The organism is Porphyromonas gulae DSM 15663 (genome assembly GCF_000378065.1).
Lineage (GTDB): Bacteria > Bacteroidota > Bacteroidia > Bacteroidales > Porphyromonadaceae > Porphyromonas > Porphyromonas gulae.
This window is the reverse complement of the sequence record NZ_KB899170.1, coordinates 1-44,149: the sequence shown is the minus strand read 5'-3', so window position 1 is coordinate 44,149 and position 44,149 is coordinate 1. Positions and strand designations below refer to the sequence as shown.

Genomic DNA, 44,149 nt, shown 5'->3' with positions numbered 1-44,149 from the left:
CTATCGTGTGTCCATCATACTCATTACGAAATGATTGGGCACCAAGAATAAGCCCCGTAGCCGAGCGGATGATGGAGACCTTATTGCCGAATTCGTACTTCTTATGCTCTTTGCCCTTGCTGATGCATTGTACCTCAGGTTCGTGAATAGAATAAATCTTTTGCCGGCTATGACGTCGTTGAGTAAGAATCGCCTCAAATCTCTCTATCAACTCCTTATGGACAGAATGCTCTCCTAGATTACGCTTGAGTTCTCGGACTAATCGGCCGGCTATGGTTCGCAATTTCCTATCCGCTCTGAGTGCCTTTTGGCGATTCTTGGGATGATTGCGAAAACGTTGGTCGCGATAAATGCGCTTGAGAACAAAGGTATAGCTTTGACGAAGCGGTAGCTCCAGCTTGTGGACGATGTCCAGAACCTTACGGACAATCTTTTTATGCAACTTGGCATCTGTAGGGTAGGTGATATTCTTCTCTTGAACGGTCGAATCAATAAAAGCCGTGTCATGATGATGCTCGTCATCATCTTCGTTATTGACACGAATGCTTTCTTGGAAAACGAGCTCTATCCCCTTCTCACCAATGCGCTTGCGAAAGTGCACCAATTCAGAAGAGGCACAGGGCGCACCAGGGATGAACTCTTGCATGCCACAAAAGTATTGGTAATAAGCATTTTCACTCCATTGCTCCACAACGGATTCGTCTGAAAGATTACGAAGGTGTTTGAGAATCAACAAGCCACACATCAGACGAATAGGTTTAGCAGGGCGACCATTGTTTTGGCAATACAAAGGTTTGAAGGCCGTATCGAATTTGGCCCAATCTATTTTGTCAGCTAATTTATAGAGTGGGTGCGATTGGTTCAGCATGTCTGATAGACTGCTGAATAATGAAGGGGTATTATAGGGCTTTTTAATCATAAAATCTGCAAGTTTCGTACGATGAAGATACGAAAACTTGCGGATTTAGCAAAGATATTCGCAAACTAATTTGCTGAATATCAGAGATTAAAGATCTATTTAAGGGATGACTAATCAGCAAAAAGCTTATGACAAAAAGCAAAAGGGCATGCCACAACGGCACACCCTTTTGTCTATACTTTTTTTGAACAGTCTTCTCTAAAACTCCGCGTTGTTCGGCGTCCGTGGGAAAGGAATTACATCTCGGATATTACTCATTCCCGTTACAAATAGCAGCAGGCGTTCGAAGCCCAAACCAAAGCCGCTATGCGGTGCAGTACCATAACGACGGGAGTCGAGATACCACCAAATATCTTTCTCGGGCACTCCCATTTCATTAGCACGAGCTATCAATTTGTCGTAGTCGGCTTCACGCTCGGAGCCACCGATGATTTCTCCGATCTTCGGGAAAAGTACATCCATACCACGGACAGTCTTTCCGTCATCGTTCAGCTTCATGTAGAAACTCTTGATCTCTTTGGGGTAGTCCGTCATGATAACCGGTGTCTTGAAATGCACCTCAACCAGATAACGCTCGTGTTCGCTGGCCAAATCTGCCCCCCAATAGATGGGGAATTCAAATTTTACACCATTCTTGACGGCTTCTTCCAGAATACGAATACCTTCCGTATAGGCCAAACGAACAAATGGTTTTTCGAGTACAAACTTGAGACGATCGATCAGCTCTTTGTCAAAGTGTTCAGAAAGGAAACTGATGTCATCCATACAGTTATCCAAAGCCCACTGTACGCAATATTTGATGAACTCTTCCGCCAAGTCCATATTATCCTCTATCTCAAGGAATGCAACTTCCGGTTCGATCATCCAGAACTCAGCCAAGTGACGCGGTGTATTGGAATTTTCTGCACGGAACGTGGGGCCGAAAGTATAAATACCCCCCAAAGCCATAGCAGCCATTTCACCCTCCAATTGTCCTGAAACGGTCAATGAGGTATGACGGCCGAAGAAGTCTTTACGATAGTCCACTTGCCCCTCTTCCGTTCGAGGGAGAGAATCAGGGTTCAGCGTTGTCACCTGAAACATCTGTCCGGCTCCTTCACAGTCACTGGCCGTAATAAGAGGTGCGTGGAAGTAATAATACCCTTTGTTATGAAAAAAGGTATGAATGGCGATAGCCATATGGTGCCGGATGCGATAGATGGCACTGAAAGTATTGGTGCGTGGGCGCAAATGTGCTATCTCACGCAAAAACTCCAACGTATGGCCTTTCTTCTGTAGCGGATAGGTAGCCGGATCAGCCGTACCATAAATCTCAATAGCTGACGCTTGTACCTCCACGGACTGGCCTGCTCCTTGAGATTCGACCAAAGTGCCTATAACACCGATGCAAGCACCCGTGGTAATCTGAGACATCTGTGCAGCATCGAAGGAAGCAAGATCTGCTACGATCTGCATATTATGAATCGTAGAACCATCATTGAGAGCGATAAAATTCACAGCCTTGTTGCCGCGCTTGGTGCGTACCCATCCTTTGATGTTGATTTCTCGGCCGACCAGCTCTCCATGGAGGGCGTCTGCGATTCTAGTTCTTTTCATCTTCTTATCCATTGTATAATACTATTCATTATTTATGTTTATATTATTCGAAAGCTCCCATTCTAAGATTATTCACCTCCTGCTCATTCAGATAGCGCCATTTTCCACGGGGCAGATTCTTCTTGGTCAGTCCGGCAAAATAAACGCGATCCAGTTTGACAACGCGATAGCCAAGATGCTCAAACAAACGGCGCACAATACGATTCCGTCCGCTATGAATCTCTATTCCTACCTGCGAAAGATCGTCTTCTTTTACATAACTGATGGCATCGGCATGTATCTCTCCATCATCCAACTCCACCCCATCGGCTATTTTCTGCATGTCTTCAATGCTTACATCCTTGTTGAGCCACACGTGGTAGATCTTCTTCTTCTTGAAAGACGGATGGGTCAGCTTAGAGGCAAGATCGCCGTCATTTGTAATCAGAAGCACACCGGTAGTATTCCGATCCAAACGCCCTACCGGATATATTCTCTCAGGACAGGCATATCGTACTATATCCATTACTGTAGTACGGCATTCGGGATCGTCAGAAGTAGTCACACAATTTTTAGGCTTATTGAGCAGTACATAGACCTTGCTCTCTATTTCCACTCTCTTATCCTTGTAGATTACCTCATCCTGACGTGTAATTCTTCTGCCGAGTTCGGTCACGACTTCTCCATTGACCGTGATCTCTCCCTTTTCGATCAGTAGATCCGCTTCCCTTCGCGAGCAAACACCGGCATTGCTCAGGAACTTGTTCAGCCTGATCGGCTCATTCGGATCAGCTAATACCTCACGATACTTTACAGGCACGATCGGAGCTTTCGGCTGTTTCTTTTTCTTCTTTTGCTGTGGAAGTGTCAGTGTTCTATTGCCACCCGAATACATCGACCTTTCCGTATCCCGAAACTGACGGGGATAGGATGATCCCGATCCACGCATACGCTCGCTATCCATAGCACGATTGGCATCGTATTCTTTCTCAAAATGCCTGTCGCGTCTCTGCCCACGCTCTTCATTTTGGCGGTATGAAGCCGGATAAGTCGTACGCTGCCCGTCCCGACCATATCGATTATTGTACGAAGGAGCTTCAGAGCGGTTATTTCCCTCCCCTCCGGAGAAATCATCACGTCTGTACGATTGTGGTCGGCTGCTCTGCTGCTCACCGATACGTACTCTTCGTTTACGCTGTTGCAATTGATCAGTCGGCTCGGGTTTGGATGTAGCCCCTACTCTGGGAGTAGGTCTGAAGCCTCCCCCTGAACTCATTCTTGACGAACGGAAAGGCGTAGGTTTTTCTATGTGCTTTTCCGAAGGAGAAATATCATCCTTGCTCGTATCTGCGAAAATATCGCGTTCTTCAGTTGTCATCTTTGATAGATTATTGCTTAGATTTTACACATACAACCTCACGGTTGCAAACTATGAATTTGTCTTTTTGACTCTTTGGGTTACGAAAATATGAAAATTTCAGATTCCCACGTAATTAGAAGGAGATATGCGGCGCATTTCCTCCTTCACGGCTTCATCAATATCCAATGCTTCGATAAAACGTGCAATAGATTCGGCTGTCACCGCCTCATTCGTACGCGTCAGAGCCTTCAATGTTTCATATGGATTGGGATACCCTTCTCTGCGAAGAATAGTTTGTATGGCCTCAGCCACCACGGCATAGTTGTTCTGCAAATCCCGATCGAGAGCAGCTTCGTTGAGAAGCAGTTTGCCAAGCCCTTTGGCTATGCTCGTGACTGCTATGAGAGAATGCGCCAAAGGTGTTCCCACGTTACGGAGTACGGTGGAATCCGTCAGGTCCCGCTGCAAGCGTGAAATAGGCAATTTGCGTGACAAATGCTCAAATATGGCATTCGCAATACCCAGATTGCCTTCGGCATTTTCATAGTCGATAGGATTCACTTTGTGGGGCATGGCAGAAGAACCGACCTCGCCGGCCTTGATCTTCTGTTTGAAGTACTCCATCGAAATATACTGCCAGAAATCACGGCAGAGGTCGATCAGTATCACATTGATTCGACAGCAGGCATCAAATAAGGCTGCCATGTTGTCGTAGTTGGATATTTGTGTAGTGAGTTCTTCTCTTTCAAGCCCGAGAGAAGTTACGAACCGACGGCCAAAATCGCTCCAGTTATGCTCAGGATAAGCCACATGATGGGCATTGAAATTGCCCGTAGCACCACCGAATTTGGCTGAATGAGGTACTGCCAGCAACAGGCCGATCTGCTTACGCAAGCGATAGACGAATACTTCTATTTCCTTTCCTAAGCGAGTGGGCGATGCCGGTTGTCCATGTGTTTTGGCCAGCATCGGGACATCTTTCCACTGAAGAGCATAAGCATGAAGCTGCTCCACCAACTCCTGCAAAGCGGGCATGTAAACCTCGGTCATTGCCTCGCGTATCATCATCGGGAAAGCCGTATTGTTTATATCCTGCGAGGTCAGACCGAAGTGGATAAATTCTTTGGCATCTTGTATCCCCATGGCCTCGAACCGCTCTTTGAGGAAATACTCCACTGCCTTGACATCATGATTCGTTACCGCCTCTATCTCCTTTACACGTACGGCATCCGTCTCGCTGAAATCTTGGTATATACGACGCAACTCTTCCTCTAAAGACGGAGGACAGACACCTTTTAGCGAAGGCAATTCATTGCAAAGGGCAATGAAGTATTCCACCTCCACCTTTACACGATAGCGAATTAGAGATTCCTCTGAAAAATAGCGACTAAGTGCTTCTACTTTGTTGCGATACCGGCCATCTATCGGAGAGATGGCTTGCAGGGCTTGGAAAGCAATCATTTGTTTTTGTTCTGATATAATCGGATCAATGAAAGAAGACCGCATATTCATGACAGCCGATGCCGACATTAGGATGGGATTTCTTCCGATTTTGTAAGCAGCAAAGATAAAAAAAGATTTTTCTGACTAAACCTAATATCCGAAGCCTTTTCTCGCTCCTTCTTATTAAGCTTCCAAATCGATTCTACAGTTTTTTTCTCAATCGCAGGTCTTATCCCAAATAATTTCACCTCCGGTCGTACGCCAAACCTCTTTTCGAGCCAGAGCAAAGAAATAATCGCTCAGACGATTGATATAGTGCATCACGGGTTCCTCCACCAGTGCCTCTTCACTCAAGCGGTATATATGACGTTCGGCTCGCCGGCATACCGTACGGCAAACGTGTGCCAAAGAGGTAGAACGGCTGCCTCCGGGCAAGATGAAAGCCGTCATCTTGGGGATGGCATCATCCAGTCGATCGATCTCTCGCTCCACGCGTTCTATCGTTTCGGGATGCACACGGCTCTCCACCATCAGCTCTCTGTTTTCCTGATTTGTGGCCAGATAGGATCCGACGGTGAAAAGCTTGTGCTGTATGGTACGCAGAAAATCCCGATCCTCTTCCGGCAAATCCTCACTCATCAGCAGGCCGATAAATGAGTTCAATTCGTCTATCGTACCGTAGCACTCAAGCCTTTGGTGGTATTTGGGTACGCGTTCTCCTCCGACCAAGCTGGTCGTTCCCTTGTCACCCGTGCGGGTGTATATCATACTTTTAGACATATCGCTTCTATCGTTTTATTATTTATAGAAACGCTTTATAGCTCCGCTTGTTCAGTCCACGATGAAAAATTACGATCAGCAATTCGCCCGTATCGATCGAAACCCGTGCAGCAGGATTCTTGTCAAGCTCTTGCCATAGGCGAAAAGCCTCTCCCCTGCGACGAGGACAGTACAAAATCGCCATAGAGCCATCCGGCAAAGAGCCGGACAAACATTGTCGAATAGAAGCAGACAGAGGAGCATCCCTTTCCACTACGAGAAGGAGCGGATCCGCCTGCTTCGAGTCCGTTATCGACCTGTCGCTATCTTCAGCCGAAAGCTCTATTTCCGGTCGTGCGGCAGAAAGATATTTCGGCAGTACGGAATCGCCCGTAGAAATGCATATTGCTCGCTTTGCCTTACTGAAGATCGTCAGGCGAAAGATCAGCTCCAGTACCTTGCGACGGCGAATCCCCCGATAATCGGCTGACTCCCGAAGTTCTTTTGTCTCCGATGCAAGACGGTCAAAACTGTAGTACGGTGTCTTTTCCTCCACCACCCGTGTCAGCAGGTGAAATACATAGGGAGAGTGAACATGGTGTCCACCACGATGCAGTAGATAGCGAACGCTGCGCAATGCCTGCAAGCGTACTCTATCGCTGACGGACAGGAATGAAGAGAAGAGACAAGACATTGGTAAGATCGGTCGGAGAATAACTTACTCCCGCTCCTGAGGCAAGATCAGATTGAGCACTACCCCTACTATGGCAGCCAAACCGATACCGGCCATTGTAAATCCACCGAACGAAACGACTGCTCCGCCGATACCGAGCGTAAGAGTGATGGACACGATAATAATATTACGTGTCCGACTCATATCCACTTTATGATTGACCAGATTGGCAATACCGGCCGAAGCTATCGTACCGAAGAGAAGCAGCATGATACCACCGAGAACGGCAGGAGGGATGGATTTGAGCAAGGCACTGACCTTACCAACAGCAGAGAAGACAATTCCCGTCAGGGCGGCTATACGAATCACCATCGGATCCGTCACACGAGTCAGAGCCATGGCTCCGGTTACTTCCGAATAAGTAGTCACGGGAGGTCCTCCCAGCAGACCTGCTACCATACAGGCCAGACCATCGCCCAAGAGGGTACGATGCAGCCCCGGATCTTTTACAAAATCTTTCCCCGTCACCGTATTTACCACATAGACATCGCCGATATGTTCTATCACGGGAGCGATAGCCACAGGCAGCATAAAGAGGATGGGAGGAAGAGAGAACTTGGGGAAAGAAAACTGAGGCAGACTCAACCACGCAGCTTCTCGAATAGGATTCAGATCGACCTCATAGAAAACAACGGCTATCACATAGCCCACCGCTATACCGCAGAAGATCGGGATCAGCTTGAAAAGCCCCCGAGCCAACATCGTCACCACCACGGCGGTAGCAAGCGATATGGTAGCCAGTATCCAGTTAGACTGTGCCATATCCACACCGGCTCCTGCAAGTGAAAGTCCGATCAGGATAATGACAGGGCCGATGACTACAGGCGGAAACAAACGTTGGATCACACGTACTCCCTGCCACTTGACCAAAGCACTCATCAGATAATAAACCAGAGCCACACCGACCATACCCGAAAGAGCACCGGACAGCCCATACATCTCCGTAGCCTTGATAATAGGAGCGATAAAGGCAAAACTACTACCAAGAAAAATAGGCACCTTCCCTTTCGTCACCAAATGAAAAATCAACGTGCCGATACCGGCCGTAAACAGGGCTGTCGAAGGGTCTAAACCCACAAGGAGGGGCACTAAAACAGTAGCTCCGAAAGCAACAAAGAGGAACTGTACGCCTACGATGCCTTTTCGGAGCGGAGAGAGTTGGGTTGTTTCCATATAAAAAACCGATTATAATTTGCTGGATTTTAAGCCCTGCAAATATATGGCATTTCCCTTTATCCCATTGAGTTGCACGCTTGTTTTACGATAGTTCGAACCTGTCGTTGTATAAGCAGGACACGATGCTCCTTGGGTATTATACTTAAAAGGCCACAGACTTGATACTATAAAGCCTCCCGGGTTTATACTTAAAACCCCTGTGGGTTTATACTGTAAAGTCTCCGGGGTTTATACTTAAAAGTCCACTTCCTTCATAGTATCAAGTCTCGAAGCAATCGAAAATAGACCCGACATAAGTTTTTTCATACATTTGTTTCAATTTTTAGCCATTATAATTATATGGAAAGGTTAGACAAACTCGACAGGCGAATCCTGAGCATTATCTCCAATAATGCCCGTATGCCGTTCAAAGACGTTGCAGAAGAATGTGGCGTATCGCGTGCTGCCGTTCACCAGCGCGTACAAAGAATGATCGAAATGGGGGTTATTACAGGTTCGGGCTATCATATCAACCCGAAGTCTTTGGGATTCAGGACATGTACTTACGTAGGTGTTCGTCTGGAGAAAGCCTCGATGTACAAGGATGTACTCCCCCATCTGTACAACATTCCGGAGATCGTGGAGTGCCACTATACGACAGGGCCTTACTCTTTGCTGATCAAGCTCTTCGCCATCGACAATGACCACCTGATGGACATCCTGAATTCGACCATCCAAGAAATCCCCGGTATCGTCTCTACCGAAACGTTGATCTCTCTGGCCGAAGGATTCAATCGCGGCATCAAGATACCCGAAGGAGATCAATAAGCACATACCTACTATATATACCCTCATCGATCGGATACGCTGAATGCCCTCCTATACGCTTACCCAGTTAGCCTCTGCTGTCCGAAATTGTCTCGAAAGCGGATTCCCCGGACGCTACTGGGTCAGTGCAGAGACCAGCGGTGTGCGAGTGGGCATATCGGGGCATTGCTATTTGGAATTGCTGGACAAGGATACATCCGGCTCCCAAGTCACAGCCCGTATGAAAGCCATGATATGGGCTTCGGATTATGCCACATTATCAGGACGATTTCGGAGAGAAACGGGCGAAACATTCGATTCCGGCCTCCACGTTCTGGTACTGGTAAGCGTATCCTACCATGAGCAATACGGGCTAAGCCTTCGCATTCTGGACATAGACCCCTCCTACACAATGGGGGCCATGGCCCGCAAACGCAAAGAGATCATAGAAGAACTGCGCCGGCAAGGCCTATACGACCTGAATCGCAGCCTGTCCCTACCCCGCCCCATCCAACGCATTGCCATAGTCTCATCCGGTGCGGCTGCCGGCTACGAAGATTTCATCGCACACCTTAGCCATTCGGCCGAGCACTTCTGTTTCTATCCCGTCCTCTTCCAAGCCGTGATGCAAGGCGCACAAACCGAAGCATCGGTGTTGGGAGCCTTGGAGCGCATCACATATCACCGGGATTCTTTCGATGTAGTAGTCATCATTCGCGGAGGAGGAGCAGTGAGCGAACTGGCAGCTTTCGACTCGCTTGCCATCGGACAGGCATGTGCACGCTTCCCCCTTCCTATCCTTACCGGCATCGGACACGACAGGGACGAGACGGTGGTGGATCTCGTAGCTTATCGCTCGCTCAAGACCCCTACGGCTGTGGCCGATTTTCTTGTGAACTGCCAGCGCGAAGAGTGGAAATTGATCGACGACCTTCGCTCCCGTGCAGCCGAAGGACTCCGAATGATGATGATGTACTGCCACGAACGGCTGACCCAGCTATCGCTCCGTACGCCGGCCATCCTGAAATCATCTGTTCGTGAAGAACACCATCGGATAAAATCCGTAGAAGACCGCCTCCGATTAGCCACTAAACAGCGGATCGCCTTCGGACTTCAGCAACTCCAAATAGCAAGCGGCAGCCTGCCGGCCATGATGAAGAGCGAGCTGAAACAAAATACAGGCCGATTGGATCGGGTAGCTGCCCGACTGCCTTTGCTGCTGGCAGCCAATCTGAAAAGCTACAATCGACGCCTCGAAACCAACGAACAGGCCATCCGCCTGCTACACCCCAATGCTACCCTGCGCCGTGGCTTCGCCATCGTTCTGAAAGACGGCAAAGCCATCCGTTCCCAATCGGAGTTGCAGAGAGGCGATCGCCTCGTTGCACAATTCGTCGACGGGTCTGTCTCTGCCGTTGTGGATCAGCCTTAAAAGGGGAAATACTACCCCACCTTATCACCCTCCCTTTATTTGATTGTGGCGAATATCTATACTCGATAATCGTCCTTCAATTTTTATTTTCACCCACTCTGACACTCATGAAGTGAAAAATTCGGAAAACTTTCCACAAAACAATAAAATCATAACACGCTAATATAAAGCGTATTATAAAATTATTTCGGAAAACTTTTCAACAACGAAGGTTTTCCCTATTGTCCATTTAATATATACTTCATAACATTGCAAACGCAAATAGAAGTTAATTACACAAAATACTATGTCACGCAAAATCTACACATTCGACGAGGCATACAAAGCCTCGCTTGCCTATTTTGATGGCGATGAGCTTGCCGCCAAAGTATGGGTAATGAAGTATGCGCTGAAAGATGCCCAAGGGAATATCTACGAAAAAAGCCCTGTGGACATGCACAAGCGTATAGCCTGTGAAATAGCTCGCATCGAGAAAAAGTATCCCAATCCTCTTTCCGAACAAGAGCTGTTCGACCTCTTCGATCACTTCCGCTACATCGTACCTCAGGGAAGTCCGATGACCGGTATCGGCAACGACTTTCAGATAGCCTCCCTCTCCAACTGCTTCGTTGTCGGTTTGGACGGCGATGCCGATTCCTACGGAGCTATCATCCGGATCGATGAAGAGCAGGTACAGCTGATGAAACGCCGCGGAGGCGTAGGGCACGACCTCTCCCACATTCGCCCGAAAGGTTCGCCCGTGAAGAACTCTGCTCTCACATCCACCGGACTGGTCCCATTCATGGAACGCTACTCCAACAGTACGCGCGAAGTAGCTCAGGACGGCCGCCGCGGTGCTCTTATGCTGTCCGTATCCATCAAGCATCCCGATTCCGAATCCTTCATCGATGCCAAAATGACCGAAGGCAAGGTGACGGGAGCCAACGTATCGGTGAAGATCGACGATGATTTCATGCGTGCCGTTGTCGAAGGCAAGCCCTATAAACAACAGTACCCCATCGATGCCAAAGACCCGAAGTGGGAGAAAGAGATCGATGCACGTACCCTCTGGGGCAAAATCATTCACAACGCTTGGAAGTCGGCCGAACCCGGAGTGCTCTTCTGGGATACGATCATTCGCGAATCGGTACCCGATTGCTATGCCGATCTGGGCTTCCGTACAGTCTCCACCAACCCTTGTGGTGAGATTCCTCTCTGCCCCTACGATAGTTGCCGACTGCTCGCTATCAACCTCTATTCCTACGTGAAGAACCCGTTCACGAACGAAGCCTCCTTCGACTTCGAGCTTTTCCGCAACCACGTTATTTTGGCACAGCGCATCATGGACGACATCATCGACCTCGAAGCCGAAAAGATCGAACAGATCCTGAGCAAGATAGACAGCGACCCCGAAAGCGAAGAAGTCAAGACCTCGGAACGCAACCTCTGGCACAAGATCCGCCGCAAGACCCTTGCCGGCCGTCGTACAGGTGTAGGTATCACTGCCGAAGGCGATATGCTCGCAGCGATGGGATTCCGCTACGGTTCGGACGAAGCCACCCAATTTGCCGAAGAGGTACAGAAGACCCTCGCACTCTGCGCCTATAGCAGTTCTGTGACCATGGCCAAGGAGCGCGGTGCCTTCGAACTGTTCGATGCCAAGCGCGAAGAGAACAATCCCTTTATAGCCCGTCTTCGCGAGGCCGATCCGTGGCTGTACGAAGAGATGAAGCAGTACGGACGACGCAATATCGCCTGCCTCACGATAGCTCCTACCGGTTCCACCAGTCTGATGACACAGACTTCCTCCGGTATCGAGCCGGTATTCATGCCGGTCTACAAGCGTCGCAGAAAGGTGAATCCGAGCGACAAGAATGTACAGATCGACTATGTGGACGAAGTGGGCGACAGCTTCGAAGAGTTTGTTGTCTATCACCACAACTTCGTCACTTGGATGCGCACCAACGGTTACGACCCTGACCGCAAATACACGAACGAAGAGATCGACGACCTCGTAGCCCGTTCGCCCTACTACAAGGCCACGGCCAACGATGTGGACTGGGTGGCTAAGGTGAAGATGCAGGGACGTATCCAGCAGTGGGTAGACCACTCCATCAGCGTAACCATCAACCTCCCCTCCGATGTCACCGAAGAGCTGGTCAATACCCTGTATGTAGAGGCATGGAAGAGCGGCTGCAAAGGCTGTACCGTCTATCGCGACGGTTCGCGCAGTGGCGTCCTTATCACCGACAAGCCGAAGAAGAAAGACAAGAAAGAGGAGCCGGCAGCTCTCCAGACCATGGTACAGAGCATGCTTATCTCTCGTCCGCGCGAGTTGGAAGCGGAGGTAGTTCGCTTCCAAAACAACCGTGAGAAGTGGATCGCATTCGTTGGTCTCAAAGATGGACGTCCTTACGAAATCTTCACCGGTATAGCCGATGATGACGAAGGTATCATGGTGCCGAAGAGCGTTACCCACGGCAAGATAATCAAGAACAGGGACGAAAACGGCGAACGACACTACGACTTCCAGTTCTGCAACAAGAAGGGCTTCAAGGTAACCATCGAAGGCTTGGACAGCAAGTTCAATCCCGAATACTGGAACTACGCCAAGCTCATCTCAGGCGTCTTGCGCTATGGTATGCCTATCGAACAGGTAGTACACCTCGTACAGGGCATGTCGCTGAACGACGAATCCATCAACACTTGGAAGAACGGCGTGGAGCGCGCCCTCAAACGTTACCTCCCCAATGGCACCACCCTCTCAGGACAGGTATGTCCGAGCTGTGGTCAGGAGACTTTGGTTTATCAAGAAGGCTGCCTGCTATGCAGCAGTTGCGGAGCTTCCAAATGCGGATAAAGCACAAAACCGGCAGGGTATCGCTTCTATAACATAATACCTCTGCTGCCACTCTACATTTCCTTTACTGTTCAAGAGGGCATGTCCGGACTATGATTCGGCATGCCCTCTTTTGTATTTTACAAATCAAGCATCTGATTTTATCTATATTTGCAAACATCAATTCAAAGATTTACTTAGACTTAAGTTATGGGTCAAATTTTGACAATACTCGAACTTTTATTTAATCCGATCAAAAACCTTTACTTGAAAATACAAAGCTATTTCAAAAAGGAGGTTGATACTCAAGTAGAATCGGCTTTTCATTATGCCCTAAATGATTTTTTCAAAAATGAAGTTGGATATGCGACACGCATCAAACTAAAGAAAGCGGTTCATGCATATATGAAGAATCCGACTTCATTCAAGCCGGATGATCGAGAAACACAAGATTTTATTGACTGTTTTGAGAAACGGCTTGCTGAATCCAAACATCAAGCAGCTCACAACTACTTGACACGAGTCAAAGTCATGGAAGCTATCAAAGCAAGAGGACTTGATCCACGGGATATTGAGCACTACTTGAAACGACTACCAATCAAAGAAGGTCAAGTAAAAGCCGAGAAGGCCATAGAAGATTTATACCACAGTCGAGAGATAGAACATCCTTTACATGAGACATTACAAATCATAGTCCGAAATCTGTTCGAACACTCGGCCGAGTTATTACATGTAATAGAGGAGTTGAAGAAAAGCGGAAATACTCTATTAGCGGATACTTTAGAATCCATCCGGCAAGTAGTGATCGGCAGAAGTAACAACAGCCTCACTCGGATATACGAAGAGTATGAAGAAAAAAGAAATGAAGAAACGACTAAGGTTCTAAAGGAGCTAATCGAGGCTGCCAAAACCAAGTTTTCATTTGACGAGGCTTGCAACTTCTATGAGAAGCTGATCGCAATCGAACGATCTCCGGAAAACCTCTTCGGCTATGCCGGCCTACTATATTCTCTTAATGACTTCACCAAAGCCAAACAATATTATGAAGAAGTCTTAGATATATATAAAGAACTCGCGAAAAAGAATCCCGAGGCCTATAATCTGGACTTGGCCATGACATTGAACAATCTGGCAAACGTACTCAGCAATAACAATGAGATAAAACAAGCTAAAGACTGTTATCAAGAGGCCTTGGATATATACAGAGCACTCGCAAAGAAAAGTCCCGAGGCCTATAATCCGGACTTGGCCTCAACATTGAATAATCTGGGTCTCTTGCTTAGCGATAACAACGAAACAAAGCAAGCCCAAATCTGTTATCAAGAGGCCTTGGATATATACAGAGAACTCGCAAAGAAAAATCCCGAGGCCTATAACCCGGACTTGGCTGGGATATTGAACAATCTGGGTCTGTTGCTCAGAAAAAACAACGAAACAAAGCAAGCCCAAATCTATTATCAAGAGGCCTTAGATATATACAGAGAACTCGCAAAGAAAAATCCTCAGGCCTATAATCCGAATTTGGCTGGGACATTGAACAATCTGGCAAGCGTACTCAGCAATAACAATGAGATAAAACAAGCCAAAGGCTGTTATCAAGAGGCCTTGGATATATACAGAGCACTCGCAAAGAAAAATCCTCAGGCCTATAATCCGGGCTTAGCTATGACATTGAACAATCTGGGTCTCTTACTCAGAAAAAACAACGAAATAAAACAAGTAAAAGACTGTTATCAAGAGGCCTTGGATATATACAGAGAACTCGCAAAGAAAAATCCTCAAGCTTATAATCCGTACTTGGCCATGACATTGAATAATCTGGCTGTTTTCTGCAACCAAATCAATAATCGAGAAGAAGCTGAAAAGGCATACAAAGAGGCTCTTTTGATAAGAGAAATTTTGGCGAAAAGAAATCCTTCAGCCTATGAAATAGACTATCTTCAGACACTAATTTTGGGAATAGATTGTTTAGGGAAAGAGTCAAAGCAGATTCAAAAAGTAAAAGCAACACTACAGAAATACCCTAACAACAGCCAAGCAATAGCCTTACTTGAAAGAATAAAAAGCTGGGAAGAAGAGAATCCGAATGCGTGTCAGGAAGGCATGTAGGCAAAATTAGGCTTCACCGGACTTGGGCTTTTTTCTTACATTTGCGGTCTCAACAATTAAATGCCCCTATATATGCTAAGACTTCATATAATATCTTCAAGCGGCAAGGCTGATTTTGCTATCCCATATACCCACTCTCTCATTGTGGAAGGAGAGAAAAGAACGCTTATACCCATGACAAATAAGCAGGAATAAGGCTCTCAATAGCCGGGCAAAAGCATAAGGCACGCACCTGATTCGAGACTGAATCGGGTGCGTGCCTTTCTTTTATCGCCCGTCGAACGGGCTTTCTTCATCTACGATCTATATATAAATGGCATGACAATCTATATAGATAACGAAAACGATTTATATATGAATTGAAAACGATTTATATACAGATCGAAAATGATTTATATATAAATCGAAAATGGTCGATATACAAATCGTTTTTCCTCCTCTTAGAAACCCGAATCCGACCTAAAGAAGTTCGTTTTACCATCTTTTGGGATTCAAAAGATGCTTCCTTTCAGGTGCTTATTTAGAATCATTCCAAACTCATCTTCGTTGTTGAAAACTTTTTTGGAGCGTATTTTTCGGTGTTTGGCATAAGCCCACTAAGTGGCGAAAAAAGGACTTCCACGATCGATTGTCTCGCTCCCCTATCCTAAACCAAACACTCTGCTGCTACTTATTATAATATAATCCGATCTTGACGCCAATAGCGACTGAAAAGGGAATCGTGCTTCATTATTTATTACTTTTGCGCGATAATGTTCTCGTGCAGACGCGGCCAATGACCGAATCGTGCACAGGAGGAGCAAAAACATTCTTACAGGAGCAAAGCGTACAGTATGGAAATAGCGAGCAAATACAACCCCGAAGAGGTAGAATCGAAATGGTATAACTACTGGATGGAATATGGCTGTTTCATCTCCGTTCCCGATGGACGAAAGCCATATACCGTGGTGATCCCCCCACCCAACGTGACGGGAGTACTCCACATGGGGCATATGCTCAACAATACGATTCAGGACATCCTCGTACGCCGTGCCCGTATGAAAGGGTACAACGCCTGCTGGGTGCCGGGTACAGACCATGCCTCCATAGCCACTGAGGCCAAGGTGGTAGGCCGATTGGCCGCTCAGGGTATCAGCAAGCAGGATCTCAGCCGAGAGGAGTTTCTCCGTCATGCATGGGACTGGACCCACGAGCACGGAGGTATCATCCTCGAACAGCTCAAGCGTCTGGGAGCGTCCTGCGACTGGACACGGACAGCCTTCACGATGGACGAATCCCGCTCCGAGAGCGTGATCAAGGTGTTCGTGGATCTCTACAACAAAGGACTGATCTACCGTGGCATACGGGTGGTAAACTGGGACCCGAAAGCACTGACTGCCCTCTCGGACGAAGAGGTGATCTACAAAGAAACGAACGGCAAGCTCTACTATCTACGCTATTTCGTAGAGAACGAACCGGACAAATATATAATAGTAGCGACGACTCGCCCCGAAACCATCATGGGCGACACGGCCGTCTGCGTGAATCCGAACGACGAACGCTACCGCTGGCTCCGAGGCAAACGGGTGATAGTACCCACCGTAGGGCGTGCAGTACCCATCATCGAAGACGAATATGTGGATATGGAGTTCGGTACGGGCTGTCTGAAAGTGACGCCCGCACACGATGTCAATGACTATATGCTCGGGCAGAAACACCGGCTCGAAAGCATAGACATATTCCACGACAACGGCATTCTCAACGAACATGGCGGCCCGTACGCCGGTATGGACCGATTCGATGTGCGTAAGAAGATCGAACAGGATCTGATCGATGCCGGTCTGATGGAGCGAGTGGAAAACTATGTAAACAAGGTAGGCTACTCCGAGCGTACCGATGTACCCATCGAACCGAAGCTCTCGATGCAGTGGTTCCTGCAGATGGAAAGTCTGGCCAAACCGGCTCTCGATGCCGTAATGAACAATGAGATCAAACTGCATCCGGCCAAATTCAAGAACACCTACCGTCACTGGATGGAGAACGTGAAGGACTGGTGCATCAGCCGACAACTCTGGTGGGGGCATCGTATCCCTGCCTACTACCTGCCGGACGGAAGTATCGTAGTGGCGGAGACGGCCGAAAAAGCGGTGGAGCTGGCCCGCAAGCAAACGGGATCGGACTCGCTCACGGCAGAGGATCTGCGTCAGGAAAGCGACTCGCTGGATACGTGGTTCTCCTCATGGCTATGGCCGATAAGCGTATTCGGCGATGTGATGGATCCGGAGAACGAAGAGCTGGACTACTACTATCCCACGAGCGACCTCGTGACGGCTCCGGACATTCTCTTCTTCTGGGTAGCCCGCATGATCATAGCAGGCTATGAATACCGTGGCAAGAAACCCTTCGACAACGTATATCTGACCGGTATCGTACGCGATGGTCAGGGCAGAAAGATGTCCAAGAGCCTCGGCAACTCGCCCGATCCTATCATGCTGATGGAGAAATACGGTGCCGACGGAGTCCGCATGGGACTGATGATGGCCGCTCCGGCCGGCAACGATGTGCTCTTCGACGAATCGCTCTCGGAGCAGGGACGTAACTTCTGCAATAAGATATGGAATGCCTTCCGCCTCGTAAAAGGATGGCAGCAGGCAGAAACGGCCACGCAGCCCGAAGCCTCGGCACTGGCCGTGAAATGGTTCGGCTATCGCCTCGATGAGGTGAAGACGGAGCTGGACGATCTCTTCTCCAAATATCGTCTGAGCGAGGCACTGACACTGGTTTACAAGCTGTTCTGGGACGACTTCTCCTCCTGGTATCTGGAGATGGTGAAGCCGGCATACGGTCAGCCGATGGACGCGAAGACCTACGGCAGTACGATCGGATTCTTCGACCAGCTGCTGCGTTTGCTCCATCCCTTCATGCCTTTCATCACAGAAGAGCTATGGCATGCACTCGAACCGCGTCACGATGGCGAGACCATCATGCTCTGCCTCCTGCCCGATGCGCATGAGACGGACAGGGACTTCCTACAAGCCTTCGATCGTACACGGGAGATCATAGCCGCCATTCGCAATATCCGTACCGGCAAGAATATTCCTTTGAAGGAAAAGCTGACGCTCGAAGCAGGAAGCGAACACGATACGTCCTTCGATGCCGTTATCATCAAAATGGGCAACCTCGAAGCCATCGGCCGAGTGGAAGAAAAGACGGGCGGCTCTACCTCTTTCCTGATCGGTACGCTAGAATACGCCATCCCGATGGGCGGATTGATCGACGTGGAGGAGGAGATCAAGAAGCTGTCCGACGAACTGGCCTATCAGGAGAAATTCCTCGTTTCGGTCATGAAAAAGCTCGGCAACGAAAGCTTTGTGGCCAAGGCTCCGCAGGCTGTCATAGAGCTTGAGCAAAAGAAGAAAAGCGATGCCGAAGCGCGAATTGCCACGCTTCGAGACAGTCTGAACCAGTTGCAATCGACCAAATAAACCCCATACACAATCTCTTTAGCCAACAATGAAACCGAACGAAGTACAGATTCAGCTCGAACGCCTGTTCCGCACACCGATCGAACACCCCGACAGCTCCAAAACGGTACCGATAGCCATCAGTGATCTTTTCGTCCAAATAGATCCGGCTGCAGGGGAAGTACAGCTATTCAACGACAAGGACGAAGAGCTCCATCGTGTGGTCATATACGATTGGATCCAAGAAGGACGGACGGAGATACCGTCCACAATGAGGCAGGAGCTTCGGGGCGCAGTCAAAAGACTGCATGCAGCCCGATTCTTCGACAAAGACCAATTTGTACGCCCCTTCTCAGTAGCTCTGACACAGGAGGATTTCACGATTATCGAGGAATTACTCTTCATCGACGACGAACTGATTCAGCTGGATTCGGCCCTATTGGAAAATTTGGACGAAGAATTGAATAATTTTCTTGCCGAACTTCTTCCGGATATGGAATAATTATTTACCTTTGCAGCGCTTTCGAGAGAGGGCGGGCGGTCGCAAGGCCGTCTACAGACTGCCGAAATAGCTCAGTTGGTAGAGCAATTCATTCGTAATGAATAGGTCGCCGGTTCGAGTCCGGCTTTCGGCTCTGACTTTAGAGATTGTTGTTAATGTGTTTGGCTGTGTTGCGATTGTTCGTAGCACAGTCTTTTTTTATGGGCAGTGCATCGGCATAATGGAGCGGAGCGGTCGTATGCTTCGATAGATAGGCTCGGTAAACGAAAAGGCTACTATCTTTGTTTCATCCATAGAACAATACTTACTAACGAACAAATACAAACGATCATTATGTCAGAACATGCACGCTGTCTCATCATCGGTTCCGGACCTGCCGGCTATACCGCAGCTATCTATGCTTCTCGTGCCAACCTCAACCCCATCCTCTACGAAGGGATACAACCCGGCGGTCAGCTAACGACTACGACCGAGGTGGAGAACTTCCCGGGCTATCCCGAAGGAATCACCGGTACGGAACTGATGGAAGACTTGCGCAAACAAGCGACCCGCTTCGGAGCGGACATCCGTTCGGGTATCGCCACAAAAGCCGATTTGAGCAAGGCTCCTTACCGAATCACGATAGACGGGGAAAAGGAAATCACAGCCGATACGCTTATTATCTCCACGGGTGCCACAGCCAAATACTTGGGCTTGGCCGATGAAGCCAAATATGCCGGCATGGGTGTTTCTGCCTGTGCAACCTGTGACGGATTCTTCTACCGCAAGAAGAAGGTAGCCGTAGTGGGAGGAGGCGATACCGCATGCGAGGAGGCTCTCTATCTGGCATCGCTGGCCGAGCATGTGTACCTGATCGTACGCAAGAACTACCTCCGTGCCTCCAAGGTAATGCAGGAGCGTGTGATGAATACGGCAAACATAACCGTTCTCTTCGAGCATAATACCATGGGTCTATTCGGCGAAAACGGTGTGGAAGGTGCTCATCTGGTGAAACGCAAAGGAGAACCGGACGAAGAGATGGTGGACATTGCCATCGATGGCTTCTTCCTTGCTATCGGTCATACGCCGAACTCGAAGATCTTCGCCGACTACCTCGACTTGGACGAAGTGGGCTATATCCTGACGGAAGGTTCATCTCCGCGCACAAAAGTACCCGGCGTATTCGCTGCCGGCGACGTTGCCGACCCACACTATCGTCAGGCTATCACGGCTGCCGGATCAGGCTGCAAGGCTGCTATCGAAGCAGAGCGTTATTTGGGCGAACACGGCCTATAAAAAGCATTGCTTCAATACAGAAAAGACAAAACCGGCCAAGGAGAGCTATTTCCTCTCTTTGGCCGGTTCCGTTTTTTGTCACTTTCGCCTCATAGCGATGCTTTTCTTTCAGGTTTTTCTGATATCCATATTATATCGATCATCATCTTGGCCATTGATTCTGAATTATTAATCTTAAATAGCATTATTTCATTGATGCATGTAAAGAATTACTATTGCCTTCAAGAATGTATAAAATATTAAACAAAGGAGTCCAATAGAAAACATCGTCACAAGCCCGATATTGCCCTGAATCTCTGATAGAAAAAGGAAAAGACACGGAACATATTTATTGGAGAAAGAAGGGGTGCTATTGGTGCTTAAAGCCCAGAAAACAGCCCCTATATTTCGATTCATCTCCACAGAATATTGCCTTTGGCTTTGCGTTTTTTATTCATAAACCAAAAGTTATATCTATTTTTGGCAACCGATAGGATAAATACCCTTTCCGGAAGAGGGAGATATCTGCCCTGAGCTGAAAGAGAATGGAAAATAACGATAGATTGAACTCACTTTGGGTGAGAAAAATTAAGAGACTGGTCGATTTTTGTCTCGCATTGATTTTTTTAGCCGTTGCCCTGCCTTTTATGCTGATCATAGCATTGGTGATTTTCATGCAAGACGGGGGGTCTGCAATCTTTTCACAAGAACGTATCGGTCTTGGTGGAAAGCCTTTCATGCTATATAAGTTTCGCTCGATGAAGATGGATGCGGAGGCCAACAATCAACCTCAGCTATTCCAAGAAAATGATTCCAGGCTGACGAAGTTCGGTCGTTTCCTGAGGGCCTCTCACTTGGACGAGTTGCCCCAATTCTGGAATATCATCAAAGGGGATATGTCTATCGTAGGCTATAGGCCCGAAAGGGAATATTACATCCGTCAGATAATGGAACGAAATCCGGACTACGCGCTTTTGTACCAAATAAGGCCGGGGCTGTTTTCCTATGCTACGTTGTACAACGGCTATACGGATACGATAGAGAAGATGCTGGTGCGTCTGGAGATGGATTTGATGTACTTGCAGAAAATCAGTTTCTGCTACGATACCAAGATTTCGATACTGACGATCTCTTCTATCCTAATCGGCAAGAAGGTATAAGTAAGTAAACCACAGATTTTACGAGGGAAGGTTCGAAAGACTTTCCCTTTTTCATTGTAACGAGTTGGGAATGTGGCAGCTTTGCTTACTCTCAAATTGGTCAGAGAGGCAAAGGGCGACCAATCAGCTTTTCGTTTTGAAGCAGATACCAGCAAAAAGATAACCCATTGATCGATGTCGGACGGAAACGTCCGTCCTGCTCTACCTCCCGCAATACGGGCTGCATGATCTGCTCAAAACCGATGATATCGCCTTTCCAAATAGAAGGACGCGGCATAAATGGGCGAAGCAAAGGCTTTACGGTTCGTTTGAGCCGATAAACGGGAGAAGAAATAATACCATGCAGGTCCAAATCGTCTGAAAAAGAGATACCACTCTCACCGTACAGCTCACGGCAAATATCATCATAGATACGCTTTCCATAGCGGTATTCAAAGGGAAGAGAATAGGCAAAATCAAGCAACTCCTTATCAAGGAGCATGCAAGCTGTATCCAACCCGAAGAAACGCCATGATTGCTGGCTATTGAGCATATACTTGGGGATGTTTTCCCACTGCATATACTGCTCGAAAGTGCGATAGGCCGGCTGTTGTATTTGATCGTAGCCGGCAAACAGCTTTGCCTGCATGGAGAGCAATCGTTCCTTCTGTTTCCTGTCAAACTGTTGGTTCATCTGCTTGTGGGAGTAGAGGATACACGACAGCTCATTAGGCGAAAGTTTGCTCTCTGCCAAACGGGGGTGCATCAGCTGAGAACCACCCAAGTCATCTCCCTGATGGCCGGGCAAAACAACAGCATTCGATGGGAATGGAACCATGCTATTATGCACCGATCCGGATGCGATACTTCCAGCTGCTATGAACTCTTGGTAGTAATAGCAGGAAGATAGTCCGGTCATATTGTACATATAAGACAGAAACTCAGCATCCTGTGTATAGTCGGCTCGGTCGGATCTTACACTGTTGATATAGACGAATGGGAAGCCGAGTCTATCCGCCACTTTAGCAGCTTTCAGACTGTCCGGATTTCCTTCTTTACCATAGGAAATGCAATAGACATGGGGGTACTTCAGGCGGTGCAGCATATAGGCTATCATCCGCGAGTCGAATCCGCCAGAAAGAGGGAGTATGGCCGGCCGACCATTCAGATAGCCGACAAGTCGTTTGCCGGCACGAATGAGGCGGTGCTTCAGTTCCTCTTTAGCCTCTTCATAAGATAATGGGTGGCTGTCAAACGGAGCATATCGGTCTACCGTATCGTAGGCTGTAATCGTAATGCCCTTTCCGGCTCTATATCGCATAGCGTGTCCGGAGGGTAGTTTCCGAATCTCACGAATCAATGTGCTATCAGCCGGAGTATATCCCCAACGCAAGAAAAAAAGGACAGCGTCATCATCCCAGTTGTCCGGCTCTGTGAGCAATGAATAACCGTTCTCCGCCATACGGAGTCCATCGGAAAAAAGACGGTAGTAGAGACGCTGTGATGAGCGATGGTCAGTCGCAGCCCAGACTTCGCCATCGGCACGCTGGAAGGCGACAGCCCATTCCCCTGTAATACGCTTAGTTCGGGAAAGAAAGTCATCCCAATCCGAAGCCGCATGGAAGAAGGCTTGCAGTTTTTGGGAAGTAAGATGCCGGTCTCCATCGAAGATAAACCCTGCTGAGTAACCGGCCATTATATCAATATCTTTCTTTGGGAGCACAGGAGTGAAGTCTGAGGCTATTTTCATATTTGCGAATAATCATATAGAACCATGCTATCTGCACAAATGAGTCAAGCGCACGCTCGGCAAAATGCAGCCACATATATTTTTCGAAAGGTAACAGTCGGGTTCCTGTCAGGATAACAAGTAGCTGAACAACCAATAGAATGGCCTGCATCTTCATGAATTTGCGCTGCTTCCCAAACAAATCGGGCAGGAAATTATATACGGACGACAGAAAATTGAAGATAAAGAACGGCAGCATAGCCATTATAATGGATGAACACAACAGCCATTTCTCCCCTAAAATAACAACGACAAGCGGCTCCAAAAAGAAGAAAAGGAGGATAGAGCCCAGTACAGCTACCAAAAGCCAAATGAGGACGAACCTACGGATCGGAAGGATGAAAGACAGCCCAGCATTCTTCTGTTCAGCAACTCGTCTGAACCAAACTCGGCTGAGCGAATCGCTAATAAGTTGCATAGGCCTACCGGCAAGCATATAGGCCATACCATACAGCCCGACGGCTGCATCGTGGTATTGCAAAGGCAATAGCAAGGATACAAGACTACCGGACAAGATGTCTATAACGGCCTGAGGCAATGAATAACGCGGGAAATTGGCATAGGTACGGGCTGCTATTCTCAGACGTTGGCAAGTAACATATCGCTTGTATTGGGACAAAAGAGCCTGCTTGCGTACAAGGGGAAGGATACCTGCCATACCACCGAGCAGGGCCGCAAGCTGAAGCCCCCAAAAGCCCATCTTGAGAAGGCCGAAACCTATTCGAAGCAGATTATTGCCCAGTCCTTGACTGATCTGTGCAATACTCATACGGCCATATTGATTATGCGAATTAGCCCATGACAACAAGGAAATTACTCCTGCAGCAAAGAAGACGAAAAGGGGAAGCAGGAATAGATGCGTTTGCTGTCCGCTGTATCGCGAATCCGTCAAAAAGGGATTGATAATGAGGACTACCGGAATAAGAGCCAAGCAAAAGATCAAATTGAACCGAAGAGATGTAAACAGCAGCAACAATGCTCTTTCTTTCGATCGTGCCAATATGGTAGCTTGATCATAACGTCCAGTGGCAACGATCGTGAGGACACCCACAATGGAAAGGAAAACGGTAATTTGACCGATCTCGGATTCGGTATAGATACGTCCGATAACGGGAAGTAGCAAGAAAGCCAATATCTGTACAAAGGTACCGGCACTGATCAGCTTCATGCTGTTTGCCGTCATAGAACTTTGTCCTTGCTTCAAGGACGAGCGTCCTTCCTCTCTTATCATTGTGAAGACGGTTCGAATGATTTAATTGCTGATACCACGGTATGGATTTCCTCTGTCTCCATTTCCGGATAGATAGGGATCGACAAAACTGTTCGAGACAGCGACTCCGACACATCCAAAGATTCAGCCCAACGAGCAATACCCATGAATGCCGGCTGCCTGTGAAGCGGTATCGGATAGTATATCATCGAGGCAATCTTATGTTTGGTCAGATGCTCCCGCAGTCTGTCGCGCATATTCTCATCGAAGAGCTTAAGGGTATATTGATGATAAACATGTACTGACTGTTGCAGGGAGATCGGAGTATGGAGCCATTCGATGCCTTCGAGCAAAGAGGTATAGCACGAGGCTACCTCATTCCGGTGTGTATTGAAACGATCCAGATACTGCAATTTCACTCTGAGAACAGCTGCCTGAATGGTATCGAGTCGAGAGTTGCATCCTATAATGTCATGTTTGTATTTGACCTTTTGACCATGGTTGGATATCATTCGCACTCGCTCGGCCAATTCATCATCATTCGTCGTGATGGCACCACCATCTCCATAACAACCCAAATTCTTCGATGGAAAGAAAGATGTACAACCTATATGCCCCATTGTTCCTGTCTTTCGTTTATTGCCATCGGAGAATGTATATTCGCCACCCATTGCCTGAGCATTGTCTTCGATAACGAACAAATCATTTCGCTTGGCAAAGTCCAGAAGCGGTTCCATATTGCAGGACTGACCAAACAAGTGTACCGGTATGATTGCTTTCGTCTTGTCGGACAGACATTTCTCACAACTCTCAGGTGTAAGATTGAATGTAACGGGATCTACGTCAGCGAAAATAGGAGTCAATCCTAACAAACCGATAGCTTCAGCACTTGCGGCATAAGTGAAATCGGGCACAATGATCTCATCTCCAGCTTTCAATCCAACAGCCATCAGGCTGATCTGCAGTGCATCTGTACCATTGGCACAAGGGATCACATGCTTTACATTCAGATAGGCTGCCAAATCTTCCGCAAAAGCATGTACTTCTTTGCCATTGATGAATGCGGTGCTATCGATAACTCCTTGAACGGCCTCATCGATCTGCTTTTTCAACTGCTGATACTGCTTTTTCAGATCAACCATCACGATCGGTCGGGATGTAGAGGTAAACATGGTTGTTTGTCTTGTTGATGAAAGAGAATAATAGGAAGAAAAAAAGCTGTGTCGGGGGTTGGCTCCCTGATACAGCTTCTTGTATTTCTGCCTAAAGATCGATTTTCGTCACGTTGGTCTGTTCTATCACGGATTTATCAAAAGAAGAGCCTTATCTTATTATTTCGGAAATAATTTTCAGAGGCTCTGCAATCTTTGGAGACGTTTGAGTTCGCCATTTTGGATCAAGAAAAATGTGGGCAGCGACCTGACGTTGAATGACAAGGCTGCTTTTCCCTCACTATCGTTCACCGTGATCCAAGGGAGTGTACGCGTTGCATTCTGCCAGAAATATAAGTCCTTGTCAAGAGAAATCTCATATATCTGAAATCCATTGTTGCGATGCCGTTGATACAACGCTCTTTGTTCTTTTACCAGAGAAGGCGACCATTCTGCCTGATGGGAGGTAAAAGCTATCAATACCTTGCTATTTGCTTCTACAACTTTTGATAACGGCTGTTCATTGCCTCGGCTATCGATTAAGGTTATTTCGGGAATATCTTTCACTTCTATTTTGCGAGTGGAAATATCTTTTGCGACACGATCTCTTCGCATGGCAGCGATTCCCAAGAGAGAAAGATCTCTAACGCTTTTGGTATAGGGCGAAGTTGGGTAGTAAGTATCGTAAGCCGTAGCTACAGCTGCAAAGGCCTTGGCATCCATAGGGTCGTAGATATTGAAATACAAAAGACCGTCTTTCTGCTGGAACAGCGCAAAGTACGAAGCCGGTGATTTAGGATCCTGGAAAATGAAATCGTTACGCAATGTGGTCTTAAACTCATCTATCACCTTAGCAATAGTGTCTTGATACTGTGCGGCGTTCAGCTTGTTCGCTTGGAAAGAGCAATACAAACCATCCAAACGACCATCCGTTTGACCTTTCAATGTGGCAATCTTGCGGATATTGTCATTCTCAACACCCAGATTGTCTTCGATAGTATAGTTAGAAAAGTTGTTCCGATCTGTTTGTATACTGATTCTCGATCCGATCTGAGCAACAAAATTGATCTGCTGCCTCTTAAATTCGAGCTGGTAGAAAGATGGCATTGAGTCCGCTTGTGCTACAAAACTGAAATGACCTCTACGGTCAGGACTTGCAGAGTCAAGCACAGAAAGATCGCTCCCTACGATCTTAGTCAGATATACTTGCGCGGTATCCTCATAACCGGCAATCGAACCTTCGACCCGAAATGTATCTTTGTTACCACAGCTATTGAGAGAGAAAAGACAGATGAAAGCCAAACAGATCTGGCATAATTGCTTCATATTCGTCGAGAAAATGTGTCTATTAGTTTTTTTACAGCTGCAAATATATGTTATACGATTTGTATATCACTCTAACAAACGCATTGACAACTGATAGTATAGTTGTTATTCCACATATCCAGCCTGCATAAATCAATCCTTTTTTGCTGCCGTTTGCTGCCGCAGTACAGCTAGACATGCCCTATTGACCCTACGACGCTCGGCATCGAATAGCCACCCCCATTTGTTGAAGTAACGGATGAGAGAAACAATATGGTGCCGAAGCAGTTTGGCATCATGATAAGAACCTTTCGCATAGGTATGTGTGATGGAGACTTTTGGGAAGAAAACAGTACGGGAAAGTTGCCCTATACGTCTGCACAGGTCTAAATCTTCAGCATACATAAAAAAGCGCTCGTCAAACCCTCCTACTTGTCTAAGAATATCCATTCTTACAAACATGAAACACCCCGAAAGCGAAGGAATATCCTGAATCGTGTCATAAGACCAATAACGCAACTCGAATCGCTCGTTATTCCTCTCTCTATATGGTCTATAAGGAACAAATCGCCTGAGCATAACATCCCATGGACGAGGAAACAATTTGCATAAATGCTGCAATTCTCCATTAGGATAGTACACTTGCGGCATCAACAATCCTATATCAGGATTTTCATCCATATATGCAGCGAGTGCAGGCACTACTTCCGGGCCGAACTGTACATCTGGATTAAGGATTAGATGATAAGGTGGGTTGAAGCGGGCTGCCTCTCTTATAGCTATATTGTGGGCCGATCCGAATCCTATATTACGGTTATTGAAAAAATACTGGATATCCTCAGGCCGCTCTTCTTCGAGAATACGGAGGCTGTCAGTCGGAGAATTGTCTATAAGAATGAGCTTCTTCTTAGTTATCGTATCAGAGAAAAATGAGTTAATAACGTCCCGAATAGTATCCGGTTTGCTCTTATAAAGTACGATCGAAGCTGTAATAATCGAACATGCGTTCTTCATTGAATTTATTTTAGTGAAGCCAATAGTTCTGTATAGTAGTTCTGATATTGTGCTGACATTGTTTCGGCAGAGAAACGATGCCTGATATCGAAGACTTTTTGAGGGTTGAACGTATGACCAAGGCTTTTTAGTATGCAATCCTCCAATTCTTTTTGGTTTCCTACAGAAAAAAACAATTCGTTGTCCTGAAAGCCTGTGCCGCAGATTTCTCTGAATGGAGGCAAATCAGTGGCTACAACGGGTTTTCCACAAGCAATAGCCTCCAGATAATTCAGGCCGAAACCCTCCGAGTGAGAGGCCGTGATGGCATAATCTGCTGCCATCATATATTCATGGACATTTTTCTGAAAACCCAATAACCTGATATTATGGGTCTTGTCTCCAATTTCCTTTTGACAAGCATCACTCAATGGCCCGTCACCTACAAAAAAGAGATAAGAATCGCCACTCAATTTTTGGCTCTCTAAAAGGGATTTAAAGGCTCGAATAATGATGAGAGGATCCTTGCGAGAGAACAGACGTCCCACGACAAGGAAGATTTTCCCGGAGACTGGAAGTCCTAATCGATGTCGCAGCTGTTTCTGATGATCTTCGTCCGGTATTTGGAAAAAAGAAAGATCTACACCATTGTGGATAATACGTATTCTCTCTTTTGTTTTATTTACATGTGATGCATAATAGTCAGCTACAGCTCTACTTATCGCTACATAATGTCCTATCTTACTAAGGCTACGCAAGTAGCGGAAATTCATGTAGCTCCCCAATAAATTACCTTTCAGGAAAGTGAAGTCGTCCTTGGAGATGTTATGGAGGGTACTTAGGCTTGTTATATTCCGGGACAAATGAGAGGCAATCAGATCAGGATGGTATCCGTGACTATGGAGGATATGAGCTTTCTCGTTGCGTAGCACAGACAAAACCTTTCGTGCTATCCTACCGGTCTGTAGCTCCAAAGAAAGAAGGCTGTAGTTGAGGTAAATACATTTTACGTCTATAGCTCTTAGCTCTTTCACTATCGGATCTTCTTTTTCCTCATGACGCAAACAAATGACAATAGGATGGAATTTGTCTCGATCCATGTGTCGAATGATGTCGCGCATGACTATCACCGGTCCTGATTGGACAATGTTATTGATCAGATGGGCAACGGTTATCATATTATGTCGAATTACTTTGTAGGAAAAAGACTGTGGCAACACAAAGTCAGGCTCTCATCATTCTTTTTATCTTCTGTTCTGTTTTACACAGAAAATATCCTAAATATCTCAGAACAGAAGAGTCTGACAATTGACAAGCAAACTTAAATCGGATAAACGGATGGTATTGCATGGAGGCGATTCTCTTCGGATTCAGTGGCCTGTATTCCCTTATCGTCTTATATTGATTGCAGGGAGCTTTGTCATAAAACATTTTAGCTACATTCAAGTAGGCTATTTCAAAATCAGACTCGATTTCTGATTTCTCAACATTGTATGGAGGAATAAGCACGCTGACCAAGGGAGAATGCACGATCATAATTCTCTAAACAGTATTTTTCAGAAGAGTATAGACTTATAGTTAGCGTATGGTTCAGCTGGACTGCTGAGATCCTTAAGCATAAAGAATGAGAACACAACCAAAATAGCCAAAATCACACCTTTTTGCCATATTTTATCTGACAATACATAAGCATTAGGGATCAATATGAATATGAACATAAAAGGATAGAACATAAGCCTGATACCCACTTCAAAAGAAATAGTTGTGTTATATATCAGAATCGATAAGACATAGAGGAAAATATATTGATCAATTTGAGAATCCTTTTTTTCAAGGTCAGACCTTATCGCCAAAAACACAAGCGCAGAGATATTGAGGAAAAGTTGAAAAAAGCCGGAAGAAGAAACAGCCGGTATAAACTCCTTTCTGATATAAAAACCATATCTCTCCGGAAGTAGAGTAACCGCAAAATCTGCAATAGGTTGAAGAATGACTGCTCCCAAAATCCATGTTACAACCAAACCAATCACTAACAAGGAATTGTCGATTCGCTTTCGAGACAGAGGAAACAGTACCATCATGACTAAAGCACTCGTATGAAAGAGTGCGGAGAAAGCGATACAGATATAAAAATACAAATATTTTTTAGACAAAAACAATGGGAATGACGCAAATATGATGCCCATGGCCACATATTGTCGCATGGAATTCATCGTTTCGAAATATCCTCTGTATATGAGGAAGAAAGCGATGATAGAAAAGATGCAATCTTTGGACATCTTTCTCATCCCGATGAACATCAGGAGAATGGTCACAAAGGATACCAATATAAGCCATGTATGAAAATCCAAGTTCAAAGAATGAAAGGCTTTATTGATCCATTGCCATATCAACTCGAAATTGTGGGCTGTTTTACTATCCGGAAATTGATAGGCATATTCGTAAATTTTATAATCCCGTCCCATCCCGATCCTTGTACCGGAGAAAATTACAAGAGCGAGTCCTGATATCCAAAAGACGAAGGGTTTGAAACGATCATCATATTTATCTGCAAGGAACATTACCGCAAGGAAACCAAATAAAACGAAATAAGGTAACATGATTATCTATTTTATCTATTTGGTTGAGGCAGATTCGATAGCGGAATTACCGATATTAAGCAGGGTAAAATCGCTGTCCGCCGGAAGCTCGTACACATTACGACCATCAATGACCAAAGGTGAAGCCATCGCTCGAGAGAGAGCTGCCCAGTCAGGCATTCTGAATTCCTTCCATTCCGTCACATGGAACAAAGCCTCTGCTCCCCGGACTGCATCGCACATATCCGTGGCATATTCCACTTTGTCGCCCAATCTTTTTTGTGCCTCTTTCATCGCCACAGGATCGTACACTCGGACCCTGCAACCAACTTCCAGCAGCTTCTCGATGAGTACCAGCGAAGGGGCTTCACGCATATCATCGGTACCAGGCTTGAATGAAAGCCCCCATATTGCCACACGCCGACCTTGAACATCGCCATTATAATAGGCCGAGAACTTATCGAACAGGATACTCTTCTGCTTCTCGTTCACACGTTCAACGGCTTGTAGGACTTCCATCGTGTAACCGTTGTCTTCTGCTGTCTTGATAAGAGCTTTGACATCCTTGGGGAAGCAGGATCCACCGTACCCACAACCCGGGTACAGAAACTTGCTGCCTATACGTGAATCGGAACCGATACCGAGACGAACCATCGAGACATCTGCACCCACTCGTTCGCACAAGTTGGCCACATCATTCATAAAGCTGATCCGAGTGGCCAGCATGGCATTGGCAGCATATTTGGTCATTTCAGCCGAAGCAATGTCCATGAAAAGAACACGGAAGTTGTTTAAGAGCATTGGCTTATAAAGACTTGTGATCAGTTCGCGTGCCCTGTCCGAATCCACTCCCACGACCACTCTATCGGGTTTCATGAAGTCATCGATGGCATTTCCTTCTTTCAGAAACTCCGGATTAGAAGCGATGTCGAAGTCAATCAGCACCTCACGCTTGTCCAATTCTTCCTGTATAACCTTCCTGATCAGTCGGTACGATCCCACCGGCACGGTACTCTTGGTAACGACCAGAATATAACGGCTCATGGCACGACCGATACTACGAGCAGCATCGAGCACATAGCTCATATCCGCACTGCCGTCTTCACCGGCCGGTGTACCCACCGCTATGAATACAATATCGGCTTCCGGCACGGCTTGCTTTATCTCCGTTCCGAATCGCAGTCTGCCGGCTTTCACATTGCGAGCTATCATTTTTTCAAGCCCCGGCTCATAGATGGGGATAGTCCCGCTATTCAGCTGATCGATTTTATTTCTATCAGTATCTATGCAGCGAACATTTGCTCCCAACTCCGCAAAGCAAGTAGCACTGACCAGTCCCACATAGCCGATACCGACTACGGCAATATCCATATTGTAATAGCTGATTGAGTTCTTCGGCACAAAGGTAAGATAAAAAGAGAAGCTCTATCGGGAGAAAGTCGGCTATTTCCTCGTCCTGTAGCAGGAATATAGTGCCTACTACCCGAAAGAACATGAGATACAAAAACCATGCCTATAGGTGTATGTAAGCCGATAAACCGACGACATGTCCGGACTTCCTGCAAAAAAGAAATGGGCCGACTGCCGATGCAAGCCTGACCCATTTCCTTTGATCAACGAATCCCTCCTTTCAGAGGCAAAAGTCGATTACGCCTCTTCACCGGCAAATTCCATCAGATAAGCCTTGATAAAATCATCTATGTCACCATCCATAACGGCATTGACATTGCTCGTCTGATAGTTGGTACGATGGTCTTTCACACGGCGATCATCGAATACATAGCTGCGGATCTGCGATCCCCACTCTATCTTTTTCTTGCCGGCCTCCACTTTGGCCTCTGCAGCCCGTCGGCGTTGCAGTTCCATCTCATAGAGCTGTGAGCGGAGCAGCCGCATAGCATTTTCGCGGTTATCGTACTGGGTACGGCTCTCCGTATTCTCGATCACGATTTCTTTGTCCTCTCCCGTTTCTGGATCTTTGTACTTGTAGTGCAGTCGGACTCCCGTCTCTACCTTATTAACGTTCTGTCCACCTGCTCCACCTGAGCGGAAAGTATCCCAACTGATACCGGCAGAATTGATCTCGATCTCGATAGAATCGTCCACCAGCGGCACGACGAATACGGAGGCGAACGATGTCATACGCTTACCTTGTGCGTTATAGGGAGAGACGCGAACGAGTCTATGTACCCCATTCTCGCTCTTGAGGAATCCGTAGGCCAAATTGCCTTCCACCTGCATCGTCACAGTCTTAATACCTGCTTCATCTCCATCCTGCCAGTTGGTTATCGTTACTTGATACCCCTGCTTGTCTGCCCAACGCTGGTACATACGCACCAGCATGGAAGCCCAGTCTTGGCTCTCGGTTCCTCCTGCACCGGCATTCACTTTGAGCACGGCACCGAAGTGATCCTCTTCGGATCGGAGCATATTCTTCAGCTCCACCTCTTCTATCAGCCGGATGGCATGAGCATAGGCTTCATCCACCTCCTCTTCAGTGGATATACCCTCCTTGCAGTATTCGAAAGCGAGCTTCACCTCCTCGGCAGCCGTGTCGATGGCATCGTAGTAGTCTATCCAGCTCTTCAGCTCTTTCACCTTGCGCATCTGTGCCTCGGCACGCTTGTTGTCCTCCCAGAAGGCAGGATCCTGTGTGCGCAGTTCTTCCTCTTCTAATTGGATACGTCTGTTATCGACGTCAAAGATACCCCCTCAGCGCATCACGGCGCTCCAACAGAGAGTTCAGTTGGTCTATAGTAATCATCGATAATTATATGTGTTTTGTTAGTTTTTGCTTCGTTCGGCGTCCCAATAACATCTGCCGAAAAACCACTGTACCCGAATGCGCTCCGTATGCTTCCGGGACAGTGCATAGGGGAAAACGAAGCTCAAAGGTACATCTTTTCGATGGCTTCGGCGTAGTGTTCGTTGATTACCCGCCTTTTGAACTTCATCGTTTCGGTCAGTTCTCCCTTCTCTAATGTGAAAGGTTCAGCGAGGAGCGTAATGTACTTCACCTTTTCATAGGCAGCGAGCGAATCCTGCGCCGCTTCTATTCTGGCCATCATCAGACGGTTGATTTCAGGATTTACAGCCATCTCGTCCACAGACATACTCCTGGCTTCCGTAAGTCCTCGCTTGATAGCAGCCCGTCGTACCAGCTCCCAATTCGGATAGACCAGAGCACTCACGTACTTGAATCTGTCGCCTATTACCGCTATCTGTTCGATGATGGAATCCTTGGCCAGCATGCCCTCGATCATCTGCGGAGCTATGTACTTTCCGTTGGCAGTCTTGTACAGGTCTTTTATTCTCTCCAGAAAATAAAGGGTGCCATCCGGATCCATGCGTCCGGCATCGCCCGTACGGAAATAACCGTCTGGCGTGAAAGCTGCCACTGTTTCCTCCGGTAGCTTGTAGTACTCGGACATGATGGATTCGCCCTTGACCAGTATCTCGTTATTGTCCGGATCTATTCGGACGTCCAGCCCCGGCATCACTTTGCCGATGGAGCCGATCTTGAATCCTCGCTGTGGGTAGAAGGATACAGTGGCCGTCGTTTCGGACAGACCATATCCGACAATGATAGGAATGTTTACAGACTGAAGGAACACGTTGATCTCATCCGATAGCGGTGCTCCGGCCGTAGGGAAATAGCGTCCACGCTGTAGTCCCAGCACCCGCTTGAGCAGGGTGAATATCGTCCGGTTGTAAAAGGCATATTGCATACTCAGAAGCAGCGGAGCACGCTTTCCTTCGTTCCAATAGTCCAACCGATAGCGCTGCCCCACGGCCATAGCACGTCTATAAAGACCTTTCAGAATGCGAGGGGAGGAGGCCATCTTCTCGTTTACGCCCTGATACACCTTCTCCCAAAATCGCGGCACATTGCACATGAGCGAGGGGCGTATTTGAGGCAGCGCTTCCAGTACTTTCTTGGGATCTCTCAGGATGGCTATCCTCGTTCCCGTTGTCAGGCAAAAGAGGGTCCACGCCTTTTCGAAAATATGACTCATCGGCAGGAAAGCTATCGACAGCTCACCCGGCCCATAGACGGGGATATGCTCACTATGGACTTTCATCTGACACATCAGATTGCTATGCCGCAGAAGTACGCCCTTGCTCCTGCCGGAGGTGCCCGACGTATAGATGATCAGTGCCGGATCAGAGGGAATGGCTTCGCGGGAAGAGACTTTGACCTTGGTCTCGTTCGGCATGGAATCACCCAAACGAACAAATTCGGAAAAGTATTTCGAAGTCTTATCCTCCGGATTGAGCACCACGCGCTCATCGAATACGACTATGCGCTTTAGCGTACCATATTCTTTCTGTACCCGATAAGCATTGTTGTATTGGAACTGCTCTCCGACAAACAGTGTCTCCATGGATGAATCCTCCACGATGAACCGTAACTGTTCCGGTGAGCTTGTGGCATACAAAGGCACTACTACACCCCGCATGGCGAAGGCCCCCAACTCGGTATACAGACAGTGTACCATATTGGGGGAATAGATACCGATTCGTTCCCCCGGTTCCAAGCCGATCTCGGCTAATGCTTTCGCAGCATTCATGACGCCGGCTGCAAATTTGCTCCAGTTGATATTACGCCATTGTTTGCTTTCGCGATCGTAATACTTGATTATGGTCTTATTAGGGGATTTTTCAGCTTGTCGCTGAGGCAATTCTGCCGGATGATAGATAGTGACCGCCATAATGAAATCGATATTTTGTCGGCATCTATTTTTAGCCGCTGTTTCCGAGTGCAAAGGTAGTCTTATTTGTCAACTGACTGTCAGATGATATACTCATACCAAGGCAACCGCATCAAAAATTTCGGGAAAATACAAGTTGCTAATTTTCAAATGATTGCATTTCGGAGATTATACTCAAAGAAAAAGAATGCACTCAAAAATACGATTGATAATCAGGTACTTACATTTTGATGCGGTTGTTCTGTTTTATTTGTTCTTTCAAATACTAATACACAAATAATTCGCTACTTTTTCAAGCATAATGCCCACGTTCTTTGGCATTTACTCCTAATCAGAAAACAAATTCATTGACCTTTTCTTACGTCGAACTGACGTATGATTACGCACAGAAAGATTTGCATACATCAACAAAATAAACTAATTTTGAAAACTCATTCAAGTTTAATTTAAAAATTTTCCAACATGATTTTTTTCAGAATCCGCCTACTTTTATTGATCATTTCCCTGACATGCATTTCATGTACGGAAGGAGAAAAGACTTTTACTTCGACCTCCAATCAAGAAGATTTCTTCAATTCGCGCTCCCCTTACAACAATGACTTTGGGCTTCAAGAGCTCCCTATTCTTGCTTGGTATAGTTTAAGGGGTGAAATGACAACTAAAGAAAATTACATGGATTTAAAAAATGCTGGATTCACACATAATCTATCTTTCCATGCTGGAGAAGAGGATTTGAAAAGAAGTTTAGAGTTCTCTAAGCAAGCTGGAATAAAGACATTCTTACATGTCTGCCCAATATACTGTTCAGAATCCGAGATGAAAAGACTAGTGGCAAAATATAAAGATCATCCTGCTCTTGCAGGATATTTTGTTTACGATGAGCCTCGACAAGATATGTTCCAAACACTCACGACTTGGATCGATACAATTCAAAAGATTGATTCAAACCTTATTCATCCCTGTTACATCAATCTTTTCCCAGGATACGGAGATCCAGACCATGTATATACAAATTATATTTCAGATTTCATTAATTCAATACCGAATGCTCCAATTATCTCATTTGATCATTATCCAATTTGCCAATTCAACAATAGCCCTGATCTTGTTTTGAGAAAATGGTGGTATCGTGATTTAGAAGTAATATCTAGAGCTGCAAAAAAATCAAATAAACCATTTTGGGCTTTTGCTTTGTCTACAGCTATGATCCCTTTCGATTCTGAAGAGGATTATATACAACCAATTCCTACGCTCAGCAATTTGAGACTTCAAGTCTACAGCAACTTAGCATATGGAGCAAAAGGAATTCAATACTTTTCTTATTTAACGCCCAATGCACCAGGATACCACGATGGTCCTTTAGATCCTTTTGGGAATAAAACACAGACTTATGAAACTGTTAAAGCAATGAATATGGAGCTAAAAAAAATTTCATGGCTTTTTTTCAATTCTCGCGTCATAAAAACTTTGCATACAGGCGATAATATCCCATTAGGGACAAAGCGACTGTATAATTGGCATTTGCCGAAAGCTTTTGATAATCTTGCTACTAGCAACCACGGTGCTGTAGTTTCGTTTTTAAGAGCAAATGCTTCTTTCAGTAATTCTGTATCTCCCAAACCCATAAAAGAGTATATGGTCATTGTTAATCGGGACCCAAATAATTCCATAAGTCTCGGTTTTTGCTTAAACCCAGATCCTAAGTATAAAGTATATAGATTAAATAAAGAAGATGGATCAACATGGCACGAAATAGCAAAATACAATATGCCTACAAAATGTTATTCTACGAACATAGCACCTGGTGATATTGCTATTTTCTCTTATACTCCTGGTTGGAAAAATGATTCGCATATAATCCACGCTAACAACTAATTTGAGCAGAAAAGATATCCTAAAATGTTTTTCGCTACGCTTTGCTGCGTCTGATAAACAGGGCAACCGCATCAAAAATTTCGGGAAAATACAAGTTGCTAATTTTCAAATGATTGCATTTCGGAGATTATACCCAAAGATAAAGAATGCACTCAAAACTATGATTGATAATCAGGCACTTATATTTTGATGCGGTTGCCCTGTCTGATAAAGCCCTCTTTTCATAGGACGAAGAGACGCATAGACTAAAGCAAGCGTTTTTTCTTGCTGAATACAAGTAAATTAAAGATATATTGTACTGAAAATGATTACACGATTAGAGACTTCAACTTTTGCTGTTAATACATACTCGGCAGACAATACAACTGCCCTACTCTCCCACTTTACACCTAATCATAATCCGATATCCTGCAAGGGTCTCAGACAAAAGATTTCTCATGCTATGAGGAGTAATCCGGAATAAGGCCTCGATGCCATCTCAAACTCATAAGGCACCCGCTTGATTCGCCTACGAATCAAGCGAGTGCCTCTTTTATTTCGGCTCTCGAAAAAGCCTTTTTCGGCCTGCGATTTATATACAAATCACTTTCAATCTATATATAAATGGAAAACAATTTATGTATAAATCAAAAACGATATCTATATAAATTGAAAATGATTTGTATATAAATCGTTTACTTATCTCTCTTAGATCGAAATTCAAACTAAAAAAGCACGTTTTCTCATCCATTTGACTTCAAAATCCACTTCCATTCAGGTGCTTATTTGGAATCATTCCAAACTCATCTTCGTTGTTGAAAACTTTTTTGGCGCGTATTTTGATATTGCAAAAACATAAAGGAGAATCGTTAGTCAACGAGAAAAAAGCGCGAACAAGCCTCATACACAAAGGAAAAGAAAGCTCAAAGACCTTAATTTTGCATATAAAAATCGACAACAAGGCACATTATGCCCTCCGATAAAGGGCTATGCAAGAAAACTTCCTAAGAACACTCCGGTTTTGACTATTGAAGGAGGTACCGAAAGGAAATTATCCTTTAATCCTACAGAAAAATCAATGAGGTGAAATGATTTTTATCAGGTTTGTGGGAAAACATCTGCAAAAGACAATAAGATGACCAACAAATGGCAAATCCCTGAAGAGAATCTTTGGAATATCAAAAAAAATCATGAATATTGCAGCTGAATATGCATATTGCGATCAACAAACCGCATGCTTACCCGGAATATCAATCAAATGAAATAGATTCACATAGGAATTACAATCAATAATATTTGAAGCTATTAATACGACAAATAGCCCTGATGAATTTCTTAAAAAAAGAACCGTTTAAAATATTCTCTATGATTTATCTGCTGTTAGATACGATAACAAACCGTGCCGGTACAGAACGCGCCGTGATCAACTTGGCTAACAACCTACATGCCAATGGTCATCGCGTATCATTAGTCAGCGTTTGTACAAAAGAAGGAGAGCCTTCCTTCCAAGTAGAAAAAGGGATAGAAGTACACCACCTCGGAATTAGGTTTTATGGCAATGCATTGGCTCGTAAAACAGTGTACCTCAAGGCTTATAGAAGAATAAAAGCCCTATGCAAGAAGCGTGAACCGATTTTATTGATAGGAACTAATATTTTTATCAATACAATTTTGTCTCAGATCAGTAACCGAGGCAGAATATTTACGATCGGATGCGAACATATTTCTTATGATATTGCCCGCCCTATTACAAAACGCATAAGAGGGTTTCTGTATTCAGGGCTTGATGCCGTTGTAGCACTGACCAAAAGAGATCAGCAATCATTTAAGGCGATTTTGCGTGGACGCTCCAAAGTATATGCCATACCCAATCAAGTTTCATTTACCACAGTCCAAAGGAATACTACTGATCAGAAGCAAATGTTAGCGATTGGAAGGCTTACCTACCAGAAAGGTTTCGAGTTTATGATAGAAGATGCATCACGAGTGCTGCGTGAAAGGCCTGATTGGAAGCTTATCATAGTCGGAGATGGCGAAGATGAACCGATGCTACGCAAAGAAATTGCATCTCGCAATATGGAGTCGCAAATAGAAATACATCCATCTACGCCCGAAATTCGCAAATACTACGAATCATCTGCTATTTATCTAATGACTTCCCGTTTCGAAGGACTACCAATGGTACTTCTCGAAGCGGAAGCATATGCACTACCTATAATCTCATACGACTGTCCGACCGGCCCGAGGGAACTGATCGAAAACGGCCGCAATGGTTTCCTTGTGCCAATGGAAGCACATGAAGACTTCGCGGATAAGTTACGTTTATTGATGGACGATGAAACTCTTCGCAAGCAAATGGGACGAGAATCAGAGCTGATGGTCAAGTCTTACTCTCCGGCAAATATCTATGAATGTTGGAAGAAACTATTCGTCGAAATCGGCTACATGAATTAACCCTCTTATTTAATATCCGAATATTTGAGCATTAAATAAAAGATCTCTGAAAACGCCCATAATTTACATCTGATCTAGACCTTCATCACTTGGAAACACCGGCATATGCAATTCTTTACATTGAAAAACATGTTTTCCCGTATGATGAAGAATTTGCTATCTTTGGAAAGATGGGCCGGAACGACATTTCACCGGCTATAGACAAAAAGCATATTCATCATGAACAATTTTAAGTTTAAGAATCCTACCGAACTTATCTTCGGACAAGGGATGATCAAAGAACTACCCAAACGAGTGCCGGCCGGTGTTCCTGTCTTAGTCACTTTCGGAAGTGGTAGCGTTCGATACAATGGCGTATACCGGGCCGTAAAGGATGCTCTTGATGGCTATAATTTGGTGGAGTTTTGGGGTATCGAGTCCAATCCTAAAATAGAAACTCTTCGGAAAGCGGTGGCCATGGGCAAAGAACATAATTGTCAGTTTGTCCTTGCCGTCGGTGGCGGCTCTGTAATAGACGGTAGCAAGCTGATAGCAGCAGCCATCCCCTACGAAGGAGATGCCTGGGAACTGGTACTCAAAGGTTACAGCCGAGACACGATACTCCCACTTGGGACGGTGCTGACCATACCGGCTACGGGATCGGAAATGAACAGCGGGGCTATCATCTCAAGAGAAGAAACGAAAGAGAAGCTCGTTTTCCGAGGCAATTTTCCCGTTTTCTCCATTCTCGATCCGGAAGTGACTTTCAGCCTTCCTCCCTATCAGATAGCTTGTGGCCTGGCTGACAGCTTCGTCCATGTCATAGAACAGTATATAACGACTCCGGGACAAAGCCGTCTGATGGATCGATGGGCGGAGAGCATTATGCTTACGCTGAAAGAGATTGCCCCTCTGATCCGTGAGAATCCGCACAGCTATGATCTGATGGCCGACTTTATGCTCTGTGCCACGATGGCACTGAATGGATTTATTGCCATGGGTGTCACACAAGACTGGGCTACGCACATGATCGGACATGAGATAACGGCGCTGACCGGACTCACGCACGGGCATACGCTGGCCATAGTGCTACCGGGTACTCTTCGCACCTTGGGACACGATCACAAGAGGGAGAAGATGCTCCAATATGCCGAACGAATCTGGGATATAAAAGAGGGAACGGAGGAGGAACGTATAGATGCTGCTATCGTTCGTACAGAGGAATTCTTCCGCGAACTCGGACTGAAGACGCGACTGGAAGAGATGCACATAGGAGCAGAGGTGATAGAGGAAATAGAGCGTCGGTTTATCGAACGAGGGGTCAGCTATGGCGAAGCATTGGATGTCGATGGGCCTATGGCTCGCCGCATACTCGAAGCATGCCGATAAGCTTCTCGACAGATCTGTGATTAAACTCACAACAAAAAAGCGAATCCGACTGTTATAAGGACGGTTGCCAAAATCAGCACTGATTGCTATTTAATGGTGATACCGTGACTCAAAACATTAAAAACAATAAGCAAAGAACAATGAGAAAGATTGTAGTTACAGCCCTCATGGGTATCGGTCTCTTGGTAGGCACGACAGTAAATGCTCAAACGCAAAAGAAAGTAGAAGCCGCTAAGACAGAACAAACAGCAAAGAAACAAGAGTGTGCGCGTCACCACGACAAAGCTTGCGACGCGAAGAAAGCCGGCGAGAGCTGCAAAGACAAGGCCAAAGACGCCAAAGGCTGCTGCAAGGATAAGGCTAAGGATGCCAATGCAAAGGGTTGCAGCAAAGACAAAGCCAAAGACTGCAAGAAGAGTGACTGCCACAAATCAGGAAAAGGCGAGTGCAAGAGCAAACACGGCCACAAATCTTGCGAAGGCAAAGACAAGGCTAAAGCAGGAAACTGCCCGCACGCCAAGAATCACGGAAAGACAACTGACAAGCAATAAGAAAGAGAGTCAAAAAAAGACTCATTAAAATATAGCTGCTTTTTAGCAATTTACAAAACCGATTGGATGGACTTAATTTTAGAGTTCACCAATCGGTTTTTTATATATCTTTGTCCGCATAGCATTATAATTTTGAAAAATTAAGCGGCAATAATAATTATGACTATCAGCAAGTTGTGCAACGGGATTTTCGATGAGGCCATCAAAGCCTATAATGTCACTGACAGCATAGACGCAGCCTGCAACAATCCATATCGGCCTCAAACGATCGAGCATTATTTGTTTTTGAAGAATTGGATCGATAATGCCCAGTGGCATATGGAAGATATTATTCGTGATCCCAACATCGATCCGGCTGATGCGTTGGTGATCAAACGCCGTATCGACAAATCCAATCAAGACAGAACCGATCTTGTAGAGCTGATAGACAGCTATTTTCTCGATACATACAAGGATGTGAAGGTACTGCCCGATGCTACGATCAACACCGAAAGTCCGGCATGGGCAATCGATCGCCTTTCGATACTGAAGCTCAAAATCTACAATATGCGCTTGGCTACTGAGCGTCCCGATGCCGACGATGCACACCGAGCCAAATGTCAGGAGAAGCTCCGAGTGCTTATCGAACAGGATGCCGACCTCTGTACGGCTATCGACCAGCTTGTGGATGATATAGCAGCCGGTCGCAAGTACATGAAAGTCTACAAGCAGATGAAAATGTACAACGACCCCACTCTCAATCCGATTCTTTTGGGCAAGAAGTAGAAGTAGAAAATAAAGGCCCTTCACTTAATCCGCTCTCCATACGGACAACCACAAGTTCCCCGTTTATTTCCTTTCTGTCGTTCTCCCATGGCTCGTTATCTGATAGTCCGCTTGTCGGCAATAGGCGATGTGGCAATGACAATACCGGTTTTGTATGCAGTGGCCAAGGCATACCCACAGCATAGTTTTACCCTGCTGACCCAGCCTTTCCTGACATCGCTACTGATCAACCCTCCGAACAATTTGGAGGGAATGGGGATCGACATTAAGCACGAGGAGTCTTCCCTGATCGGCCTTCTCACGTACATCAGACGGCTCAAGGATGAGCAGTTCGACTATGTCATCGACCTGCACAACGTAATCAGATCCAAGATTATTCGCTTCTATCTTCGCTTTTTTGGAGTCAAAGGGTTTTGTCTGAAGAAACCGCGGCTACAACTTCGGCAACTTACGGCCAAGCCACCCAAAAAGCCAACCCGATTACCTTCCGTAATAGAACGATATGCTCAGGTTTTTCACAAAGCCGGGCTTGAAATACATCCTCCCTACCCCATTCTTCTGAACGACTCCGGCCATATCTCTACCGAACTTCCGATAGTGGAGATAGGCTCCGGACACCACCTCATTGGGATAGCACCATTTGCCGGCCATGAAGCCAAGACATATCCGCCAGAGAAAATGCATGAAGTAGTACGCACGCTGGCCGAAAGAGACGATGTGCAGATTTTTCTTTTCGGAGGTAAGGGGAAAGAGAAAAAAATATTGGAGCAGTGGGCAGACGAATCGCCGCGCGTCGTATCCGTTGCCGGTCTGCTATCACTGCCGGAGGAGCTATCCCTTATTCACGCCTTGCACTGTATGGTTTCGATGGATAGTGCCAATATGCACTTCGCATCATTGGTAGGCACACGGGTTATCTCTATCTGGTGTGCCACGCATCCGGCAGCAGGATTTCTCGGATATGGGCAATGCATAGAAGATTGTATCGGAGCAGACCTGGATTGCCGGCCTTGCTCCGTTTTCGGCAATAAACCCTGCTTCCGCAAGGATTATGCCTGCCGTACTCAGATTGAACCTCAACTTATCATTAACAAAATAGTTTCCACACTTACTGATTTGAATTCAGATGAAACTGAGAATTAATAAGCTGATTAGCGATGCCGGACTCGGCTCCCGCCGCGAAGCAGAGAAATACATCACCGAAGGAAGAGTGAAAATCAATGGCCGAATCGCTCGCTTAACGGATTTGGTCTGCGAAAAAGACATTGTTCTTCTTGATGATATTGACATTCCTATCAAGGATCTCATTCGTGAAGAAATCTCCCTGCGCAAATATGAAGAACGGCTCGCACCCTCCGCCTCCAATCAAGGCGGCAGACAGGATGAAAAGCGAAAAAATCCGAGACCCAAACAACACAAGGAAGCTCCATCGCAACGCAATGCTGGGAAGCCTCGTTCCGAAAGCAGGACCCGCAATCGTTGGGACGACGATGATGACGATGACTTCGGCTTCGATACGGGACGCGGTTTTCGGAAAGGAAATAGAAAGAACGACTCATCTGTGAAAAAATTCCGACACTAAGCAGAGCCTAAAAAGTTGAGGTTCAGAAAAAAGAAGGCGCAGACTCCTACATCCAAGGGGTCTGCGCTTTCGCTATAATTTCCCTTGTCAAAATCGTATCTGCGGTAAGATTGCTGCACGGGAGTTTCATTGTATTCTTTTGCTCAGAGCAGATTCTTAGTTCTCTTCGGGCAAGGTCAAACCTCCGGTACATGGGCACCGAGCAAACAGAAATTTCACCGAATTTCCATCAGAGAAGTATTCCTTTCCTCGTCAAATCAATGCTTGTACCGATAGGCGAGAAATAAGGAATGATTGTCGGCTGTTTCTTGCTTCTTGCTTCTTGCACGATGCAGGACGCGATTGTCAGCTGATTCTTGCTTCCTGCACGATGCAGGACGCGATTGTC

Annotated in this window: 32 protein-coding genes and 1 tRNA gene; 16 read left to right on the top strand and 17 right to left on the bottom strand. The window is 46.2% G+C overall.

The window, feature by feature from the left end:
- From F452_RS0107935 to F452_RS0107905, 7 genes are all read right to left on the bottom strand, one after another.
- Window positions 1-919, bottom strand: a 919-nt coding sequence (locus tag F452_RS0107935; RefSeq protein ID WP_018965679.1) for an IS5 family transposase, incomplete at its 3' end; no start/stop codon positions are given.
- A gap of 198 nt (window positions 920-1,117) precedes the next feature.
- Window positions 1,118-2,527: an asparagine--tRNA ligase gene (asnS, locus tag F452_RS0107930; protein ID WP_018965678.1), complete on the bottom strand. Its 1,410-nt coding sequence runs from the start codon at window positions 2,525-2,527 to the stop codon at window positions 1,118-1,120.
- A gap of 31 nt (window positions 2,528-2,558) precedes the next feature.
- Complete coding sequence (locus F452_RS0107925) at window positions 2,559-3,872, bottom strand: pseudouridine synthase (RefSeq protein WP_018965677.1); 1,314 nt, start codon at window positions 3,870-3,872, stop codon at window positions 2,559-2,561.
- A gap of 99 nt (window positions 3,873-3,971) precedes the next feature.
- Window positions 3,972-5,315, bottom strand: coding sequence for an adenylosuccinate lyase (purB, locus tag F452_RS0107920; protein WP_026292305.1), 1,344 nt, complete (start codon window positions 5,313-5,315; stop codon window positions 3,972-3,974).
- Window positions 5,316-5,513: 198 nt separating this feature from the next.
- Entirely contained in the window at window positions 5,514-6,077 is a 564-nt protein-coding gene (locus F452_RS0107915; RefSeq protein ID WP_018965675.1) for a cob(I)yrinic acid a,c-diamide adenosyltransferase, read from the bottom strand.
- Window positions 6,078-6,099: 22 nt separating this feature from the next.
- Window positions 6,100-6,750 carry a hypothetical protein gene (locus F452_RS0107910; protein ID WP_018965674.1) on the bottom strand — a complete coding sequence of 217 codons (651 nt, stop codon included), beginning with the start codon at window positions 6,748-6,750 and terminating at the stop codon, window positions 6,100-6,102.
- Window positions 6,751-6,774: 24 nt separating this feature from the next.
- On the bottom strand, window positions 6,775-7,962 hold the full coding sequence (locus F452_RS0107905) for a uracil-xanthine permease family protein (RefSeq protein WP_018965673.1): 1,188 nt from the start codon (window positions 7,960-7,962) through the stop codon (window positions 6,775-6,777).
- Between the two features lie 342 nt (window positions 7,963-8,304).
- Between F452_RS0107905 and F452_RS0107900 the strand changes: the two genes are divergently transcribed.
- The 9 genes from F452_RS0107900 (at window position 8,305) to F452_RS0107855 (ending at window position 21,469) form a co-directional block, all read left to right on the top strand.
- The gene (locus tag F452_RS0107900) at window positions 8,305-8,772 is read left to right on the top strand and encodes an Lrp/AsnC family transcriptional regulator (protein WP_018965672.1); all 468 of its coding nucleotides are present in this window, start codon (window positions 8,305-8,307) and stop codon (window positions 8,770-8,772) included.
- Between the two features lie 43 nt (window positions 8,773-8,815).
- A complete protein-coding gene (gene xseA / locus F452_RS0107895; RefSeq protein ID WP_018965671.1) occupies window positions 8,816-10,183 on the top strand; it encodes an exodeoxyribonuclease VII large subunit in 1,368 nt (455 codons plus the stop codon).
- A gap of 286 nt (window positions 10,184-10,469) precedes the next feature.
- Window positions 10,470-13,022 carry an adenosylcobalamin-dependent ribonucleoside-diphosphate reductase gene (locus tag F452_RS0107890; RefSeq protein WP_018965670.1) on the top strand — a complete coding sequence of 851 codons (2,553 nt, stop codon included), beginning with the start codon at window positions 10,470-10,472 and terminating at the stop codon, window positions 13,020-13,022.
- A 189-nt stretch (window positions 13,023-13,211) separates the two neighbouring features.
- Window positions 13,212-15,110, top strand: a complete 1,899-nt coding sequence (locus F452_RS0107885) for a tetratricopeptide repeat protein (protein WP_018965669.1) — start codon at window positions 13,212-13,214, stop codon at window positions 15,108-15,110.
- An 833-nt stretch (window positions 15,111-15,943) separates the two neighbouring features.
- The gene (locus tag F452_RS0107875; protein ID WP_018965668.1) at window positions 15,944-18,574 is read left to right on the top strand and encodes a valine--tRNA ligase; all 2,631 of its coding nucleotides are present in this window, start codon (window positions 15,944-15,946) and stop codon (window positions 18,572-18,574) included.
- Between the two features lie 28 nt (window positions 18,575-18,602).
- Complete coding sequence (locus tag F452_RS0107870; protein WP_018965667.1) at window positions 18,603-19,055, top strand: hypothetical protein; 453 nt, start codon at window positions 18,603-18,605, stop codon at window positions 19,053-19,055.
- Between the two features lie 60 nt (window positions 19,056-19,115).
- Window positions 19,116-19,188, top strand: a tRNA-Thr gene (locus F452_RS0107865).
- Between the two features lie 200 nt (window positions 19,189-19,388).
- Window positions 19,389-20,330 carry a thioredoxin-disulfide reductase gene (trxB, locus tag F452_RS0107860; protein ID WP_018965666.1) on the top strand — a complete coding sequence of 314 codons (942 nt, stop codon included), beginning with the start codon at window positions 19,389-19,391 and terminating at the stop codon, window positions 20,328-20,330.
- Between the two features lie 524 nt (window positions 20,331-20,854).
- Window positions 20,855-21,469, top strand: a complete 615-nt coding sequence (locus F452_RS0107855; protein WP_026292302.1) for a sugar transferase — start codon at window positions 20,855-20,857, stop codon at window positions 21,467-21,469.
- A 100-nt stretch (window positions 21,470-21,569) separates the two neighbouring features.
- Here the strand turns inward: F452_RS0107855 and F452_RS0107850 are convergent, their stop codons facing one another.
- From F452_RS0107850 to F452_RS0107800, 10 genes are all read right to left on the bottom strand, one after another.
- Window positions 21,570-23,198, bottom strand: a complete 1,629-nt coding sequence (locus tag F452_RS0107850) for an asparagine synthase-related protein (RefSeq protein ID WP_026292301.1) — start codon at window positions 23,196-23,198, stop codon at window positions 21,570-21,572.
- On the bottom strand, window positions 23,149-24,468 hold the full coding sequence (locus tag F452_RS0107845; protein WP_018965663.1) for a lipopolysaccharide biosynthesis protein: 1,320 nt from the start codon (window positions 24,466-24,468) through the stop codon (window positions 23,149-23,151). Before F452_RS0107845 ends, F452_RS0107850 begins: the two co-directional genes overlap by 50 nt.
- On the bottom strand, window positions 24,465-25,619 hold the full coding sequence (locus tag F452_RS0107840; protein WP_018965662.1) for a DegT/DnrJ/EryC1/StrS family aminotransferase: 1,155 nt from the start codon (window positions 25,617-25,619) through the stop codon (window positions 24,465-24,467). Before F452_RS0107840 ends, F452_RS0107845 begins: the two co-directional genes overlap by 4 nt.
- A 177-nt stretch (window positions 25,620-25,796) precedes the next feature.
- Entirely contained in the window at window positions 25,797-26,924 is a 1,128-nt protein-coding gene (locus F452_RS0107835; protein WP_018965661.1) for a thioredoxin-like domain-containing protein, read from the bottom strand.
- A gap of 132 nt (window positions 26,925-27,056) precedes the next feature.
- The gene (locus F452_RS0107830; RefSeq protein WP_018965660.1) at window positions 27,057-27,917 is read right to left on the bottom strand and encodes a glycosyltransferase family 2 protein; all 861 of its coding nucleotides are present in this window, start codon (window positions 27,915-27,917) and stop codon (window positions 27,057-27,059) included.
- Window positions 27,918-27,922: 5 nt separating this feature from the next.
- Window positions 27,923-29,074, bottom strand: coding sequence for a glycosyltransferase family 4 protein (locus F452_RS0107825; protein WP_018965659.1), 1,152 nt, complete (start codon window positions 29,072-29,074; stop codon window positions 27,923-27,925).
- Between the two features lie 378 nt (window positions 29,075-29,452).
- Window positions 29,453-30,496: an EpsG family protein gene (locus F452_RS0107815; protein ID WP_026292300.1), complete on the bottom strand. Its 1,044-nt coding sequence runs from the start codon at window positions 30,494-30,496 to the stop codon at window positions 29,453-29,455.
- A 15-nt stretch (window positions 30,497-30,511) separates the two neighbouring features.
- Window positions 30,512-31,846, bottom strand: coding sequence for a UDP-glucose dehydrogenase family protein (locus tag F452_RS0107810; RefSeq protein WP_018965657.1), 1,335 nt, complete (start codon window positions 31,844-31,846; stop codon window positions 30,512-30,514).
- A gap of 276 nt (window positions 31,847-32,122) precedes the next feature.
- Window positions 32,123-33,239 (bottom strand): peptide chain release factor 2 gene (prfB, locus tag F452_RS0107805; protein WP_152567411.1). Its coding sequence is split into 2 segments (ribosomal slippage): window positions 32,123-33,175 and window positions 33,177-33,239, totalling 1,116 coding nucleotides; the frame shifts between segments, so codons are not numbered across the junction.
- A gap of 124 nt (window positions 33,240-33,363) precedes the next feature.
- Window positions 33,364-35,187, bottom strand: a complete 1,824-nt coding sequence (locus F452_RS0107800) for an AMP-dependent synthetase/ligase (RefSeq protein WP_018965655.1) — start codon at window positions 35,185-35,187, stop codon at window positions 33,364-33,366.
- Between the two features lie 462 nt (window positions 35,188-35,649).
- On the opposite strand from F452_RS0107800, the gene F452_RS0107790 reads away from it, so the two are divergent.
- From F452_RS0107790 to F452_RS0107755, 7 genes are all read left to right on the top strand, one after another.
- A complete protein-coding gene (locus F452_RS0107790) occupies window positions 35,650-37,062 on the top strand; it encodes a beta-galactosidase (RefSeq protein WP_018965653.1) in 1,413 nt (470 codons plus the stop codon).
- A gap of 1,305 nt (window positions 37,063-38,367) precedes the next feature.
- A complete protein-coding gene (locus F452_RS0107780; RefSeq protein WP_018965650.1) occupies window positions 38,368-39,495 on the top strand; it encodes a glycosyltransferase family 4 protein in 1,128 nt (375 codons plus the stop codon).
- Between the two features lie 219 nt (window positions 39,496-39,714).
- Window positions 39,715-40,863 carry an iron-containing alcohol dehydrogenase gene (locus F452_RS0107775; RefSeq protein ID WP_018965649.1) on the top strand — a complete coding sequence of 383 codons (1,149 nt, stop codon included), beginning with the start codon at window positions 39,715-39,717 and terminating at the stop codon, window positions 40,861-40,863.
- 140 nt (window positions 40,864-41,003) lie between these two features.
- On the top strand, window positions 41,004-41,414 hold the full coding sequence (locus F452_RS0107770) for a hypothetical protein (protein WP_018965648.1): 411 nt from the start codon (window positions 41,004-41,006) through the stop codon (window positions 41,412-41,414).
- Window positions 41,415-41,573: 159 nt separating this feature from the next.
- Window positions 41,574-42,179: a DUF4254 domain-containing protein gene (locus F452_RS0107765; RefSeq protein WP_018965647.1), complete on the top strand. Its 606-nt coding sequence runs from the start codon at window positions 41,574-41,576 to the stop codon at window positions 42,177-42,179.
- Between the two features lie 87 nt (window positions 42,180-42,266).
- Window positions 42,267-43,322 (top strand): glycosyltransferase family 9 protein, encoded by a 1,056-nt coding sequence (locus F452_RS0107760; RefSeq protein ID WP_018965646.1) that lies wholly within the window; start codon window positions 42,267-42,269, stop codon window positions 43,320-43,322.
- Entirely contained in the window at window positions 43,306-43,761 is a 456-nt protein-coding gene (locus F452_RS0107755) for a S4 domain-containing protein (protein ID WP_018965645.1), read from the top strand. Before F452_RS0107760 ends, F452_RS0107755 begins: the two co-directional genes overlap by 17 nt.
- Window positions 43,762-44,149: the final 388 nt, after the last annotated feature.

Excerpts from the sequence above, each read along its gene's own strand:
- F452_RS0107910 (WP_018965674.1), bottom strand. The coding sequence starts at position 6,750 with ATGTCTTGTCTCTTCTCTTCATTCCTGTCCGTCAGCGATAGAGTACGC.
- F452_RS0107885 (WP_018965669.1), top strand. The coding sequence starts at position 13,212 with ATGGGTCAAATTTTGACAATACTCGAACTTTTATTTAATCCGATCAAA.
- F452_RS0107815 (WP_026292300.1), bottom strand. The coding sequence starts at position 30,496 with ATGTTACCTTATTTCGTTTTATTTGGTTTCCTTGCGGTAATGTTCCTT.
- F452_RS0107790 (WP_018965653.1), top strand. The coding sequence starts at position 35,650 with ATGATTTTTTTCAGAATCCGCCTACTTTTATTGATCATTTCCCTGACA.
- F452_RS0107760 (WP_018965646.1), top strand. The coding sequence starts at position 42,267 with ATGGCTCGTTATCTGATAGTCCGCTTGTCGGCAATAGGCGATGTGGCA.
- F452_RS0107840 (WP_018965662.1), bottom strand. The coding sequence starts at position 25,619 with ATGTTTACCTCTACATCCCGACCGATCGTGATGGTTGATCTGAAAAAG.
- F452_RS0107830 (WP_018965660.1), bottom strand. The coding sequence starts at position 27,917 with ATGAAGAACGCATGTTCGATTATTACAGCTTCGATCGTACTTTATAAG.
- xseA (WP_018965671.1), top strand. The coding sequence starts at position 8,816 with ATGCCCTCCTATACGCTTACCCAGTTAGCCTCTGCTGTCCGAAATTGT.
- F452_RS0107855 (WP_026292302.1), top strand. The coding sequence starts at position 20,855 with ATGGAAAATAACGATAGATTGAACTCACTTTGGGTGAGAAAAATTAAG.
- F452_RS0107850 (WP_026292301.1), bottom strand. The coding sequence starts at position 23,198 with ATGAAAATAGCCTCAGACTTCACTCCTGTGCTCCCAAAGAAAGATATT.
- F452_RS0107825 (WP_018965659.1), bottom strand. The coding sequence starts at position 29,074 with ATGATAACCGTTGCCCATCTGATCAATAACATTGTCCAATCAGGACCG.
- F452_RS0107810 (WP_018965657.1), bottom strand. The coding sequence starts at position 31,846 with ATGGATATTGCCGTAGTCGGTATCGGCTATGTGGGACTGGTCAGTGCT.
- F452_RS0107905 (WP_018965673.1), bottom strand. The coding sequence starts at position 7,962 with ATGGAAACAACCCAACTCTCTCCGCTCCGAAAAGGCATCGTAGGCGTA.
- F452_RS0107775 (WP_018965649.1), top strand. The coding sequence starts at position 39,715 with ATGAACAATTTTAAGTTTAAGAATCCTACCGAACTTATCTTCGGACAA.
- F452_RS0107835 (WP_018965661.1), bottom strand. The coding sequence starts at position 26,924 with ATGAAGCAATTATGCCAGATCTGTTTGGCTTTCATCTGTCTTTTCTCT.
- F452_RS0107875 (WP_018965668.1), top strand. The coding sequence starts at position 15,944 with ATGGAAATAGCGAGCAAATACAACCCCGAAGAGGTAGAATCGAAATGG.
- F452_RS0107800 (WP_018965655.1), bottom strand. The coding sequence starts at position 35,187 with ATGGCGGTCACTATCTATCATCCGGCAGAATTGCCTCAGCGACAAGCT.
- F452_RS0107770 (WP_018965648.1), top strand. The coding sequence starts at position 41,004 with ATGAGAAAGATTGTAGTTACAGCCCTCATGGGTATCGGTCTCTTGGTA.
- F452_RS0107870 (WP_018965667.1), top strand. The coding sequence starts at position 18,603 with ATGAAACCGAACGAAGTACAGATTCAGCTCGAACGCCTGTTCCGCACA.
- F452_RS0107925 (WP_018965677.1), bottom strand. The coding sequence starts at position 3,872 with ATGACAACTGAAGAACGCGATATTTTCGCAGATACGAGCAAGGATGAT.
- purB (WP_026292305.1), bottom strand. The coding sequence starts at position 5,315 with ATGATTGCTTTCCAAGCCCTGCAAGCCATCTCTCCGATAGATGGCCGG.
- F452_RS0107845 (WP_018965663.1), bottom strand. The coding sequence starts at position 24,468 with ATGATAAGAGAGGAAGGACGCTCGTCCTTGAAGCAAGGACAAAGTTCT.
- F452_RS0107765 (WP_018965647.1), top strand. The coding sequence starts at position 41,574 with ATGACTATCAGCAAGTTGTGCAACGGGATTTTCGATGAGGCCATCAAA.
- F452_RS0107755 (WP_018965645.1), top strand. The coding sequence starts at position 43,306 with ATGAAACTGAGAATTAATAAGCTGATTAGCGATGCCGGACTCGGCTCC.
- F452_RS0107900 (WP_018965672.1), top strand. The coding sequence starts at position 8,305 with ATGGAAAGGTTAGACAAACTCGACAGGCGAATCCTGAGCATTATCTCC.
- F452_RS0107890 (WP_018965670.1), top strand. The coding sequence starts at position 10,470 with ATGTCACGCAAAATCTACACATTCGACGAGGCATACAAAGCCTCGCTT.
- F452_RS0107780 (WP_018965650.1), top strand. The coding sequence starts at position 38,368 with ATGAATTTCTTAAAAAAAGAACCGTTTAAAATATTCTCTATGATTTAT.
- F452_RS0107915 (WP_018965675.1), bottom strand. The coding sequence starts at position 6,077 with ATGTCTAAAAGTATGATATACACCCGCACGGGTGACAAGGGAACGACC.
- asnS (WP_018965678.1), bottom strand. The coding sequence starts at position 2,527 with ATGGATAAGAAGATGAAAAGAACTAGAATCGCAGACGCCCTCCATGGA.
- trxB (WP_018965666.1), top strand. The coding sequence starts at position 19,389 with ATGTCAGAACATGCACGCTGTCTCATCATCGGTTCCGGACCTGCCGGC.